Below are 56171 nucleotides of genomic sequence, written 5' to 3'. Positions count from 1 at the left end.
TCCACGGAGAGCGCCGGCAAATTCTTGTGCTCGCGGTCGGCACCCACGAATACGCCTATCAACAGGCCGCGGCGCGGGTTGAGAGGTATCGCTGAAAAGGGCGACTGACAACGCCCGAATTCCCGAAGCCTGTGCCACGATCGCCGGCGGGCAGTTTGTCGGTCCGGGAGACGGTGACGTGGCATGACGCATCCCGTTGGACTCGTCATGTACGGTACGGGAATCCACGCCTGGGTGCTCGACTTGCCTGGCTGTATCGCCGGCGGGCGGAACTCCGAGGCGATCGCACTGATGCTGCCGCTCGCGATCGCCGAGCACGTTGCCTGGCTGCAGCAGCATGGAGAAAGCGTCGACGCGTCTCCTGCATGGGAGGCGGTCGAGAGCATCGACCCACTGACGCAGTCGGACGCCGACGGCGACTTCTGCTTCGCCGACGATCGGCGGCCCCTGCCGCGTGCGGAACTCGAAACCTGCATCGCACGGCTAGAGTTTGCCCGAGCCGACCTGCTCGGACTCGTTTCCGCGTTACCCGATGCGCTCCTCGACTGGGCACCACCCAGATCATCGGTTGAGGCGTTCGATGTCTGGGCACCAGGAGCGCGGACCGTCCGCGACATCCTTGCACACGTGCTCAGCTTTGAGGTGTTCTATCGCGATGGGCTGAAGGATGGCCCGGCCAGGGGCATCTTCGAGACCGTGGCCGATGTGAGCGGAGAGCGGGTCACAACGCTCGCGCTCCTGCGCTCGCTCAACGATGCGCAGCGGGAGCGAGTCTATCGCCCCGTCCGTCCCGGACTGGTCACGCCGGGAAGTTGGACCGTCCGTAAGATGGTGCGGCGGATCATCTCGCACGATCGAGCACACACCGCGGAGATACTGCAGCGGCGCACGTGGATCCTGCTTGGCGTGCCCGACCGTTCCGTGCACGCTGACGCCGTGTAACGGCTTGTGCTGCACTCGGTATTGATGCGCCATGTGTAGGCAAGATCGAGGTTGAGACCACGCTAACGGTTTCACCTGGACAGTGAGGCTTGGAAAAGCTCGGCCGCAAGCCCGCGGCATTTGGTTCGGTCGCCGCGGGCGCTCGCGCGATGCTCAAAGCCGGCGATATTCGGCCCTTTGATAAACCCGCCTGGGGGTGAGCAACCGACGCTTCAGGCGAGCATGGCGGCGTAGCGCTCTTGCAGGGCCTTTTGCGCCTGCTCCGACCATTCCATGCTGTGGCCGGCGAGTGCGGCTTCGAGCTTATCGAGCAGGCGGTGCCAGCCGGCGCCGTTGCGCGAGATGATCAGCGTATAGTCATCGCCGCGGGCGACCGTCGCGGCCGCGCCGCGGATGTCTGCCATCCCCAGCGAATGCGTGAGCACCAGCAGGCAGCCGTCCGCGATCGGGCTGAGCCGCCAGGTGACCACGGCCGTCGGGTTGACTTGCTCCCAGAACGTGTGCTCGAAGAGCGTGGGCGGCTCGATCCGCAACACGCGATCGACCACCCGATCGCCGGACCCGTGATACGAGACGTAGCGGCCGCCCGGTCGCAGCTCGATCTCCGGCCGCTGGCCGAGCCAGCGCTCCAGCTCGGCCGGATCGGTAATGGCCTTCCAGACGGTGTCGATCGCATGGGAAAGCCGCCGCTCGAAGCGGAACGTTACCCGCTCGCCGGTCTGCTCAATCGTGCCGTCGCTCATCGGCTTCCTTCCAATCCGGCCGGTCCGGCCGGTCCGGCCTGTCCAGGTAGCTCTCCAGCGCAGCCAGCCGCCCTGTCCACAGGCGCCGGTACGGCGCGAGCCAGGTATCGATCTCGGCGAGGGCCGCGGGCTCCAAGCGGTAGCGCCGGTGCTGCGCATCGACGCGGGCGCTCACCATCCCCGCATCCTTGAGGACGCGCAGATGCTTGGAGGCCGCCGGCTGACTGATCCCGAGCTGCTCAGCCAGCTCATTCACCGGCCGCTCGCCTTGAAGCAAGGCGTCGAGGAGGCGCCGGCGCGCGGGCTCCGCGAGGACGACAAAGGCGTTCACCGCGGCGAGTATACCTCAACAGGTATATGCTGTCAACGGCATATACGACGCGCACGACGGCATTTGCCGTACCGTCAGCGGCAACCGAGCGTGGTTTCAAGCACGTGCTTAGAACCGCGGGCCGCCCGAGCAGATGGTGCTCGCGCGGGCCCGGAAGGCAGGAAACGCCGCCCCGCGCGGCAACGGCACGCCGCCGGCGGGTGGCTCTTTTGAGGTCGTTCGGCTCACTCCGCCCCAGACTGGGGCGGCGGCGCCGGCTCTCAACAGCCCGGCTCGCCGGGGTGGCCGCAGCAGCCGCGCAGGTGCACGATCTTGCTCGCATTGTTCGCCAGCAAGCGCCGCAGCTTCCAGCCCAGTGGTCCCGGCTGCCGCCAGTTGGCCCGGCTCGCGCTCAGCGAGTGGCGGGTGCGCTCCTCTTCCTCCGGCATGGCGCCCTCCTCAAGCGGCCGGCAGCCGCTACTCGAAGCTGGTCTGCACCTTGTGCACGAAGCCGCGGGCCGTGCTGGAAACGCCCGTGATCTCGGCGCGGTCCAGATCGGGTGAAGTCGTGATGTGCTTCTGCACCAGCCGCCCGATCGGCTGCGAGGCGAGCACGCCGAACATCGCCGCCGTGACCACCGTGGGCAGCCGCTCGAAGCGCCGCTTCGAGGAACCCAGCGCCACCAGGCTCGCCAGCCCGGTCAGCACGCCGGCCACGGCGATGTTTGTGCCGCAGAGCGGCGTCACCGCCAGGCCGGCCTCGCCCGCCTTCAGCCGCAGCAGCGCCTCGCGGGCGCTGCTGGTGATCGCGTCGGTCGGAATCTTGCCGTAGATGTAGAAACCGTCGGCCACGGCGCGGCCTGCCAGGCGCACGTCCGGCCCCAGCTTACCCAGCAGGATCGAGACCGTGCCGTGCTCCAGCGCGTGGTTGCGGCGCACGGCGCCGACGATCCCGCCGTTCATCTGAACTCTCGCCTCAGAGGATTTGCCGCGGCCGCCCATCCGGTGCAAAACGCCGCATGCGAGCCAAGTATAGCAAAGCGCGCCGCCCGCCCTTCCCGGCGCGGTCCGCGTACTATACGCGTAACCCGACGCCACCTGGATCGCTCCATGCCGGATCGCCCCTTGCCCCTAGGATTGGAGGAACCGCCATCGCAGATCTCCCATGGAAGGGGGAATGGAGGCTCGTATGCCACGCCTGAGCACGTCCGAACTGAACGCCTTTCTCGCCGAGCCGGGGCACCTCGTACGCATCGGCTCCATCGATGCCGACGGCATGCCGCGCGTGGCGCCGGCCTGGTTCCTGCACCGCGACGGCGCGATCCTGTTCACGCCGCGCGCCGCGTCCGTCTTCCTGCACAACCTGCGCCGCGATCCGCGCGTCGCCCTCTCGATCGACGAGGAGGCGCTGCCCTACCGCAAGCTCAGCGTGCAGGGCGTCTGCCGCATCCTGCACGAGACCGGCGACGACGACGCCTGGCGCGACACCTACCGCGCGATCGCGCTGCGCTACGTGCCGGCCACGGGCGCGGAAGCCTACATCCAGAACACGATCGACCAGCCGCGGGCGCTGCTTGCCGTGCCGCTCGCCGAGAGCCGCGTCACCACCTGGCGCATGCCCGTGGGCGCTGAGGCGCGCACCGGCATCTGGGCGCGGCGCTACTACGTCCCCGGCAGCAAGTACGGCCGCGAGGCCGCCGCGGCAGCCGAGCGCGCGGCTCAGTCCTGATCGGGATCGTGTTCAGGCTCGTTGGTCGGCGGGAGCGCGGCCTGGGGCCACGGCCGCTCGTACAGCGCGCCCTCGCCGGGCGCGGGCGGCGGAACCTCGGCCGCCGAACCCGGCGCGGGGGCAACCGGCCAGATCGGGATGCCGGCCGCGCGGCCGAGCGGCGCTCCGCCAACTGCCGGCTCCGCGGCAGGCACGGCCGGCACCATGGCAGTCCCGGCCGGCGCCGTTGCGAGGCCGAGCGCCTCCAATGTAGCCGGCTCCCAGAGGCCGAGCGTGTACGGCGGGTAGTCGTCGCGCAGCAGCAGGCCGTAAGCGGCCACGCGCAGGATCCAACGGTTCAGACCGGCGACCAGCCGCCAGATCCCCTCGGGATAGCGGCCCTCGATCAGGATGGCGACCCAGGCGATCAGCGCGCCGACCAGCAGCGGCAGGAAGAGCAGCTCTACGACCACGAGCTGCGGCAGGATCAGCACGGCGCGGAACAGCGTGCGCACGCGGCTGCGGCGCGGCGGGAAGGCGATCGCGAAGCGCTGCGGAAAACGCTGGCCCAGGCCCGGATACTCGTCGCGCAGCAGTGTGGCGTAGCTCAACACCGCGGCGATCCAGCGCAGGATGGAGGCGCTGAAGCCCCACAGCGTGCGGTCCAGCCGGCCGGAGAAGACGATGATCAGCCAGCTCGCAAACGCCAGCGGGTAGAGCAGCGAGTAGACGAGGGCCAGCGCCAGCAGCTCGGGCAGCAGCAGCACCAGGCGCAGCGCGGCCTTCCAGCGCGACTGCCGCCCGGGATAGCCGAGCGTGTAGATTACCGGATACTGCGGCGCCAGGCGCGCCGGCAGCGGCAGCGGCGGCCCGATCGGCGCCTCGGCCGCGATCTCGGCGGTCAACGGCTCAGGACGAAGGATTCGATCAGCGAGCGCCAGAGCAGGCGGCCGTCCTCGCCGCCGGTCAGCGCCTCCACCGCCCGCTCGGGGTGCGGCATCATGCCCAGCACGCTGCGCCGCTCGTTGAGCACGCCGGCAATGTTCTGCAGCGAGCCGTTGGGGTTGGCGTCGGACGTGATCGTGCCCGCGGGCGTGCAGTAGCGGAAGGCGACGCGCTCCTCCTCGTTCAGGCGGGCGAGCGTCGGCGCGTCGGCGTAGTAGTTGCCCTCGCCGTGCGAGATGGGGATACGCAGCACCTGTCCCGGTGCGCAGGCTGCGGTGAAGGGCGAGCGCAGCGTCTCCGTGCGCAGATAGACGTCCTGGCAGCGGAACTGCAGGCTGGCGTTGCGCATCAGCGCACCCGGCAGCAGCCCCGCCTCGCAGAGAATCTGGAAGCCGTTGCAGATACCAAACACCGGCCGCCCGGCCTCGGCATGGCGCCGCACCGCCTCCATCACGGGAGAGAAGCGGGCGATCGCCCCCGTGCGCAGGTAATCGCCGTGGGCGAAGCCGCCGGGCAGCACCACGCAGTCGGCGCCGGTGAGGTCGGCTTCGCGGTGCCAGACGTACGCGGCTTCCTGCCCGAGCACGTCGGTGACGGCGTGAAAGCAGTCGCGGTCCGACCAGGTGCCGGGAAAGACGACGATGGCGAAGCGCACCGGCTACCTCCACGCGCAACCCGTTGCTATGCTCAGTTCTGGACTCATTGGACTCATTGGACTCATCGGGCTCAGTGGACTCATCGGACTCATTGTCGGAGACGGCGGCGCGCGGCAGCAAGCCCACGTTCTGTCGAGTTGCGATTGAGGGTTGACAGTATGGGTCGGTTCTGAAAGATTAGCCTGGAGTCCATTCGTCCCGTCCCGAGGTGGAGTACAGTCGATGCCGCCAGCACGCAAGTATCTGCCGCTCAATCGCTACCTCGAAGACCTCTCGTCAGATCAGCAAACGATCCAGCTCACCTTCCGCCAGCTTGAGGAGATCCTGGGCGCGGCGCTGCCACCGAGCGCCTGGCTGGCGCACTATTGGGCGGGCAGCACGGTCGCGCGCTACAACTGGGAGCGCAGCGGCTTCGCCGCCAAGCTCGACCGCCTGGACCGGCTGGTCGAGTTCAAGCGCCGGCCGTCGCGGCGCACGGCCACGTCGAGCCCCAGCTAAGGCCGAACGCTTCGCCTCATTCCCCGGCCGGCAGCGCGTCCACGACCTCCGCGGCGATGCGCCAGGCCGCCTTGTGATCCGCGGGATCGAGCGTGCCCTCGCGCACGCGGGCGATCAGCTCGCGCTTGACCTCGCCGATCCAGCGGCCCGGCCCGCGGCCGAAGCGCTGCATCAGCACCGTGCCGTCCAGCGGCGAGACCTCGACCGGCTGATCCAGCAACCGGGCGTGCTCGGCCAGCGCCTGCACGCGGCGGCGCGCCCGCGCGACGACTTCCGGCCGGGCGCTGGTCACGTCGGCGTCCGAGAGGTCGAGCAGCCGCTGCCAGTGCTCGCCCGCGTCGAGGTGCAGGCGGCGCACGGCGCTGTCGGTCCAGTTCGGCTCGTAGCTGTTGGTGCGCAGGTGCAGGCGCACGAGCGTGGCCACGGCGGCGCTGAACGCTGCGTCGAAGCCGAGCCCGTGCAACCGCCGCTCGGACCGATCGGCGCCCAGCAGGTCATGGTTGGGGAAGTGCACCAGGCCGCCCTCGGAGACGAGCGTGTCCGGCTTGGCGATGTCGTGCAGCAGCGCGGCGACGCGCGTGATCGGGTCGGCCGGCGTGGCCGCCAGCACGCGCAGCGTGTGCACGTAGACGTCCTTGTAGCGCCCCTGCCCCTTCGGCATGGCGCGCAGGCGATCGATATCGGGCAGGATCTGCCCAAGCAACCCGGCGCGCTGCGCCAGATCGACGGCGGCATCGGGTACCGGGCAGAGCACGAGCTCGAGCAGCAGCTCACCGCGCCGCGCCGGCGGCAGCCCGCGCAGCGCGGGCGCGCCCGCGGTGAGCAGATCGGCGGTTTCGCGGCCGACGTGTAGCCCGTGCGCGGCGGCCATGCACACCGCCGCGATCAGGCGGCCCGGCTCGGCCTGCACGCGCTCGGTGGCGTCCGCGCACGGGAAGATCGCGCCCTGATCGACGCTGAAGCCGTCGGGCAGCGCGAGGCGCTCGCCTTCCGCGGCAAGGCTGCGGCGGGTGCTGCGGCCGGTCAACGGGCAAGCGGCTCCCTTGGCGCTGCAACCAGTGATTGCCCCCGCCGCGCCAAAAAGCGGCTGATCTCGGCGGCGGCGCGCTCCGGCGCTTCCCAGACGAAACAGTGTCCCGTGCCGCGCACGAACGCCCCTTCCGCGCCGCGGATGCGGCTGGCGATCAGGCGCGCGTTGGCCGGCGGAATCAGCCGATCGCCGTCGCCGGCAAGCACCAGTGTCGGCGCCGTGATCAGCGGCAGGCGCTCCCAGGTCGAAAAGCGGGCGATCGCGCGGGCCTGCTCGGCGAAGACGCTCGGCGGGGTGCCGGCGGCAAGCGTGTCGAAGGCGATACGGGCCAGAAAGGGGCGGTTCGCCGCCGCGAACTCGTCGGCCACCACCGCCGGCCACAGCGACTCGCCCAGGCGCAGCCCCTCGGCGAAACGCCGGCGCCCGTCTGCACCCGGCCAGACGGCGTGCGGCCCGCCGCAGGTGGTAGAAGCGAGCACCAGCCCGGCCAGGCGCGCGGGCTGCCGCAGCGCCAGCTCCTGCGCCACCATGCCGCCCATCGAGAGGCCGAGCACATGCGCCCGCGCCAGGCCGAGCGCCTGCAGCGCGGCCGCCGCATCGTCGGCGAGTTGCGCGATCGTGTACGGCGCCGTGCCGCGCGTCGAGCCGCCGGTGCCGCGGTGGTCCAGCGCGAACAGTGTGAAACCGCGTCCCAGTGCCGTCAGGAACGGCTCGCCCCAGGAGCGGTGGCTGCCGCCCAACCCCATGAGCAGCAGCAGGGGCGGGCCGGCGCCGCGCTCCGCAAACGCCAGCGAACAATCCGCGAGCCGCACGTGCGGCATGGTTGCTACCCCTGCCTCGCCCAAACGCTCGGCTGTCCCCTCCCCCGCAGGGAGGCGTTTCTCTGAGGACGATCGGTTGGCCTGGAACCGCCGCCAACGGCTATCGGCCGGCCGGCCTACGTCGTTGGCGGCTGAGGCCCGCCGGCAGCCCTCGAACCCCACCCTTCCTCTTGACGCATGACATGAAGGGAAGGGGCAGACTTCGCGTGCGAAGTCAGGATCAGGCATATGGTAGCATGGCCCCGGCCGCCGGCCGGCGAGCCAGCGTCGCAGGAGCGTGCAGCATGGCCATCCTCTACGAAAAGAAGGGGCGCATCGCCTACGTCACGATCAACCGGCCGGATGCGCTCAACGCGATCGACCCCGAGACCAACGACGAGCTGTCGCACGCCTTCCACGACTTCCGCGACGATCCGGAGCTGTGGGTGGCGATCCTCACCGGCGCGGGCGATCGCGCCTTCTGTTCGGGCGCCGACCTGAAGGCGCTGATTCCCCATCTCTCCAACCTGGCCAGGGCGGACAAGCTCACGACCTTCAGCCTGGGCGGCATCACCCGCGACTTCGCCTGCTGGAAGCCGATCATCGGCGCGATCAACGGCTACGCCCTGGCCGGCGGGCTGGAGCTGGCACTGGCCTGCGACCTGCGCGTGGCGGCCGAGACGGCGCGCTTCGGCCAGCCCGAGGTGCGCTGGGGCCTGATCCCCGGCGCGGGCGGCACGCAGCGCCTGCCCCGCGCCCTGCCGCTGGCACGGGCGCTGGAACTGATCCTGATGGGCACACAGCTCACGGCGCAGGAGGCGCTGCAGCTCGGCCTGATCAACCGCGTGGCGCCGCGCGACCAGGTGCTGGCCGCCGCCGAGGAGATGGCGAACACGCTGCTGGAGATGGGGCCGCTGGCGATCCGGCTGGCAAAGCAGGCCGCCTACCAGGGGCTGGATCGGCCGCTCGATCAGGGCCTCGACCTGGAGATGCGGCTCTTCCGCCAAGCGCTGCTGAGCGACGACGCGCAGGAAGGGCCGAAGGCGTTCGCCGAGAAGCGCAAGCCCGCATACACGGGGCGCTAATGGCCTGGCGAACGCCTGGCGGCGCCGCCACGCGAGCGTGACGCTCGACGTAACGAGGAGACCTGAGACAGCGCCGAGTTGACAGTTTCGGATAACGCCGATATAACAACCGCAGCGCGTTCATACCGAAAGGATTAAAGCGTTTTGCGGTTTCGCAGAACGCTGCTGGCACTGGCGGCGCTGGGACTGGCGGGGCTTGGCACCCGGGCGGCGCACGGTGCGGCAGCGATCCACCTGCCCTACCCCGCCGGCGCAGCGGTTTCGATCCTGCAAGGGTACAACGGCGGCACACACCAGGGCGTCGAACGCTACTCCCTCGACCTCACCCGCGACGACGGCAAGACCTCCGGCTCTCCGGCATTGGCGCCGGCCGCCGGCACCGTCGTTTGGGCCTATCCGCCCGGCAGCAACAACGGCTGCATCGGCATCCAGATCGACGACGGCGGCGGCCTGCACGAGATGCTCTGCCACATCATCCTCAATCACAGCTACGGCAACGGCGAGCATGTCTCCGGCGGCCAGGCGCTGGGCACGGTCGGCGCGCCGGGCACGGTCGGCAACAACGGCACCGCGCACATTCATTTGCAGCTCTACCGCATCGTGGACGGCGACCGTGCGCCCGTGCCCTTCGCCCTGCCGGACGGGCTGCCGCTGGAGGGCGTGAGCCTGCCCGCGGGCAACGCGACCTACAACCAGTGGGCCTGCAACGGCTCCGGCCCCGGCTGCCACGTCGTCTCGCAGAACGGTCCCAGCGCTGCGCCTGCTACCACGCCCGCCCGCAGCGGCACGACGCTCACCTCCGCCGCGACCACCAGCACCGGCGGGGCCACGATCGGCTCGCCGCGGCAGAACGGTCCGCTCGGTGTGGGCGCGGCCGTCGTCGTCAGCGGCACGGGCGACTGCCTGCGCGTGCACAGCAGCCCGACCACGAGCGCGAATACGGTCTACTGCCTGCCCGACGGCTCGCAGTCGGTGATCACCGACGGCCCGCAAACGGCCGAAGGCTACACCTGGTGGAAGCTGGGCGACCTCGGCTGGAGCGTGGCCGATTACCTGCAGGCGATCAACGGCGGCAGCTCGATCGCCTCGCCGCCGGCCGCGGCCAGCAGCCCGGCCGCGGCCGCTTCGCCCACCCCGGCGCCGTCGCCCTCGCCGGCAGCCCCACCGGCTGCATCGCCAACACCGGCGCCCTCACCGGCGGCGACGCCGGCCGCCGCGCCGCCCGCGCCACCGCCGGCCAGTGCGGGTGCGGCCGCCACGCCGCAGCCCGAGCTGCCGAACGGCGTCGCCTACGCCGTGGGCGATACGGTCATGACGGCAGGCGCCGACGACTGCCTCAACGTGCACGACGCGCCGTCGCTCAACGGCACGATCGTCGACTGCGTGCCGGACGGCACCACGGGCACGGTCATGGACGGCCCCGTGCAGGCCGATGGCTACACCTGGTACCGGCTGGACAACCGCGGCTGGGTGGTGAGCACCTATCTGCAGCGGCCGTAGAGAGCGGGCCCTCATAACCCCCCGACCCCCTTCTCTCCCAATACTGGGAGAGAAGGGGGCGATCGTGGGGAGGTTGGGCGCGGGCTGGCCGGGTTAGCATGGCCCGGCTGGGCGCCCTGAGCGCGTTCAGGCTGCGCACCGGTGAGCCGCAGACCGTACGGCACGCCCGACGCCGGATCGCCCCTGCTCTCCCATATGTTCGCCAAATGCGGCAGATCTCCCAACCATCTGTATATGGGAGAGCAGGGGGACGGGGGTTATGCGGGCCGCGCCAGCGCCGCCGCGCGTGCGCTCACGATCTGCTCCACGTGCTGCGGCAGCGAGATCGCGTAGATGCGGCAGGCTTCGGCCAGGCTCAAGCGGCCGCGCTCTTCGTGCAGGCCGACTCGCTCCCAGGCCTCGGGCGGCAGTTGGCGCAGCTCGGCCGCCAGTTGCATGAGCATGCCGCCCAGCCGCTCCGCCAGCGCCGGAAACGGCTGCGCCTGGTAGCCGCGCTCCCGCACCCAGGCGTCCTGATCGAAGGCGGGCAGCGAGGGCTGATCCTGCGTGGCGATATGGCGGAAGCGCTCGCCCCAGACCTCGGTCTTGTCGATCAGGTGGCCGGTGATCTCCGCGATCGACCACTCGCCCGCGGCCGGGCGGCGGCGCAGTTGCTCCTCGCTCAGGTCGGCCGTCAGGCGGCGCAGCGAGAGGGGCAGCGTTTCGATGATCTGCAGGGCAAGCTCTTCCACGCGGGTTCTCCTGCACCGCCCTCAGGCGACCGCCGCCGTCTGCTGGCGCACCCGCGGCAGCAGGTCGCGTTGGTACGCTTCGAGGTGCTGCATCAGCTCCCCTTCCGGGCAGATCGGCACGAGGATGATGTGCCGCGCGCCGGCCTGCACGAACTGTGCCAGCCGCTCGGCGCACTCCTCCGCCGTACCCAGCACGCAGTAGCGCTCCACCAGGTTCTCGAAGTCCTGGTTGTACTGCCGCGAGAGGCGCTCGACGGCGCGGCGGTGCGCCAGCTCGTGCGTGTCTGCCAGGGCGGTGAACTGGTAGAGCACCCGCTGAAAGCCGTCCATGCTTTTGCCGGCCGCCGTGCGCTGCTGCTCGATCGAGGCCAGCGCCGCGCGGTAGCGATCGGGTGTGAACAGATACGGCATGTAGCCGTCGCCCAGCCGCGCCGCGCGCGTGACCGCGGCCTCGGAGCGGCCGGCGACGACGATCGGCGGGCCGCCGGACTGCACCGGCTTCGGCGCCATCGTCGCGTCGGAGAACGTGAAGAAGCGGCCCTCGTGCGAGACGTGGTCCTCGCTCCACAGGCGCTTGATCACGCGCATCGCCTCGTTGGAGCGCGGCCCGCGCTCGTTGACCGGCACGCCCGTCGCCTCGAACTCTTTGGGGAACTCGCCGCCCACGCCGATGCCCAGCACCATGCGCCCGTTCGAGATCACGTCCAGTGTGCTGAACGACTTGGCGACGATCGTGGGATGGCGCAGCGGCAGGAGGAAGATCGCCGTGCCCAGCGTCGCCTTCTGCGTGAGCGCCGCCAGGGCGCCGAGCTGCGGCACCGCTTCTAAGATCGGGCCGTAGAAGAGGATGTGCTCGCTCACCCAGAGCGAGTCGTAGCCCATCTGCTCCAGCTCCGGCCCGCTGCGCAGCTGGTTGCCGGCCAGCGTCGTGCCGATCTTGAGCTCAACCATCGTCTACTCTCCCGCGGCGGCTTCCGGCGCGGCCGCGGCGCCGTTGCGATCGGCGCCGCCGCGCGGGTGCCAGCCGAAATCGAACAGGTCGCGCTGCCGTCGCAGCGAAAGGAAGCGCTCGCCGGGCGGCGCATCGAGGTAGCAGCGGACCTCGTAGCGCTGCCGCCCGACGAACTGGTAGCCGGAGACGTAGCCGGCGGTACGCCGCTCCAGCTCGGCACAGACCGCGCGCTGCGCCTCGGCGTCGTCGCCGGCGTAGCACAGGCGGGCGCCGTTCTCGCCGTAGACCAGGTAGATCGCGCCAGACGGCTGTTCCCCGCTTGCCAGAATTCCCGCCCGCTTCCCAGGATGCTCGCGGCCGCGCCGGCGCGGCGCCGCAGATCGCTCTGGTCCAGTTCTAGCGGCTTGGCGGGGCAGCGAGCAAGCCGGCCGCCGGCGATGGCAAAATATGAAGAGAGGAGGCGCCGCCGGACAACGGCAGATACGGGGCGCCTGCCGCGAGGTGCAGACGATGGCGCAGGGCGGAGGCGGCTCGGGCGGTTACCAGATTCTGGGCACGGCTGCCTGGTTCGCCGGCATGGGCTGGACGATCGCCATCGCCATCATCCTCGGCGTGCTTGCGGGCAACTGGCTGGACGGCCGCGCGGGCACGCACCCGCTCTTCCTGCTGATTGGACTCTGCCTGGGGCTGGCGCTGGGGCTGTTCTCCGCCGGGCGCATGTTGATGCGCTTCCTCAGCAGCGGCAGCTAACGGGCGCTCGGCCCCTGCCACCCGCTGCCGTGTCCGCGCGCACAATCGCCGGTCCGGTCGCGTTCATACTTATAAGAGCGGTTGCGCCGCGGCGTTGGGCGCGCCCGCCCGCGCTTTGCCGGCACGGCAGGAACCGTTGTGCGCGCCGGCAACGGCGTTGACACGGAATTGGCACGATCGATACGCTAACCGTGTTCCCCAGCGAAGGCGAAGGCGGGGGCGTAGCGGCGTTCCGATCGTTGAGGCGGTCATGCTCCCCTTCGACGAGCTGGTGCTCAACAAGTACCGCATTTTGCGCAGCGAAGGCCGCCGCGACGGCCTGCTGGGGCGCGGCACCTTCGGCAGCGTCTACAAGGCGCACGAAGAGCTGGCCGACCGCTTCGTCGCCATCAAAGAGCTGGGCCTTGACTCCGCCGATCTCGAAACGCAGCAGGAAGAGGCGCTGCGCCGCTTCCTGACCGAAGGCCGGCTCGGCCTGCGCGTGCGCCACCCCAATATCCTCGAAGTCCACGCGATCGAGCCCTACGAAGAGGGCTATCTGCTCGTGATGGAGCTGGCCGAAAGCGGCGACCTCAAGGGGTTTCTGCAGCGCGGCCGGCCGCCGCTGCAGCAGGCGATCACGATCGCCACCGGCATCGCCCGCGGCCTGCAGGCCGCACACGAGCGCGGCATTGTGCACCGCGACCTCAAGCCCGGCAACGTCTTCCTGATGGAGGACGGCACGCCCAAGGTCGCGGACTTCGGCGTGGCGCATATTCCCCAGGCCGTCGGCGGCTACCTGAGCATGACGCGCACCGGCTTCCAGCCGGGCACCGTGATCTACATGTCGCCCGAGCAGGCGTCGGGGCGGCGCATCGACCACCGCTCCGACCTCTACTCGCTGGCGGTGATCTTCTTCGAGCTGCTCACCGGCACGTTCTACGTCAACATCCAGAAGTGTCGCGAGCTGGCGCAGTCGCGGGCGGAGAGCACGCCCGTGCTGGAGGAGCTGCGCTTCTTCCAGGTCTTCTCGGAAGTCGCCTTCGAGGGCGAGATTCCCCGCCCCAGTACGCGCAACCCCGCGATTCCCGCCTGGCTCGACGAGCTGGTGCTGCGCGGTCTGGCGCGCAACCCGGACGATCGCTTCCAGAGCGGGCGCGAGTTCGCCGAGGTTTTGCAGCAGGGCGAGTTGTCCGCCGCCAGCGCCGCCGCCTATCCCCCGCTCGACGCCACGATCATCGAGCCGCTGACGCCGGCCTCGCTCGGCCGCCCGCAGGCCGAGCCGGAAGCGCTCACGCCCGCGCCGCCCGCCGACGCGACGATCGTCGAGGAGCGCACGCCCGGCCCGGCGACGCCGCCGGCGCCGCCCGAGCCAACCCTCTACGAGCCGCGTACGCCGGCCCCGCCCGAGCCCACGCTTTATGAGCCGCGCACACCGCCTCCGCCCGAGCCGACGCTGCCGGAGGTGCGCACGCCAGCTCCGCCCGAGCCGACGCTGGCCGAGCCGCTGACACCATCACGTCCATTCGCGCCCGCGGCCGACACCACGGTGGTCGATCTGCCCGCGCCCGCGGACGCCACGCCGGGCATTCGGCCCGCCGCGCGCGACGCCGGCGTCATCGAAGGGATCGCCGAAAGTGAAGAGGCCCGCTACGTGCGCCCGCCGGTGTCGCCTCCGGCGGTGGACGATCACGAGCAGCAGACGGTGTACGTGCCGCTGCCCAGGCGTGACGAGCCGCGCCGGTCCGCGGACGGCGCCGCCGCGGCCGGCGCAGGCGGCGGTGCGGCACTGGCCGGAGCGGGCGGCGCCGCCGGCCGCGGCGGCGCCGTGGGCGGACGTACGGCGCCCGAGCCCGCGACCGGCGGCGGCATCAAGCGACTCTGGCCGCTGGCGCTGGCCGCCGTGCTGCTCGTGGCGGCCGGGGTGGGCATCCGCTTCGCCGTGGCCGGCGGCAAGTCGAGCCCCAGGCCGACGCCCACGACCACGGCGGCGAACGTGACCGCGTCTGCAACCGCGGCCGTGTCGAGCACGCCGAACCCGACCGCCTCACCGTCGCCAAGCCCCACGGCAAGCCCGACGCCGGCGCCCACCGTGACGCCCGCCGACAAGCTTGACGTCGCCACGCTGCTGCGGCCGAACGCAACCAGGCTGCAGAGCTTCGTCGTTGCCGGCAAGAATGCCGGCGATCCCGGCCAGCTCGTGCTGCAAAGCCAGGCGCCGGACAGCAGCGGCTGCCAGCGGCCGTATATCGACGTCTACCGCCCCGACAAGAGCGGCAAGTGGGCGTCGGTCTGGGACGCGACCCAGCAACCCTCGGCGGAGAAGGCGCTGCTGCCGGCGGTGAAGAAGAGCGGCGATCAGTGCTTTCCCAACGTCGAAGCGCTGCTGGTGCAGCCGCTGATCGACAACGGCCCGCCGCACGGCCTCGCCTCGATCATCCTCGACGAGAAGGGCACGCGACGCCTGGTCGCCTTCAGCTTCGACGACGCGGCCAAACCGGTGGCGCTCGACTTCGACCTGCAGACGACGCCGGGCGCGACGGTCGAGCTGACCGACGGCAAGCCGCAGGGCGTGCACATCATCGAGAATGCCTATGCCTCCGGCGACAGCGGCGTGAACGGCGGCTACGACCAGCCGATCGGCAAGTTCGACGAGATCCTGACCTGGGACGCCGGCGCCAGGACTTTCAAGCAAGGACATCACAGCCTCGCGCTCAACTGCACGAGCGGCAAGATCACGGCGCTGGGCGGCTCGGCCCTGCAGGCGCAGTGCGCGGACGGCAGCTACACGGCCGTGGCCGTCGGCGGCAGCACCAAATACGACGCCAACGTCGCCTTCGCCGACCTGAAGGCGGGCGACGACGTGACCTTTGCCGTGGACGAAGCCACGCTGGCCCCCGCGGATCCGCTGAACGCGCTGCCCACGGCCGCATCGCTGAGCGACGCCGCCGCCAAGGCGCGCAAGGCGCCGCCGCCGAGCACCACGGGCCGCCCGGCGACGACCGGCACGACCGGAGTGCCCTCATCCTCCGGCACCAGCGGCACCACCGGCCGGCCGGCAACGACCGGTACGACCGGCGTGCCCTCGACTTCGGGCGCCACGGGGACCAGCGGCTCGACCGGCGTGCCGTCAACCTCGGGCACCGGCGGCACCACGGGTGGCAGCACAGGCGGCTTCAGCACCGGCGGCAGCACAACCGGCGGCACCAACGGCGGCTTCAGCACCGGCGGCGGCACAACCGGCGGCACCAACGGCGGCTTCAGCACCGGCCGCTAAGTCTCGCATCGCTCGGTCGCCGGCGCCGGCCTCCGGGCATGTCGCGGAAGGATGCACCGCGTCGCGCTGGACGGCAGGCAGCTGCTGTCATATCGTGTGGGCTGTCGCCTCAGTCATAGCGCTGCAACGATCTACATCTACATCTACAAGGGAGGGTGCGCGACCGATGAGCGGACGACTGCATGGCCGCACGATCAGGCTCGGCCTGGCAATGGTGATTGCCGCGGTCGCGCTGGCCGGCGTCATGGGGCGGCAGCCGGCACGCGCCCAGGCGCCGGCGCAGTTCGCCTACGTGACCTTCATTCCCGGCTGGAACCTCGTCGCCTTCGCCGGCGGCGGCGACTACAGCGGCAACGTGATCCAGCAGTCGTCGGACAACGCCCTCTTCACCTGGCGCCCCGGCGACAGCAACTACGAGGCCAGCGACCCGAGCAAGGCCCAGGGCGGCTACGGGTACTGGCTGCATGTCACCAAGCGCTTCAACGTGCTGCTCGACATCAGCGATCAGGACTCCACCAGGGTGAACGTCTCGGCCGGGGAGTGCGTGCTCGTCGGCAACCCCAGCACACGCGGCTCGGCGCGGGTGCGCGGCGCCGACCGCTCGTTTGAGTTCTCCGTCACGTTGAACGACTACGTGCCAACCGATCTGATCGGCATCGGCCGGGCGGCGTGGGTATGTAACGATACCCATTCCGGCCCCGTGTCCGTGGGCTATGAAGGCGATCAGTTCCGCGGCGTGAACTGGCCGGGTTGCTGCGACGCCGGGCCGACGCCCAACCTGGGGCAGGGGCTGGTGGTCTTCCAGAACGCCAGCGATGCGCCGCTGATCGTGGGCCTGCGGCAAACCGACACCAACGGCGACCCGTTGACCAACGGCGACGGCGTTTCCGGCGCGGTGGCGCCGAGCGGCGGCGCCGGCGGCTGCGATGGCGCCGCGTCGTTCCCCTTCTCGATGGCGCCGGGTACCTACACGCTGCATATCCAGTTCGAGCAGCCGAGCACACCGGACATCCAGCTCGATATCAGTATCGAGCCGGATCACAAGTACCTCTTCTGCTACCACCCCGGCACGTAGGCACGAGCCTCGGAGCACACGCGGCTGCCGCCCCGCCGCGCCGGGTGAGCAGGCGGGCCGGCTCAGATCACCTTCGCCTCGCGCAGGGCCGCGATCGCCGCCGGCGAGAGCGAGAGCAGGCCGCCATAAACGTCCTCGTTGTGCTCGCCGGTGCGCGGCGCGGGGCTGTGCACGCCGCCGGGCGTGCGCGAGAGCTTCGGCACCACGTTCGGCATCGCCGCGCGGCCCACATGCGCGTCGGGAATCTCGACAATGTCCTCCCGCGCCTCGAACTGCGGGTCGTCGAAGATCTCGTCGATCGCGTAGATCGGCCCCACGGGCACGCGCTCGGCGTCCAGGATCGCGATCACCTCGGCCAGCGTGTGCCGCGCCACCCAGGGGCGGATCTCGGCGTGGATCTCGTCGGCGTGCTGCTGGCGCACGTGCGCGGGCATGAAGCGCGGATCGACCGTCAGCTCCGTCCGGCCCATCGCCTGGCAGAGGCGGATGAAGAGGCGATCGGAGGGCGCGATAATCAGCGCCCAGCGGTCGTCCTTCGTGCGGAACTGCTGACCGGGAACGGTCCAATTGCGCGTGTTGCCGGCACGGCGCCGCACCTTGCCGTCGTGCGCGTACTCGCCGGCGATGTTGTGCGAGACGCGGAACAGCGGCTCGTAGAGCGAGACATCCACCACCTGCCCGGCGCCACCGCCGGCCGCGTCGCGCCAGTAGAGGGCGATCAGGGCGCCGAGCGCGTTGAAGGTGCCGGCCAGGTGGTCGCCGAGCATGTAGCCGGGGTGCACCGGCTCGCCGTCGGGCGCGCCGGTGACTTCGAGCAGGCCGCCGAAGGCCATCGCCACGCGGTCGTAGCCGCCCTTCTGCCGGTACGGCCCCGTCTGGCCGTAGCCGGAGACGCGCACATAGACGAGGCGCGGGTTGACCTTCGCCAGGTCGTCGGGGCCGATGCCCCAGCGTTCCATCGTGCCGGGCGAGTAATTCTCCACCAGCACGTCGGCGACGGCGGCGAGCTGCCGCAGCAGCTCCTGCCCGCGCGGCGTGCGCAGGTCGAGCGTGATCGAGCGCTTGTTGCGCCCCAGCACGGCGCGGCCCAGCGCCACGCTGGGCGCCAGCTCCAGGCCGACCAGTTCCGGATTTTCGATCGAGATCACGTCGGCGCCGAAGTCGGCCAGCAGCGAGGGGCCGAAGGGGCCGGCGATGATCTGGCCGGCGTCGATCACGCGCAGGCCCGCGAGCGGCATCGTGGCGGAGCGGCCGGCGCGCGCGGCAGCCAGGTCTTCGTCGGAGAGGATCAGCGGCATGGCGGCAAGCCCGCGCTCGTCGTCGCCGCCGCGGCGGCGCTCCTCGATCATGGGAGCGGGCGGGAGCGGCGGTCAAGCGCGGCGGCCGCTCCAGGCAGCGGGATCGCGCCACGCCGCCAGGAATGCGGCGCCGCACCTATAGGCGATCCGCGGCGGCTGCCGACACTTCCTATGGGGCCGTTGTCGGAAGCGGCCGCCGCACGTTGCCCTGAGCCATACGAGGTAGAAGCGATGTTCCGCCGCCTGCTGCCTGCCCTGGTCGTCGCGCTCGTGCTGGGCGGAGCGCTCAGCGCCGCCGGTCCGGTGCGGGCGCAGAGCGCCGCGGCCGGCGATCTGGCCGCCGTGGCGCTCAGCGCGTCCGAGCTGCCGGGCTTCACGCAGGCGCAGGAGACCACGCCGGCCAGCGGCGTGCCCGGCATCTCGGCCATGTTCGTGCGCACGTTCGTGAGCACGGACGCGAGCGGCGGCGCCGTGATCGACGGCCTGATCGAGACCGACCAGGCCCTGCCGGCCGGCGTGATCGTGCCGCTGTTCGGCGGGCCGGCCTTCGTGCAGGCGCTGGCGGGCGGCGGCGTGAACGTGCAGAACTTCCGGGTGCTGGCGCCGCTCGGCCTCGGCGCCGCCGACCAGCAGGTGGCGTTTGACCTGCCGGACCCGAAGGACGGCCCGACGCTGCACTTCGTGGCCGATATCTTCGTGCGTGGCCGCGTGATCGCGCTGGTGCTCGACGGCGGCCTGCAGCAGCCGGACCCGGCCCAGCTCGCCGCGATCGCGCAGGCACAGGACGCGAAGCTGAGCGCGGCCGGCCTGGGCTAAGCTCTCCGAAGCTTTCGCCGCGCGCTTCCCTCTTGCGAAATTCGTCTCGCCGCGCCATGATCGGACGTGGCGCGGCGATCGAACGTCATTCGGCGCCCGCGCGTACGATCCGGACCGTTCAGCGGCCGGCAACGGAGGAGCGTGACGATGCAGTTCCAGGACACCGCCGCAGAGGCCGCCTTCCGCAGTGAGGTGCGCGGGTTCATCAACGAGAACCTGCCGTCGCGCTTCGCCAACCCGGAGATGGAGCGCTACGACCTCAGCCGCCAGGAAGAAGACTTCCGCAAGCAGTGGCGCACGGCGCTGGGGCAGAAGCGCTGGATCGCGCCGCACTGGCCCAAAGAGTACGGCGGCGCCGGCATGAGCGTCAGCGAGCAGTTCATCTTCAACGAAGAGATGGCCGAGGCGCGGGCGCCGCAGGTGGGCGGTATGGGCGTGCAGATGATCGGCCCCACGCTGATCCTTTACGGCACGGACGAGCAGAAGCAGGAGCACTTGCCGCGCATCACCAGCGGCGAGATCCAGTGGTGCCAGGGCTACTCGGAGCCCGGCTCCGGCTCCGACCTGGCCAGTCTGCAAACCCGTGCCGTGCGCGACGGCGATGACTACGTGCTGAACGGCCAGAAGATCTGGACCAGCGGCGCTCACCGCGCCGACTGGATGTTCATGCTCGCCCGCACCGACCCGGAGGCGCCGAAGCATCGCGGCATCTCCATGCTGCTGCTCGACATGAAGACGCCGGGCCTCTCCGTGCAGCCGCTGGTGACGATGGCGAACGACCACGTCTTCAACCAGGAGTTCTTCGACAGCGTGCGCGTGCCGGTGAAGAACCGGGTGGGCGAGGAGAACCGCGGCTGGTATGTCGGCGCCACGCTGCTGGACTTCGAGCGCTCGAACATCGGCGCCAGCATCGGCCTCAAGCACACGGTCAACGACCTGATCAAATACGCGCGCGAGGCGAAGAGCGACGCGGGCAAGCCGCTGTATCTCACGCCGGGGCTGCGGTTGGAGCTGGCGGAGAAGCTGGTGGAGGCGGAGATTGCGCGGCTGTTCTCCTACCGCGTGATCAGCATCCAGAAGCGCGGCCAGGTGCCGAACCACGAGGCCTCGGTGAACAAGATGTACCGCTCGGAGGTGAGCCAGCGGGTGGCGCGGCTGGGCACGCGCATGCTGGGGATGTACGGCGGGCTGGACCGTGGCAGCAAGTGGGCGCCGCTGCGCGGCCGCATCGCGCACATGTACCTGAGCAGCGTCTCCGCCACGATCGCCGCGGGCACCAGCGAGATCCAGCGCAACGTGATCGCCACGCGGGGGCTGGGCTTGCCGCGGGGGTAGGCAGAGCGCGAGCACGGCCAGCCGGCCTTTCGAGCACGATCTAGGTATCGCCACAGGGTGTTTCAACCGAGCAGACCTCGCACCTTTATGCGGTGGGACCGACTTTTGGGGCGGCGCGTGAACCGGCACATGCCCGCGCATGATGCCGGTGAGGGGGAGCGTATACTGTAGCCTGGACTATTCGCGTGCCGCCCATTCGTGGGAGGGACCGTGCCACTCCGCCGTCGGCAGCCCTCATTGGTGGGGCGCGAGCAGGAACTGGCCACGCTCCTGGCCGACCTCGCCGTTGCCCGTCAGGTTGCCGGCGGGGTCGGCTTTGTCTTCGGTGAACCCGGCATCGGCAAGACCCGCCTACTGACCGAACTGGCCGAGCGCGCGCACACCGCGGGCACGCTCGTGCTGCTGGGTCACGCGTACGACAGCGACGCCGGCTTGCCCTATGGCCCTTTCGTCGAAGCGTTACGCGGTCTCGTGCGCGCCGGCGACAGCGAACGCCTCTGGAGCCAGTCGGGCAGCAGCATGGCCGGAGTCGCAGTGCTCCTGCCGGAGCTGGCCGACCGCCTCCCCGATCCGTCCGCCGGGCGGGCCGAGTCTCCCGAACTGGATCGGCCCCGGCTCTTCGACGCGGTCACGGAGCTGCTCTTCGCGGCCGCACACAGCGCGCCCGGCGGGTTGTTGCTCGTGCTGGAGGATCTGCACTGGGCCGACGCAGCGTCGCTGGTGCTCCTACAGCACCTTGGCCGCCGCCTGGCCGAAGCGCCCCTGCAACTTGTGCTTTCCTATCGCACGGTAGAGGTGCCACGCGATCATCCCCTCCACATGACGCTCGCCGAACTCAGCCGCCAGCAGCCGGTGACCCGCCTGCGGCTGCCGCCGCTACCGGAACCCGCTGTGGCCAGCATCATCGGCCAGCTCAGTGGTGCAGCGGCCGCACCGCAGGTTGCCGCCCGCGTCTATGCCAGCACCGCGGGCAATCCCTTTTATGTGACCGAGTTGGTGCGTCAGCTTGTGGGCGAGGGCGTGGACCTCTCCAGCGCGGCCACGGCGGGTTCCGGTTGGCGCGTCCCGATTGGCCTGCGTGAAGTGATCGGCAGTCGCCTGGCGCGGTTGAGCGCGGAAGCGGGTGCGCTGCTCGAGGTCGCCGCGGTGCTGGCCGAGGGTGCGCGCTACGAGGTGCTGCTGAGGCTATGTGGCGGGACGGCGAGCGAGCTGATGGCGCCGCTGGAGGAGGTCGAAGCGGCCGGGTTGCTGCAGGAACACGCCGGTATCTACGACTTTGCCCACGCGCTCATCCGGCAAACCCTGCTGGAGGAGCTGAGCTTGCCGCGGCGGCAACTCCTGCATCTGCGCGCGGCGGAGGCGATTGAGCAGGTGGCCGCGGGCAACCTGGCTCCGCACCTGGCGGCCCTGGCGGACCATTACCGTCTCGCCGGCGCCGCCGCCGATGGCGAGACGGCGATCGATTACCTGCTGCGCGCCGGGGAGGCGGCGCAGGGGGCGTTTGCCTATGAAGAGGCCGCCTCGTCCTGGCAGGCGGCGCTGGAGCGCTTGACGGCACAGGGGGCGGCGCCGAAGCGACGCGCGGACCTCTTGCTCCGGCTGGGGCAACTGCTCGTCGCCGCCGGATTCCATCGCTACAGGGACGCCATCGTCTGTCTAGAGCAAGCGATCGGGCTGTACGAGGAGATCGGCGAGTCAGTTCTCGCCGGCCGCGCACACGGCCGCTTGGGCCGGTGTCTCACCTTCGGCAATGCGGCCACCCAGGATCTGTCGCGCGCCATGCACCATCTGCAGACGGCCGCGGGCGTCCTTGGCGATGCGCCGGCGACGGTGGCGAGCTTCGATCTGTACGCGGGGCTTCACGGCGCGAGCTGGAGCGGCGTACAGACAGGGGCCGGGTTGCACGCTGCGGAGCGAATGCTGGCGATCGCGGGCGAGCTTGGTCGTAAGGACTTTGTAGAGCTGGCCAGTTACTTCCAGGGGCTGGACTTCCTGGCCAGCGGACGGCTGAGGGAGGGTCTGGACGCCTGCGAGCAGATGTGGGCGGCCGCCGATCGGCGCGGTGACCCGCTGGCGAGCATCAACGCCAGTTGGGTGGGGAACGTTCTCGTCTGGCTGGGCGACCCCACAGACGCCTTGCGCTGGTATGAGCGCGATCTGAGTCACCCGCGAAGGGGCCATGACTGGCAGGGCCGGGTGCTCGCGCAGACGCCTGGTGCCTACGCGCACCTGGGCGAGTTGGCGGAGGCGAGGCGGCGGCTGGCGAACCAGGGGCCGACCGCCTTCGAGCAGGCCGTGGAGATGCTGGCCTCACCGCTGCTCGCCTTCTTCAGTGGCCATTGGGAGGAGGCCGCCGCAGCGTGGGAGGCGGTGCGCGAGTGTGCGCGACGAACGGGCGTCCGGCTGGCCCAGATCGACTTCGCCCTCTGGCTGGCGCGGCTCTACCAGCTCCAGGGGGAATATCAGCGGGCCGATGCATTGGCAGAGGAGAGTCTTGCGGTCGCCCTCGACGGGCAGCATCTGCCCTTTGAACTCCGGGCGCGGATCGAGCTGGCGCTACTGGTGGCGGAGCGAGGCGACCTTTCGGCAGCGCAGGCGCACGTGGAGCGGTGCCAGGCGGTGTTGGCGGCGGGCGAGGACTGGCGCGGGCTGGCCGGTCGAGTCCGGCTTGCAGAAGCGGTCGTCGCGGCCGCGAGCGGCGACCACCCTGCTGCCGCGGAGCGGTTCGCGGAGGCGCACCAGATCTTTCAGCGCTACACGCTGCCCTGGGAGGAGGCGGAGGGTCTCCACCTGTGGGGCCGTGCTCTGCTGGCCGCCGGGCAGCCACGGCAGGCACTGGCGACGTTCAGCGACGCGCTCGCCGTTTACGATCGGATCGGCGCCGCCGACCGCTGGCGCGAGCATGTACTGGCCGACCTGGCCCGAGCCGAGCAGTTGCAGCAGCGCCGGCCGTCGCGGCCACGCTACCCAGATGGCCTCTCGGAGCGGGAAGTGCAGGTGCTGCGGCTGGTGGCGGCGGGGCGCAGCAATCCCGAGATCGCCGCCGCCCTGGTGCTCAGCCGCTACACCGTGGACCGGCATGTGAACCACATTCTGGCCAAGACCGGCACGGCGAACCGTGTCGAAGCGGCCACGTACGCCCACCGCCGCGGCCTCGCCAGGCTTTGAGCCGGCTCTGCTCGGCACCATCGCCCCCGCGCCACTAACAGAACTCTATTAGTCGGCTCTGCCCTACCTCTTCCGTCCCTCGCTCGCCAGGATCCCTGGGTCACGCGATGTTGGCTCGCTCCGGCTCCGCGAGGATGCTGGTGCGCCTCGGTGGCGCACCGGGAGGAGGCCGATCATGGTGACGTACAGCGGAACGCGGAAGCCCGTCCAGCGGCGACAGCTGCTGGCCGCGATCGCGTTAGTATTGGCAATTGGAACCGTCGCCGGCGTGGCGAGCTGGCGACTTGGCCTGCACGCGCATACCAGTGGCCGGGCCACAACCGTGGCACACGGGCAACCGCCGTCCAGCCGTCAGGCCGAGCCCAGGTCCGCCGCCAGCGGCAGCGGTGCGGCTCCGACCGGGGCAGCCGCGGTGGTTCCCACCGCTCAGGCACCACAGCTAATCCTGGTCGGCTCGGTGGAACGGGCGCAGCAGGCCCAGGCGGACCTCGACGCCGCCGATGTCCTCCGCATCCATTTCGGACTGAGGCCGCTGACCGCTGCGATCACGCCGGTCGACACGGACACCTCCAGCAACCTGCTGCAGGCGGTCGCTGAGCTGAACGCCGTCCACGACATGCTCGGGCTACCCGAGATCCAGGTGATCGACCTCCGCACCCGTCCGCAGTGACGTGCGGCGCTCCGTCGAGCGCGCTCGCGTAGCAGCGTACTCGCATGGACACCCGAGTCCGCTACGCGCCCGGGGCGCCCTGCCAGGGTTCGCCTCATCAGCAGGGTCTGCAACATCACAGCGGAGCATCGCGATGTGGAGCTCGATCCGCGCACTCGCCCCACGCGTTCTTGCGGCCGCCGAAGTCGCCGCGGCGCTCGCGGTGCTCCAGGTCGATGGGCAGCTCTCGAGGGTTGGAATTCGAGCAGCGGTTCAGCTCGGCCCCGTCGCAAGATCTCAACCTCGTGTGCCGGAACGGTCTGCCAGCGCGCGCCAGGCCGCGCCAAACGGGCTAACCCCGCGCGAACGGGAGGTACTGCAGCTACTCGCGGAGGGAAAGTCGAACCACGAGATCGCGGCGACTCTGGTCGTGAGTGTGCGCACGGTGGACCACCATCTGGCCAAGATCTACCGCAAAACCGGGGCACGCGGGCGAGTGACCGCGGCCACCTACGCCTTGCGACTGGCGACGCACGATTTGACCGTCGATTCGCAGCATCATCCTTGAACTCGGTAGCGCTGATGGCATAGGCGATCTCGCCCATTTTCCGCTGGGCTGACCCAGGATGGGCGATCTGGCCGGTGCATGCGGCACGGTCGTCCGCCACGCTGCGCGACGTCGGGGGTCTGACGGATGCGACCGGACCGCCGGGCGCACCACGCAGGCTCCCGGCCGCTCAGGACTCCCGGCGCCCGCGGAACGTCGCGGTGAAGGCGTGTACGTCGCCCATCGGGCTCATGGGCGGCATGTGCTGGGACCAGCAGCCCTTTCGATCGCCGGGGCCGGACCTGCAGAAGGAGGGGGCGGCATGGATCGCTGATTGCCCTCGGTCACCAACACCAGATTGTCCTCACGTACTCGAAAGGATGCACCGCCGTGAAACGCCTCTCGCTTGTGCTGCTCGGTCTCATCGCTGGTCTTGCCGTGATCGGCGGCTCCGTCCGCCACAGCCGCGCGCAGCCATCACAGACCCAGGCGGCCGGCGACCCAGCCTGTCTGCAAGCCAGCGTGGCGGCTGTCAACAGTTCTGGCATCCAGGGCACCGGCAGTCTCTGCTGGGGCAGCCAGGGTGTCACGGCGTCGCTCAGCGCGGGGAACTTGACCCCCGGCTCGGCCTACACGATCTGGTTCGCCTACTGGGATAATCCGGCCACCTGTAAGAGCCTCCCGTGCGGTGACAACGATGCCGGTGGCGACAATCCGGCCGTCGTCTTCGGTCGCATGGACGGCGCCGTGGCGGACGCCTCTGGACAAACGCTGTTCACGGGCACCATCCGCGACCTGCAGCTCAGCAAGCACTCCGAGGTCCAGTTGGTGATGTTCGGCCATGGTCTGGTGAACACCACGGACAACCGCTTCCGGGCGCGGCAACTGCTGACCCCGCAGGAGCCGGCCCTGGGTGCGCCGATGGGTGGCGCAGTCGCAGACGGCAGCAAGGGGGCGCCGGTGTCGCTCGTGGTGTTCGATCTTCCCTGAGGCAGCGAGTTCGGCCAGCCGCCTCGGCACGGCGTTCCGGTCGGGCTGAGAAGCGCAGGCGCCGGCCTTGGCGCGGCCACCTGTGTGGCCCGCCTGGCCGCATCGGCACAGGGGCCACCACGCAAAGGGGCAAACAATGCGCGCGCGGACGAGCAGCAGGGGCCGGCGGAACGGGGCGAACGGTCGCTCCTGGGCCGCCACACAGCTCAGTCGGCGGCACCTGCTGAGCGGGGCGCTGGCCCTCGCCACCGCCGGCGTGCTCCGTGGGGGTTCCGACGATCCCGCGCTGGCCCGGTCCCACGAGCGCACGCCCCGCCGGCCGCTGGCCAGCGCCGACACGATCGTAGTGCAGTGGAACAACGCGGCCCTTCAGGCCATTCGTGCCACGAAGCCCGGCCCGCCGATGGTCGCGCGGGCCCTGGCGATCCTCCACACTTGCATCTACGACGCCTGGGCCCTCTACGACCCCGTCGCGGTCGGTACGCGCTTCGGTGCCGAGATGCGCCGCCCGGCGGCCGACCGCACTCTCACGCAGAAGGCCGAGGCGCTGAGCTACGCCGCCCGCCACGCCCTGAGCGATCTATTCCCGTCTGAAGCGTCACGCTTCGACGATCTGCTGACAAACCTGGGTTACGATCCGGCGGCGGTGGTCCCCTCGATCGAGCGCCCCAGCGGCCTCGGCACGCTCTGTGCTCAGGCGGTGCTCGACTTCCGCCACGGCGATGGCGCCAACCAGACCGGCAGCCTCCGTGCCGGCGGCTACGCCGACTACACCGGCTACATGCCGGTCAACACCCCAGATATCGTCAGCGACCCGAACCGCTGGCAGCCGCTGCGCGTGCCCGATGGGCAGGGCGGGTTCAGCGTGCAGCAGTACATCGGCCCGCAGTGGGGGTTGGTGACACCCTTCGCCCTGACGAGTGGGGCGCAGTTCCGCCCCGTGGAGGGTCCAGCGACCTACGGCACGGCGCGCTACCGGGACCAGGTGGACCAGATGCTGGCGTACAGCGCCAACCTGACCGACGAGCAGAAGGTCATCGCCGAGTACTGGGCGGATGGTCCCTCATCTGAGTTGCCGCCCGGCCACTGGTGCCTGTTCGGCCAGTTCGTCTCGCGCCGCGTTGGGCACGACCTCGATGCGGACGTGCAGCTGTTCTTCGCCCTCGCCAACGCCGTGTTCGACGCCGGCATCGCCGCCTGGGACGCCAAGCGCGCCTATGACTCTGTCCGGCCGGTGACGGCGATTCGTTACCTGTATAGCGGGCAGGCGGTGCGCGCCTGGGGTGGTCCCGGTCAGGGGACGCAGACGATTGATGGCGGGGTATGGCAGCCCTACCAGGCGGCGACAGTCGTGACCCCGCCGTTCCCAGAGTTTATCTCCGGTCACAGCACCTTCAGCGCCGCGGCCGACGAGGTACTCCAGCGCTCTATGGGGAGCGATGCCTTTGGCGCGTCCGTGACGGTGCCGGCGGGGCACTCCCGCTTCGAGCCGGGGCTGGTGCCGGCACAAGACGTCACCCTCGACTGGGAGACGTTCTCGGCGGCGGCGGATCAGGCAGGGCTGTCGCGGCGCTACGGGGGCATCCACTTCGAGCAGGGCGATCTGGTGGGCCGGGCGATCGGGCGGCTGGTGGGGGCGCAGGTGTGGGACCGTGCGCAGGCCTATCTCAGCGGCGCTGGATAGCGATGTCGGCGACCACGTATGCTGGCGACCCTGCCGCGTGCCAGGGAAGCCCGGCGTTGCTCGGAACCGCTGTCAGGGAACAACCCACGGTCGCATCGCAGCATACGTTTCCAGGGCATCGGTGAGAAGGCTGTCCGCTTCGTCCGCCCGAGCGTGACAAGGCGGACAGGACCAGGCCCGCGGCGCTGGGTACCGTCCGCCTGTTGTCCGCCGTTCGAGCCGAATCCATGCATGTATGACTGCCAGCGGCGAATGGCCGACCGCTCTGTCCGACAGTACTCAGCGATCGTGGATTCACAGGCTCCGTTTGCTGGAGCGCACGCTTCGTGCCCGGAGACTGTGGCGTGCCTGGCGTCTGAGCGCAGCGGACGCGTCGCGCTCATTACCGGCGGCCGTGACATCGGCCGAGTGCACGCCCTCATCGTCGGCGGGATGGGCGCGGAGATCGCCATAGCAGCGCACAATGCCGCCACGATCGCCGCGGGCACCAGCGAGATCCAGCGCAACGTGATCGCCACGCGGGGACTGGGCTTGCCCAGGGGTTAGGGGAGAGAGAACAGGGAGTAGAAGGCCGGGTAGGCGCGAACGCTCGTCGATCCCAGGCTGGAGGCGGAGCGTTTTGCGTAGCGTTACGCGGGAACACGTGGCGACATGGGCCGCCAGCGCCCTTCGTCGTCACAGCGCTCCCAACCTGTACCCAGGCGCAGCCGGTCGAACTGGCTGGCGAGCAGGATGCCGGCGGCGGCTGGGGGTGCTGCCGCCCCCGTCAGGCCAGACCGCGGTCCGCCTGCTGCGCCAGGGTGACGATGGCGCCGGGAGCGCTGAGGCGCGCCAGCCGGCGCAGGGCATCTCGCCTGGCCGCCGCGCTGCTGGTCTTGTGCAGCACCTGCTCCGCGTAGGCGCCGATATCGCTCAGGGCACGCACGTGGCGGTAAAAGGCCAACGCCACTCCATCGACCGCGGGACTGCCGTAGCCCGCAAGGAACCAGCGTGCCTCACGCGCGCCGGCGGGATAGACGCCCAGGCCGCCGACGCCCATCATCAGATCGCACTCCTTCGGCGCATAGAGCACCTCGTCCCAGTCGACCATCCACAGCCGGTCGTCGTGGTCGATCAGCAGGTTGTTGGGATGGATGTCGGCATGGCAGAGCACCAGCGGCGGCGGTGAGCGGCGCAGCTGCGCCCCGAGGGCCGTGAAGCGTCCGGCGAGCGCCAGCACCACGGGGCGCTGCGTCTGCCACCAACCCGCCAGGGCCTGGAGTTCCGGTGATTCCGCGTCGGCTGCCGCGCCGAGCGCCTCCAGGCCGGCGACGACCTCGTTCCACGGGGACTGGCGCTGCCGCTGAAAGAGCTGGGCGAACGTGAATGCCTCGCGGGGCACGATCCGCGCGAGGTCGGGGGAAAGCAGCGTGTCGTGCACCTGCCGGAGCGCCGCGCCGAAGGCGAGCCAGTGGCGCTGCTGGAGCCCGTACGCCATACCGGCCGTGCCGTCGATGAACGGGTACACGGTGAGGGTGAACGGGTCGAGATCGGCCCATAGCTGGCCGCTGCGGGTCGGCAGTGGCGCGACGACGGCCGTCGCGCCGTGGTCGGCCAGGAAGCGGGGGACGCGCAACGTGGCCGCGGGTATGCGGCCATGGCGGAGCTTGAGAAAGTAGGCGGCGCCCGCGGCAGTGGCGGCGCGATAGGTCCACGCCGCGACATCCTGCCCCAGCGTGAGGGCGGTCAGCGCCGTCACGGGAAGGCCGTAGTGCCGCTGGATGGCCGCGACGATGGCGTCTTCGGGCAGCGCAGGACGGTCAGGCATGGCAGGGATTCGGCCTCGCTGAGCGGTGCGTGCTGCGCCCAGTCTGCCAGCCCGTTCCCGGGAGTGCGAGCACGCGCACGGCCGTAGGGCGCAACGTCTCTCGGCCGGCCCCGCACAACGGGGATGGAGACAAATGCTCGCCGCGGCCCCGGCGTGATCGCCGCGCGCGGCCCCGGTCGTCGCGAAAGACGCATCTCACCCGTTATGTCGGCAGCCGGTCACAGTCTCCGGCCGCGCTCCGTCATAGTAGTGACGGGAGCACTCCACCGCGCAGGCGCGAACACCGGCGCGGCCGGCTTCCGCAGAAGCAGGGGAGGAGTCAGGGCATGCTCGGGATGAAGACCTACAGCCACGAGTACATCGATGGTTGCCGGTCGAACCTGGAAGCAGATCTCGCCGCCTACAGGGGTATGGTCGCGGCACGGGGCAGCAGCTCGGTCAACGAAACGCCGCGCCACTCCGTGTTTGATGCCTTCGAAGCAGTCTTCTTCAACAACATGGTCATCGTGCTGGACAGCCTCTTCGTGCACAGGCTGCGCGTCATTGAAGGCAAGGACGGCAACGCGCTGAACGAGGTGCGCATGCTCTGCGCCTCGCTGATGGAGCATGCCGGCGTCATGACCCTGGACAAGTCGATCAAGTGGTCCCCGGCGAAGTCCGTGCTGAAATACCAGGACGGAGATGAAATCAAGCTGAGCGAGGCGGACTTCGCGCTGCTGTCCCAGGCGTTCTTTACTGAAATCGAGCGCAAATATCTCTGAGCTGACAAGGCACGGGATCAGGCGCAAGCGCGCTCGATTGCCCGCCAATGCACCCTCGGCCCCGCCGGTGTCGTGCCTGTGCCCCTGCGGCTACGCGCGGCTGCATCGCAGCGCCGCCCTACGCCGCCGGCCGGAACTTCGGCAGGCTGATCTCATCGCTGATGCGCTCGAAGGTGACTTCGACCGGCATACCCACGCGGATCTGGTCGTTCGCCACGCCGACGAGGTTGGAGTACATACGCGGCCCTTCCGCAAGCTCGATCACGGCCACGTTGTAGGGGATCTCGTCCTTGAAGCCCGGATGGTAGAGCTGGTGCATGATGCCGAAGGTGTAGACGGCGCCCTTGCCGCTCGCCTGCACCCACGCGGTGTCCGTGCTCCAGCAGACGTCGCAGCGGTCGCGCGAGGGGTAGCGGTAGGCGCCGCAGTTGTTGCAGCGCATCAGCATCAGCCTGCCCTCGCGGGCGCCCGCAAAGAACGGCGCGGAGTCCTCGTCGGCGGCGGGCATGGGCTTGGCGTAGTCACTCGTCATCGTCTTCTCGCTATGCCGGATTGGGGCTGAGCACGAGGCAGCCATGGTAGTTGAGCACGCCGCCGTTGCCGGAGACGAGCACCACATCGTGCTTCGGCGCCTGCCGCTCGCCGCCCTGGCCGCGCGTTTGAATGACCGCCTCTGAAACGGGCGTCATGCCCCACATGTAGTAGCCGGAGAGCTGGCCGCCGCCGGTGTTGGTGGGCAGGCTGCCGCCGGGGCCGAGCTTGCCGTCCTCGACGAAGGCGCCGCCCTCGCCCTTCTTGCAGAAGCCGTAGTCTTCCAGCGTCACCAGCGTGGTGTAGGTGTAGCAGTCGTACAGCTCGCAGACGTCCACGTCGTCGGTGGTGATGCCGGCCATGCGGAAGGCCGAGGCTTTGGCGATCGTCGCGGCGGAGTGCGTCTCCGGCTCGAAGCCGCGGCGCATCGGGTTGCCGTGATGGCCCTGGCCCATGCCCCAGACGTAGGCCGGCGGCTGCCGCAGATCGCGCGCCCGCTCGGCCGTGGTCACGATCACGCAGACGCCGCCGTTGGAGACGAGGCAGCAATCGAGCAGGTGCAGCGGCTCCATGATCCAACGCGAGTTGTGGTAGTCCTCGAGCGAGATCGCCTCGCGCATCTGCGCCTTCGGGTTCATCGTCGCCCAGAGGCGGGTGGAGACGGCGATCTGGCCGAGCTGGTCCTGCGTGGTGCCGTACTCGGCCATGTGCCGCCGTGCTGCCAGCGCGTAGCTGGAGTTGGCGCCGTACATCCCGTAGGCGCTGGCGAGGCTGATCATGCCGGCGGGGCGGCGGGTGCTGCCGTAGGCCGCGCCAGCGCTCTTGTTCGCCTGCAGCGGCGCGTCGGCGAAGACACAGGCGACGTAGTTGGCCAGGCCGCCCGCCACGGCAAACGACGCGTACTGCACCATCTGCGCCGCGGTCGAGCCGGCGGCGTTCATGTGGTTCAGCATGCGCAGGTTGTTGAAGCCCAGGTAGTTCTGCAGCGCCAGGCCGAGGCCGCCGCCGGTGATGCCCTGGATGCCCGCGTTGATCAGCAGGCCGTCGATCTCGTCTTTACTCAGGCCAGCGTCTTCCACCGCCAACCGTACCGCCTCGCCGGCGAACCAGTTGGCGTCGTGGCCGTAGATGCGGCCCATGTCGGTAATGCCGAGGCCGCAGATCGCGGCCCTGCCCTTCATGCTCACCTGTTCTGCCATCGCAATCGTTCGCTCCCGCTTCGCATGCTCGTCGCGGCCGGCCCGGCGCCGGTCCGCGCTCGCCCTGCCTAATATACGATCTGGTTGACCAGCAGGTCGGCGGCGCGCTCGCCGTCCACGCCCAGCAGCTCGTTCACGATGTAGTCGTTCGCCTCGCCCAGCAGCGGCGCCGGCGTATGCAGCACGCCCGGCGTGGCGCTCAGCACGAAGTGCGGGCCGTCGTAGGCGGTGCGGCCCGCCTCCGGGTGGTCGAGATAGACGTAGAGACCGCGCGCCTGCAGCTGCGGGTCGTGGTCGAGCACGTCCTCGGCGCTTTGCACGATGCCGGCCGGCACACCGCGGTCCTGCAGCCGCTCCGCCACCGCCTCGGCGCTGAGCGTGCGCGTCCACGCCTCGGTGCAGCGCTCCAGCTCGTCCTCGTGCTGCTTGCGGCCGAGCAGCGTGCCGAAGCGCGTCTCCGCGGCCCAGTCCGGCTCGCCCATCTCCGCCTTCAGCGCCTGCCACTGGGCGTCGGTGTAGACCGAGATCACGCACCAGCGGTCTTCGGGCGCGCCCGTGCCCGTGGCCGGCCGGTCCTGGCAGCGGAAGGCGGCATGCGGCGCGGCGTAGGCGCAGCGGTTACCCTGGCGTTGGGGCACGGTGCCGTTAGCGGCTGCCTCCATCAGCGCCGGGCCGAGGCCGTTGAGCGTCGATTCGAGCTGCGAGAGCTCGATCTGCTGCCCTTCCCCCGTGCGGTCGCGGTGGCGCAGCGCGGCGAGGATGGCGATCGTGGCGTGGCCGGGGTTGATCACGTAGTCGGGATAGTTGGTGCCGACGCCGATCGGGGCGCGGTCGGGCCAGCCGGCGAGGTAGCTGTAGCCGCTGACCGGGGCCAGCACACCGCCGAAGCCCAAAAAGTCGCGGTGCGGCCCCCAATTGCCCTGCATGGGGATGTTGACGTAGATGATGTCCGGCCGCACCGCGGCGACGTCGGCGTAGGTCAGCCCCCACTTCTCCACGATGCGCGGCGTGTAGTTCTCCAGCATCACGTCGCAGGTTGCAAGCAGCTCCAGCGCGACGGCGCGGGCCTCGGGCCGGCTCATGTTGAGCGTGAAGCAGCGCTTGTTCGCGTTAAAGTTGTTGTAGTAGCCGGAGACGTTGACGCTGCCTTCGCTGCCCGGCGGCACGGGCATGGTGGTGCGCAGGCCGTCGAGGTGCGACTCGGACTCGACGCGAATAACTTCGGCGCCGAACTGCGCCAGCACCGCGCCGGCCACGGGGCCAGCGGCGAACCAGGAGAAGTCCGCCACGCGAATGCCGGCGAGCGGCAAGGGCAGATCAGCGGTCATCGTGGCCTCACCCCCCGGCCCCCTCTCCATTTCATGGAGAGGGGGAGGCTGCGGAATGGGTTTAGATTGCGTGGGCGGCGGTTAGCGTGGCGAGGTCGGCCGGGCTGAGGCCCAGCGTGCCGAAGACCTCAATGTTGTGCTCGCCGGGGAGCGGCGGGCGGCGGGCGATCTGCCAGGGCGATCTGGCTAGCCGGTAGGGGGGACCAGGGTAGGTCACCGTCTGCTGCAGCTCCGGGTGCTCGACCTGCTGGAACCAGCCGCGCGCCGCGAGTTGCGCGTCGTTGAGCAGATCCCGTGCGGTGTTGGCTGGGCCGATCAGCAGGCGGCGACGCTGGCCTTCTTCATAGAGATACTGCTTACTGAACCGTTTGTAGAAGCGCTCCAACACGTCGTTGACGTGCGCGTACTGCGCCTGCAGGTCGGCCAACTTCTCGGGGTTGGACCAGAGCTGCGTCAGTTCGCGGATATTCATGCTGTTCAAGATGTTCTGCCAGTGCTCGTTGCCCAGGTCTTCGGCCATGCCTTGCTCGGCCATCCAACCGGCGAGCACCTGCCAGTTGGCGCCGAAGCCGGGGATGCCGACCATCGAGTAGAGATGGCCGTCGGCGCACTCGTAGGTACCGACGCCGGGCATCAGCCGCGCCTCGCCCTGGCGCTTGCGTACCTCGCGGCGCATATCCCAGGTCTGCATCGCCGTCTCCTGCGCCAGCGAGAGCGCCTCCTGCATCGAGACGTCGACGAACTGGCCGGCGCCGTGCTGCTCGGCCACGCGCAGCGCTAGCAGCAGCCCCTGCGCCGCCTGGATGCCGGCGGCGTACCAGCCCTGGTTGCCCGGCAGTTGCACGGGCGGCCGATCGGGGTAGCCGGAGAGCGTGAGGATGCCGGACATGGCGATGCCGACCAGGTCGTCGGCCAGCCAGCCGGCGCGCGGCCCTGTGCTGCCGAAGCCGCTGATGCCGGCCCAGATCAGCGCCGGCAGCTCGGCGTGGAAGCGCTGGAAGCCAATGCCCAGCTCGTCCAGCCCGCCCGGCGGCCCGCCTTCGAGCACGATCTGCGCCGTGGGCACGAGCCGTGCGAAGAGGGCACGCCCGTCGGCCGTATGCAGGTCGCAGGTGACGGAGCGTTTGGAGGTGTTGAAGAACCAGAAGGTGAGCGAGGTCGCGGGGCCGGACTGCTCGTGGAAGAAGGGCGGCAGGTTGCGGGCGGGCACGCCGCCGGGCGGCTCGACCAGGATCACATCGGCGCCGAGGTCGGCGAGCAGCTTGCCGGCGTAGATCGTGAGCGGATCGCCCAAATCGAGCACGCGCACGCCGGTCAGTGGGCCGGGACGGGCATTGCTTTCAATGGCGGCCGATGATGGTGAGACCATTGGTGGGGCGCTCCTCCTGGCGGCGTGCTCCGCTCGCATGATCGAGTCGGGCTGCTGGGGCGCCCAGCTCTTACGTCTACCCGCGTCGGGGTTCGGTGTCCCGCTCGCCACACGACGCTCGAACTCATCCCTCCATCGTTGCGCTCTTCGCTCGCCGGCACAGTTCAGCGTACCGTGCTTCCTTCCGCGACCTGCGCCCGCGCGGGCAGCTCGCGCGTCAGGATCTCGGCGGCGCCGTCCACGATCTCGTCGAGCACGGCTCGCGCGGGGCGCAGGCCGCCGATCAGGCCGGAGATCTGGCCGGCGGCGTTCATCAGCAGCTCTTCTTTGTCGGAGGCACGGATGCCGGCGAGCAGATCCGCGATCAGCAACCCTTGCAGACCCATCGGCAGCGCCTTGATATTGAGTGCGTCCCACGCCTCGATCAGCGGGTTGGTGATGTTCCGCATCGTCTTGCCGCTGTAGAGCCGCGTCACGCGCGTGTCCTCTTCGTTCGCCTCCACGATCTTCTGCTTCTGCAGCGACGCAATATTCGCCTCTTCCGTCGCCAGGAACGCCGTGCCGCACCAGACGCCGTGCGCGCCGAGCGCGAGCGCCGCCGCCAGCCCGCGCCCGTCGCCGATGCCGCCCGCGGCCACCACCGGCACCGGCGCAACCGCGTCGACCACCTGCGGCACCAGCGCCAGTGTGCCGATGCGTCCCGTATGGCCGCCGGCCTCGTGCCCCTGCGCCACGACGATGTCGACGCCGGCGTCGGCCACGCGCCGCGCGTTCTTCACATTGCCGACGAGGGCGGTGACCTTGATCCCCAGTTCGCGGCAGCGCGGCACGTAGGGCGCGGGGTTGCCCAGGCCGGAGGCGAAGACGGGCACCCGCTCGTCGAACAGCACCTGCACCTGGTCCTCGATGCGCCAGGCGCCCACCCCCGGCGCTGAACCTTCGCGCTGTACGTCGGGAATACCGAACTGCGCCTTCAGCCCGGCGATCGCCTCCCAGTAGGGATGCGGGATCTGTGCCCGCCAGTCCGTAGCGCCGCCGTTGCTGCCGCCCGGCTGGCGCACGACGTTGGAGGGCAGCAGCAGATCGACGCCGAACGGCTTGCTCGTGAGACCGCGGACCTTGCGGATCTCCTCGCGCAACTGCTCGGGCGTGGAGCCGGCGCCGCCCAGCACGCCGAGGCCGCCGGCGTTGGAGACGGCCGCCACGAGCGGCGCCGTGGCCGCGGCGCCACCGGCTCGCCCCGCCGTCGGCCCCATGCCGGCGAGGATCACCGGATATTCGATGCCGAGGAGGTCGCAGATCTTCGTGTGCAGGCTGAAGCGTGCCATGCCTCTCCTCTGTTCGCGGTCGTTTCGCCGGCGCGCGGCGTTCCGGGTGCCGTTACACGCCTTACCCTACACCCTTGCCGCGGGAAGGCCGAGGCCGCGCGCCGATCTCGCCCTGCCCGACGCGAGCGATCAGTTCGATCAGGACAATGTCCGTTGGGCAGGGCCGATCATGAGACGTTGATTCAGACTCAGGTTTTGACGCGGTCGAGCGACCACGGCTCGGCAAGCGGTGTGCGGCGACCGATCAGCATCTGCAAAGCGGCCGTCTGTGGCATAGCCCAGCAGACGACCTCGCGGAGGAACAGAACCGGGCGGCGCTATCGCCGCCCGGTTGGTGTGCGTCGGGGCGTGCTGCGTCGTTGTGGAGGAGGCATCGGCTCGCCGCATCGCTCCGCTGTCCCCGATTAGGCGCAGGTCGTGATGGCTGACGCTAGCGCACGACGGCGTCGGCGAACAGCCCGTCATTGATGACGACCGTGCCCACGGAGCGCTCAATCGCCCCCTGCATCAGGGCACCGGTATGCTTCATGCCCAGCGGGCCAAGTGTCCCCTGCGCGGTCTGCGCGTTCGCTGCCGAGTCGAACAGCACAATGCCGATGCGCTTGCCCGCCCCGCAGTCCACGACGAGGAAGCCACGATAGCCCTGCGCCGCGCGCGCCGCGGGCAGGAGGTAGGTCTGCACGCGATCGCGGAGGGTTTCGGCGTGCTCCGGGCTGATGCTGTACTCGACGATGCCGGCTGCCATAGTCATCTGGTCACTCCTTCGCTTAGTTGGCTGCCAGCGTCTGGACCGGTGACCGGTCGCCCGACCAGCGCTGTTGAGCCCGATCGTAGCCGCAGGCAGGCAGGCCATCGTCGGGAGAACTACCCAAATCACTACGGCTGCGTGCCGTGGGTAGTTCTCTGGAGGGTCACGTGAGCAGGTCATGCTCGTACGCGTAGGCGGTGGCCGCGGCACGCGAGGCGACACCCAGCTTGGTAAGAATATTGCTCACATGGCGATCCACGGTCTTCTCGCTGAGGACGAGGCCAGTGGCGATCGCGCGGTTGCTCTTCCCCGCAGCCACCAGGCGGAGCACTTCCAGTTCCCGCGTGGTGAGCCCTCCCGCTGCCTTCGCCCGAGGCGAGTGCGTGAGCACCTCCAAGCGCAGGAGATCGGGAATGGCGCCGAGCTGACGGAATACCCAGCGCGCCGCGTCCAGCTCCATCGCCGCGGTATCATGGTCTGCCAGGACTTGATAGGCCAGTGCCAGCAGGATGCGGACGCGCGCTGCCTCGTACGGCACCGCTACCTCCTGCCACGCCGCCCAAGCCCGCCGCAGGGCCGGCACGGCGGCGTCGGCATCGCCCCGGGTGAGGAGGACCGCCCCCTGCGCGTGCGCGGCGTATGCCTGCAGGAGAACGGCGTCCAGCTCGGCCGCGATGTCTGCCAACTCATCCGCCGCAGCGCCTGCCGCTGGGACATCGCCCACCGCGAGCATAACCTCGACGTGCGCGGCAAGCACCTTGGCCCGGCTCACGCGGTCCTGCGCCTCAGCCACCACGCGACGAATGGCCGCGGCTGCCGCCTCTCGCTGCCCCTGGGAGAGCCGCAGGAGCGCCAGGCCGGGCTGGGGTTCCCGGCCGAACTGACTGGCCTGCCGATACGCTGCCTCAGCTCGGCCGAACTCACCACGCAGGCGGTGCAGTTCGCCTTGGAGGTAAAATGCCGACCCGCGCGCCGGCTGGCCGGGCGGCTGGGCGAGCCAGTCGCATGCCCGTTGTGCTTCGTCAACGGCGGCCGTCCACGCGCCATGCAGTTGCATGATTTCGGCGCGATATACGAGGCACTCGCCGCGGAATGGCACCAGCTCCGGCTGCGAGGCACACCACTGCTTGAGCGCCTCCGTCCACTCCTGGGCCCGGCGTAGGTCGCATAGCCCCTGGCAGGCGTCGATGACACTGCAGTAGACAATGCCGGCAGGGATGGGCGAAACCTCCCCAGCCAACACGGCGACCATCGCCTCATCCAGCAATGCGACGCCCGCCGCGATCTCGCCGAGGGATAGGAGCGTGCGGCCGCGCGAGTCGACTGAGCGTGAGGAGATCAGCATCGCCGAAGCGCTCAGCGATCGTGGCGGCCTGACCGGCCGTCGTGTACGCGGCCGCATAGTCGCCAACCGCCAGTTGCTGTCGCGCTACCGGTAGCAGCAAATACCCCTGCTCGACACAGTCGTGCCCGTCCTCGTCCAGCAGCCGCTGGGCGCGGGTGAGCCAGCCGCTGCCACGGGCGAGTTCGCCCCGATTGAAGTGCCCGACAGCAAGCCAGTACGCACACCGGACGGCGCGCGCCACATCGCCCAGGCACAGCCATGCGTGATGGGCGCGGCCCCACGCGTCGGCGCAGGCATCATCATTGCCAATGAGGTAGGCGGCCACCGCGAGCCGCTCCACGTCGCTGGGCTCCAGCGACGCCTCGCGGTCCGCGGTGGAGAGCTGAGTGAACGCCGCTGCCCACGCGCGCTGGCTGAAGGATGACCGGCCGTGGGCGATCCAGTCGGCCGTAGTCATGGTCCGCTCCTGTCCACGCGCTCAGCCGCAGTCTATCCCACCGGTCGGCATCGTCGATGGCAGCCACTCCACGGATGCGACGGGGCACCACGACACTCTTGCTGTCTGCGAACGAGCTGCGCCGCGTTCATAACCTTGGCTTGCCTAAGAATGATTCATAAGCGGAAATAATCTGCACCAAACTTTGCATGATTCAGGAATGTCCCGTAAATGAGAACATTTGGGACTCCACTCCGCGGACTCGATGAGCTTCCCGCGCGCCCCTCAGCCCCGCGGCAGACCGAGGCCGCGGGTGGCGATCACGGTGCGCTGGATCTCGCTGGTGCCGCCCTCGATCGTGTTCGCCACCATGCGCAGGTAGAGATACTTGAGCCGGCCGTGCAGCGGGGCGCGGGCGTCGACGCCGTCGAGCTGGCCGGCGAGGCCGAGGAGGCCCACTGCCGCGTTCGCCAGCCGCTGGTTCAGCTCCGTGCCGAACATCTTGGCGCTCGATGCCTCATAGCCCGGCGCCCGGCCCGCCGTCTGCATCGAGGCAATGCGGTACGACAGCATCTTCGCCATGTCGATGCTGACCGCGAGGTCGGCCAGCGTGTGCCGCGCGATCGGATCGTCGATCAGCGCCCGGCCGCCTCTCCGCGCCGTCTTGCAGAACTGCACCAGGTCTTCCAGCGTGCGGCGCGCCGTGGCCGGGCTGCCGATCGCCGTGCGCTCGATGTCGAGGCCGGTGGCGACCTGGTACCAGCCGCGGTTCTCCTCGCCGACCAGGTTCTCCTTCGGCACGCGCACGTTCTCGAAAAAGACCTCGTTGAACTCGTGCCCGTCCGCCATGTTCACCAGCGGCCGCACCTGCACACCCGGCGCTTTCATGGGCACGACGAAGGTGCTGATGCCCTTATGCTTGGGCGCGGCGGGGTCGGTGCGGGCGGCGAGCCAGCCGTAATCGGAGAGGTGTGCGTAGGTCGTCCAGATCTTCTGGCCGTTGATCACGTACTCGTCGCCGTCACGTTCGGCGCGGGTTTGCAGGCTGGCGAGGTCGGAGCCGGCGCCCGGCTCGGAGTAGAGCGTGCACCAGATATCCTCGCCCTCGGCGATGCGGCGCACGTAGCGGCGCTTCTGCTCGTCCGTGCCGTAGGTCATGATCGAGGGCCCGACCCAGGCGACGCCCATGTTCACGAACGAGGGCGCGCGGTTGTAGGCCATCGTCTCGTTGAAGATCAGTTGCTGCATATAGCTGGCGCCGAAACCGCCCAGCTCGTGCGGCCAGGGCAGCGCCAGCCAGCGCCGCTCGGCCAGCTTGCGCTGAAACTCGCGCTCGAAGCCCCAGAGCGCGGCCGCATCGCCGGCGAAGCGCCGCTCCCAGCCGGGCGGCGCGACCTCGCGCAGAAAGCCGAGCAGCTCGGCGCGAAACGCCTCTTCGGCCGCGGAGAAGCGGAAGTCCATGCTCCGGCCACCTTCGTCAGGAACTGGCGTCAGGAACTGGCGTCAGGCGCTGGCCTGTCTTGTTCGTGCTGGGATGGCAGCGGCCGTTTGCCCGCCTCCACGGTCATCGTTACAAGGGCGCGCCGGGGTGTCAAACCGTATCACGCCTGCCGGATTCCGAGGCCAGATGCCAGCACGCCAGGGCCGCCGACATGGCTGCCGGCGCAGTACGATGGCGGAGGGCAGCCGGTGCCGTTGGACGCACAGCGGGGCCGAGCGGCCGCGGAGACACGATGGACGCGGACTGGCGCGAAAGCCTCCGGCAGCAGTTCGGCGCCGCGATCGAGATGCTCGCGCAGGCGCGGCTCTGGGACGATCCGCTCGCGGCGTTCTGGAACGTCGCCTTCCATGCGCTCTTCTGGCTCGACCTGTATCTGTCGGGTTCGCCCGCTGGCTTCGCCCCGCCGGCGCCGTTCACCCTGGACGAGCTGGACCCCGCGGGGAAGCTGCCCGAACGGGCGTACACCAGGGAGGAGCTGCGGGGCTACGCCGCCCACACCCGCGCGAAGTGCGAGGCGACGATCGCCGGGCTGACCGATGAACAAGCGCGGCGGCGGCAGCGCGTCTCCCGCGCCGAGCTGAGCTTTGGGGAGCTGCTGCTCTACACCATGCGCCACGTGCAGGAGCACGCCGCGCAGTTGCAGTTACTGATCGGGCAGCACGGCGGAACCTCGTCCGGCTGGGTGGCGCGGGCCACGCGGTAGAGGTTAGGCTCCCATCCCTAACCCCTGTGCTCTCTTTCCTCTTTCCTCGCTCCTCGTTCCTCGCTCCCTGTTTCCTGTTGGTGAAGACAACGGCGGCGATCCAGGCGGCGCGGCGGCGTGTATGATGTTGCTGTTTACTTGCAGCACGCCTTCAGCCGCACGCACGAGGGATTCCGGTGACCCTGCCGGCCGGGACGACGTTCGGGCAGTACGTGGTGCGCGAGCCGCTGGGCGAAGGCGGCATGGCGAGCGTCTACCGCGCCTTTCAGCCCAGCCTGCGCCGCGACGTGGCGGTCAAAGTCATCGGCGCCCAGCTCGCCGGCCAGCCCGCCTTTCTCGCCCGCTTCCGCCGCGAGGCGGAGGTGCTGGCCCGCCTCGAACACCCCAACATCCTGCCCGTGTTCGACTACGGCGAAGCGGACGGCCAGGCCTACATCGTCTACCGCTACATCCCCGGCGGCACGCTCTGGCACCGCCTGGGCCAGCCGCTGCCCCCGGCCAGCGTCGCGCGCCTGCTCGCGCCGGTTGCCGCGGCGCTCGATTTCGCCCACGCCCGCGGCGTGATTCACCGCGACATCAAGCCCAGCAACATCCTGCTCACCGAGGACGAGACGCCGATTGTGGCCGACTTCGGCCTCGCCCGCATCCTGGAGACGGAGACGAACGAGAGCCGCACGGGCGAGCCGCTGACCCAGATCGGCACCGGGCTGGGCACACCGGCCTACATGGCGCCGGAACAGATCCGCGGCGAGCCGCTGGACGGGCGGGCCGACGAATATGCGCTGGGCATCGTCGCCTACGAGATGCTGACCGGCAGCGTGCCCTTCGCCGCGGCCACGCCGGAAGCGGTGATGGCCAAGCACCTGTACGAATCGCCGCCCTCGCTGCAGAGCCGCAATCCGCAGCTCGGCGCCGCGCTGGCGGCCGTGGTGGAGCAGGCGCTCGCGCGCGAGCCGGACGAGCGTTTCGCCACGTGCGGCGCGTTCGTCCAGGCGCTGGCACAGGCCGCGACCGAAAGCAGCGGCCGCGGCATCCCGGAGGCGCTGGCGCAGACGCGCCCGTGGCAGCCTTCCGAGCGCGGCAGCATCGCCAGCGGCGGCAGCATGGCCGGCAGCCCGATCGAAGGCTCGGGCATGTACCTGCGCCCCGCGACGCGGACGCCGAGTGAACCAACGGTAGTGGCCGGCAGCGCGGGCCAGGCGCCGCCTGCCACACCGCCCGGCAGCGAGCGCCCCGTGCCGGAGGACGAAGCGCCGACGGTCGTCTCGCTGCCGGGCATCGGCGCGCGGCCGCAGACCCCGCGGCCGGCCGCGGCGCCGCCGATGCCGCCGGGCTGGCAACAGCAGGCGGGCGGCACCTGGCAGGCCGCGCCGCAGCCGCTGTGGACGCCGCCGGCCGGTGGAGGAGCCGCGCCCGGCGGCACGGGCAAGAAGTCGCGCACGCCGCTGCTGATCGGCGGCGCGGTGCTGGTGCTCGCCGCGATCGCCGGCGCGATCGCGCTGGCCGCGGCCAACTGCGGCGGCCCGCAGCCGAAACCGACGCCGTCGCCCGTGCCCATCGCCCCGACTTCGGGCGGCGCCGGCACGCTGAAGCCGGGCAATCTCAACCCGACGCCGGCCGTCACCAGCACGGCCAGCGCCGTGCCCACGGTCGCGCCGTCGGCCTCGGCCGCAGCGCCCGCCTCCACCACACCGCAACGCACGGCCGTCCCGACGGCGCCGCCGACAACCGCGCCGACCACGGCGCCGCCGACCGTCGCGCCGCCGCCGGCCGCCGGTGCGCTGCCGGCGACGATCCTCGCCCAGGACGGCTTCTCTGACCCGAAGACGGGCATTCTGGAGAACTCCGCCGGCGATTCGCACTACCAGCTCGGCTACTCAGGCGGCGAGTACGTGGTGAAGCTCACCGATCCAAACTACTCGACGATCCCGGAGGAGTTCATCCCCAACAGCTACGACGATGCGACGCTGGCGGTGGACGTGCGCATGATCGACAGCGCCGACAACCGCTTCGTCGTGCTCGGCTGCCGCTACGGCGACACCAACACGGGCTACCGCGTCTGGGTCGACTTCGGCGCCGGCACCTACCGCCTGTTCGCCGTGGAGAGCAACGCCGACCTGCGGTACCTGCGCAACGAGCAGGCATCGCCGGCGATTCTCAAGGGCACGGCCACGAACCGCGTGGCGCTCACCTGCTCCGGCAGCACGATCGCCGTCAGCATCAATGGCACAAACGTGGCCTCGGTGAAGGACGCCAAAGCGGAGTACAGCACTGGCCAGTTCCTGATCGGCGCCAGCACCTACACGGACCACCCGCAGACGATCGAGACGCACTTCGACAACCTGGTGGTGACGAAGACGCCGCCCAACAGCGTCCCGGTACTGCTGGCCGATCCGCTCAGCGACCCTGGCACCGGCCTGTTCAACACCGACACCACCGGATCGGACCAGACAAAGTATAGCTACGCCAACGGCGAGTTCGTGATCCAGAAGCAGCAGGCCAGCGGCGGACTGGATGGCAAGTTCCTGCCCGGCCAATACGCGGACACGAGCACCACGGTGGATGCGCGCCTGGTGGGAACGTTCACCGATCGCTACGTCAACATCGGCTGCCGCGACTCAGACGCCGGCGGCTATCACCTCTCGGTCATCCCCGCCAGCGGCACGTTCCGTCTGCTGAAGGACGGTCCCGGCCAGGAGACGCCGTCGCGCCTGATCGACGATACGCCATCGTCGGCGATCAAGCGCAACGGCGAGGTGAACCGGCTGACGTTGAGCTGCGTGGGCAACACGATCACGGTAACGATCAACGGCACGCAGGTGGGCCAGGCGCGCGACAACGGCTTCAGCACGGGCAAGATCTACATCGCCACCGGCGGCGACAACCTCACGGCCGAGGCGCGCTTCCGCAACCTGGTCGTCACCCAGCGGTAAACCGTGCGGCAGGGTCCGCGTTCAGGCAGCGGAGGCGCTGCGCCGCTCGCCCGCACCGTCTTCCGGGTCAGGGGCGGCCTGCTCGCCGGACGGCAGCGGCATGGCGTCCGGCGCAGCGCACGTCAGCGGCAGGGCAAGGGCTGAATCGGCCTCGGCCGGCGGTTCGCCCGCCTGCGATGCGGCCGGATCGGCAAGCAGGTCGCCGGACGTCACGCTGATCAGCGCGTCGTCCGGCAGGCCGAGGCCCAGCAGCGGGTGCTCGTGCGGCTCCAGGATATGGCTACGCCAGCGGCCGGCGGCGCGCGCCTGGCGCAGCGCCTGGCCGGCTTCGTACATCAGGTCCGGCTGGCGGTCGGCGGCGAGGCAGAAGGTGCTGAGCGCAATGCCGATGTTCGGGGCGGCGATCAGCTCACGCCGCGCGTGCGTCAGCGGCGTGCGTAACTGGCCGAGGATGCGGTCGGCCGGGCGCTGGGCATCGCGCGCGGCGTTCATGTTCTCGAAGAGCACGGCGAAGCCGCTGCCGCCCATGTAGGCCGCGGTATCGTCCGGCCGCAGGGAGGCGCGCAGCCGGCGGTACACCTCCAGCAGCAGCGCCTCGGCCACGCTTTCGCCCATGCGCTCGTTCACCCGCTCCCAGTTGTCCAGCTCCAGCAACAGCACCGCCACGCCGCCGGCGCCCTGCGCCTCGGCGGCCATCGCCTGGTCCAGGCGGCTGCGGAAGAAGGCGCGATCGGGCAGGCTGCGCAGATCGGTCGGCAGGAGCTTGCGCCGGCGCGGCTCGCTGCGCCGCTCGCCGGAAAGGTCCCGCACCAGCACCAGGCGGCTGGCGCCGGTCTCCTGGGGCAGAGCGCCGACGGCCAGCAGTAGCGGCAACGGCTCGCCGGAGCGGCGGCGCCCCACCGTCTCGCGTTCACCGTCGCTCAGCACGCGTTCGCTGATCGTGCCGCTCGCCGCCGTGGCGCTCTCCGTCTGCTGGAAGACGCCGGGCACGAGGAAATCGAGGTCACGGCCGAGCAATTCCGTTGCGGCGTAGCCGAAGATACGCTCGCCCGCGAGATTACAGGACTGAATCGTACCGTTGGCGTCGCAGGTGAGCACCCCTTCGGAGACGGCGCCCAGCACCGCCCGGGCCTGCAGCATGGCGCCGCGTTCCTGCGCCAGCGCCTGCTCCAGCCCGGCGACGTTGAGCTCGTTCGCGGCCAGCGCCGCCAGGTCGGCGAGCGCAGCGAGATCCGCCGCCTGGTACTCGCGCCGGCGCCGATCGAGAATGCAGATCACGCCGATGCCGTGACCATCCGGACCAAGCAGCGGCTGCGCGGCGAATGAGCGGATGTACGGCGAGCCGGAGACGAGCGGCTCCTCGCCGAAGCGGGAGTCGAGACCCGCGTCCTCCACGAGCAGCGGCTGCTCGCCCAGCACCGCCTCGGCGCAGAGCGCCACCGCATGCGGCAATTCGCCCGCCAGCAGGCCGACGGCGGCGAGGTAGTGGCGCCCGTCCGCGTCGGCGCCGGTGAGCAGGGCGATGGGCACGTCGAACAGGCGGCAGGCGAGACGTGCGATGCGGTCGAAGCGCTCCTGGCGCGTGACGCCGGCCAGCGGCGGCTCGATCACCGCCGGCAGCGCCTGGTCGTGGTCGGGAGCGGTCAGATCGGCCATGAAGTGCCTCCGGGGCGGGGCCGAGAACAGCCACGCGGCGCTGCACGCCGGCACGGCCCAACAAGCGGACATCCTCTGTAAGCAAGTATCGCCCCACCGGCCAGCGGCCTTTAGTGCGCCGCGGCAGAACGGCAGCCGGCCGCGGGAGCGCCGCATGCAGACGCCATCCTGTACCCTGTTCCTGCACGTGAGGGGCGGTGAGAGACAGAGCAGCGACTGATCGGTGGAACGCCGGAGCGGCGATGAAAAACGAGCAGGCGGTCGTGGCGATCTACGCGAGCAACCGGCAGGCGGAGACCGCGGTGAAGGCGCTGGCAACGGCCGGGGTGGCGATGGCGCACGTCTCCGTGGCGGGCCGCGGCGCGGGCGACGAGGCCACGTCCGGTCATTACACCAGCGGCGGGGCGGTGCGGCACCACGGCGGCCACGGCGGCCTGTGGACGGCGCTCTCCAACCTGCTGCTGGACACGGGCACGTTTTTCATTCCGGGCACGGGGCCGATCTTCGTGGCCGGTCCGGTGGTCGGCTGGGTGGCCGGCGAAGTCGAAGGCGAGCGCATCGCCGGCGAACTCGGACCGGTGGGCGCAGCGCTGGCCGGCGCCGGCATCCCCGCGGCCCACCGCCGCATCTATGAGACGGCGCTGCGCGCCGGCCAGGTGCTGGTGATCGTGCACGGCCAAGCCGCCGAGGTGGCCACGGCGAAGGCCGCGCTGGAGCAGGCCGGCGCCGGCACCGTCGCCGTACACGGCGATGAGCGGGAGTCCACGTAACCGCTGAAGGCCGAGCCGCCCCTCGCCCGGCCCTCAGAACAGCCCCACGATCCGGCCCTGCTCGTCGATGTCCACGGCCTCGCCGCCGGGTTTCGAGGGCAGACCCGGCATCGTGCGGATGTCGCCGCAGAGCGCGTAGAGAAAACCGGCGCCGGCGGAGAGGCGCACATCCTGCACGGGGATGGTGAAGCCGGAGGGCCGGCCCAGCAGCGCCGCGTCGTGCGAGAGCGAGAGGTGTGTCTTCGCCATGCAGACCGGCAGATTCCCGTAGCCAAGCCGCTCGAACTGGCGCAGCTTGCGCCGCGCTTCGGCCGCCAGCGAAATGCCCCCGGCGCCGTAGATCACGGTGGCGATCGCCCGGATCTTCTCGTCGGCCGGCGCCGCGGCGTCGTAGATGAAACGGAACTCCGACGGCTCGTCGGCGGCCTGCACCACCGCCTCGGCCAGCGCCCGCGCGCCTTCGCCGCCATGCACGAAGTGCTCGGCGATCACGGCGTCGCGCGCCCCGGCGGCCAGCGCGGCGTCGTGGATCGCCGCCATCTCCGCCGCGCTGTCGCTGGGGAAGCGGTTGATCGCCACCACCACCGGCACACCGAAGGCGCGCACGTTCTCGATCTGCTTCTCCAGGTTGCCCATGCCCGCGGCCAGCGCGTCCAGGTCCTCTTTGACCAGCCCCTCCGGCAGCGGCCGGCCGGCAACCACGCGGAAGCGGCCCGAGTGCGCCTTCAGCGCCCGCACCGTCGCCACCAGCACGGCGGCGTCCGGGCGCAGGCCGCTCTGGCGGCACTTGATGTCGCAGAACTTTTCGAAGCCCAGGTCAGCGCCGAAGCCCGCCTCGGTGACGACGAAGTCGGCGAGCCGCAGGCCGATCTGGTCGGCGACGATGCTGCTGTTGCCGTGGGCGATGTTGCCGAAGGGACCGGCATGCACCATCGCCGGCGTGCCCTCGAGTGTTTGCAGCAGGTTCGGCTTGATCGCGTCCTTCATCAGCACCGTCATCGCGCCGGCGCACTTGAGGTCTTCGGCGGTGACGGGCTGATTGTCCTTCGTGTAGGCCGCGACCATGCGGCCGAGCCGCGCCCGCAGATCGGGCAGGCTCGTGGCGAGCGCCAGGATCGCCATGCACTCGGAGGCGACGGTGATATCGAAGCCGCCCTCGCGCGGCACGCCGTTTTCGCGCCCGCCGAGGCCGATCACGATCTCGCGCAGGGCGCGGTCGGAGATGTCCACCACACGGCGCAGCTCGATGCGGTTCAGGTCGATGCCCAGCGCGTTGCCGTGGTAGAGATGGTTGTCGAGAAAGGCGGCGAGCAGGTTGTGCGCCGCGCCGACGGCGTGGTTGTCGCCGGTGAGGTGCAGGTTGAAGTCCTCCATCGGCACGATCTGCGCATAGCCGCCGCCGGCCGCGCCGCCCTTGATGCCGAACACCGGCCCCAGCGAGGGCTGGCGGATGGCGGCGATCGCGCGCTTGCCGATCTTCGCCAGCCCCTGCGCCAGCCCCACGGTGGTGGTGGATTTGCCCTCGCCCAGCGGCGTCGGCGTGATCGCGGTGATTACGACGTATTTGCCGGGCGGCTTGCTCGCCAGCCGGCCGAGGGCGCTGAGGTCGATCTTGGCCTTGTATTTGCCGTACAGCTCGACCTCATCGGGCAGCAGGCCAAGATCGGCGGCCACGTCGGCGATCGGTCGGAGGCTTGCGGCCTGGGCGATTTCGAGGTCGGAAGGGAAGCGAGTGGTGGTTGCGCCTGCAGCATTCTGCGCCGGCTCCGGGGGCACGGCAGCACCTCCAGCAGCGGTGCGGCCCGCGCATGCAGCCGCCCGCGCGCTTGCAGTATGCGCGATCGGCTGGCGCCCACGCCATGCGCTCGCTACACTGGCGCGCACAGCGGCCGGCGCGTCTGGCCGGATGCTTCATCGTTGCGCGCGACACGGTGCGGCTTGCTCGGGTGCGCCCCGTTCGCAGGAGGTTCAGCCGTGGCAGAAAAAACCGCCGAGAAGCCCGCCTACACCGCCGCCTATCCCCGCAGCGTCCGCCTCAACGACGGCGCCGAGATCACGCTGCGGCTGATGACGAAGGCCGACCGCGACGCGGTGCTGCGCTTCGCTCGTTCGCTGCCGGCCGACGACCTGCTCTTTTTGCGCACCGACATCACCGACCCGGCGGTGGTGGACGAGTGGGTGAGCAACCTCGGCAAGCACACGGTCACCGTGCTGGCCGAGGGGCAGAAGGGCGATGGCATCCTCGGTTACGGCAGCCTGCACTACAACGAGGCGAACTGGACGCGCCACCTGGGCGAGATCCGCATCCAGGCCGCAGCCACGATGCGCGGCAAGGGGCTGGGCCGGGCGCTGGCCGCGGCCGTGTTCGACATCGCCCGCGCCCTGGGCCTGCAGAAGATCACCGCGCGCATGACGCCGGACCAGCAGGGCGCCCGCGCCACTTTCGAGAAGCTCGGCTTCCAGATGGAGGCGCTGCTGCAGGACTTCGTGATGGACCGCGGCGGCCGCACGCGCGACATGCTGGTGATGGCCTACGACATCACCGGCCTGACCGACAGCGAAGAGGGCTTCGGCGGCTGAGCGGTTAGGACGCTCCGCCGCGGTCGAGCAGCCGGCTGACCGCCCGCTTCAGGTCGCCCGCCGCCGGTTGGTCGCCCGCGTGGCGCGGGTAGTGCGCGTAGGCGATGCGGCCCGCGGTATCGACCAGGAAGCTGCCGCCGAGCTGGTAGACGTCGTCCACGGGCCGGCCGACGAAGTGCCCCTTGCTCGCCGCGCGCAGCCCGGCCAGCATCGGCCCCGGCCCCATGACATCGGCCGTCGAGCCGCGGCGCAGACCGAAGGCGCGGTAGCTGTTCCGCGCCGGGTCCGAGAGACAGGTGTAGGAGAGCCGCTGCTCGCGGCAGAACTCCGCGGCCTGCGCCGGCTTGCCCATCGTGATCAGCGCGACGCCGACATCGTCGCGCTCGCCGATCTCGCCACGCACCTGCGCGGCCAGCTCGCGGCAGAACGGTCAGCCGTAGTGGCGCAGGAAGACCAGCAGCGCCGGCCGCTCGCGCCACAGCGCGGAGAGCGCAAGCGGCGTGCCGTCCGCGCGATCGACCTCCAGATCCGGCGCCGCATCGCCGGGCCGCAGTGCCTGTGCTGCCATCGCCCGCTCCTGCCGCCGCGTTCATTTGATGATACGCGTGTGATGATACGCGTGATGATACGCGTGATGATACGCGCGCCGCGCACCGATGGATGGCCGCGCGAGCGCGAGGCGCTGCCGCTGGCGTACGCTGACCATGCAGAACCGCGGCCGGCGCCGGCTGTTCGAGGAGCGTTGTATGAGCGAAGCGAGCCCCAACGCCCGCCCGCCGCAGGCGTTCGATCTGGCCTTTCTCACCGGGCTGGAGCAGGTCAGCGAGCTGCTGCTGATTCGCCACGGCCAGCAGTCGTTCAACGTCGCCGGCCCGATCGGGGAGTCGGTCGATCCGCCGCTCAGCGAGCGCGGCCTGATGCAGGCGGCGGCGCTGGGCCAGTGGCTCTCGACCCGGCCGATCGCCGCGATCTACTCCAGCCAGTTGCGTCGCGCCTTCCAGACCGCCTGCGCCGTGGCGCAGGGGCAGGGCCGCGGCCCCGACACGATCGTCGTGGTCGAGGATCTGCGCGAGGTCGAGATCTTCCGCGACATCCCGCAGGACCAGAGCAGCGTCGACTACTTCGGGCGCGATCTGCTGGCCGGTATGCGCCGGCGGATGATGGTCGAAAAGTCCTGGGACGTCTATCCGGCGTCCGAGCCGAGCCTGGTGTTCCGCCGCCGCGCGATCAACGCGGTCGAGGCGGTGATCGCCCGCCACCCCGGCGAGCGCGTGGCCGTGGTCTGCCACGGCGGCGTGATCAACGCCTACATCGGCCACGTGATCGGCTCGAAGTACGATATGTTCTTCCGTCCGGCGCACACGTCCGTCAGCGTGGTGGCCGCGGCCGAGGATCGCCGCGCCCTGCACGCGCTCAACGATCTCCACCACCTGGAGACGCCGGAAGGCGACCTGCGCTCGTACTGACGGCCGGCCCGCAACCTGCTCAGGCCGTCGACTCCAGGCCGAGCAGCCGCCGCGCTTCGTGCAGCACGGCGTCGACATCCAGGGCCGCCGCCGCGCGCGGGCGACCCTCCAGCCAGACCGCTTCGTCCAGCAGCGCATTGAAGGCATCCGCGGCCGGGGCGCCGGCGCGCACGCACGCCGCCAGGGTGGCGGCGAAGACACTGCCGGCGATCAGGACATGCGGACTCAGGTAGGCGTCGATCGCCGCGTCGTAGTACAGCCGCGCCACCGCCAACTCCCGCAGGGTTCTACAAGAAGAAACGGTGGCTCAGGCGCGGGCAGTTACCGCTCAGCCGTTGCAATATTCTGTCACCTTGCAGCACGGGCGAGTCGTCATAAGCGAAGGTGCGCAACGCTGCTCCTCGTGTCACGATGGCCGGGCATCCCGCGACCGACTCCGCCGATCATGACGCGTGTCACTCCCGGCTTCTGGATCGTCGACGGCCTGCCGCGGGCCGGCGGGCGCGGCAGGCCGCTGCCCGCGCTTACCTGGCGGGTAGTGGGCGGGCCGTTCGCCAACCGCGATGCGGCGGCGGCCGCGGTGGCCGGCCGGGCGCTGCGGCCGCACTGGGTCATCGTGGAGGCCGCCGATCGGCGGCGGGCGGTGGTGGCCGCGCACCGCGCCGCCGGCCTGCCGCCGCCATCACGCGACGCGATCCCCTGAACCGCTGCACGGCCGGCCGCCCCTGCGGCAAGAGCTACTCCCGCAAGCCAGCTATCCGGCGAATCCGTCGGTGCTACTGTGTCGTTCAATGGGTATGCAGGCAGAGGAGAGATCCGCGCGCGCCGCCTCCGATCCGCGGCGCATCTACATTCTCGGCGGTCCGGGCAGTGGCAAGAGCACGCTTGCCCGGCAGCTCGGCCGGCGGCTGCGGCTGCCGGTGCACGAACTGGATGCGATCGCCTTCGTCGATTTCCACGCCAGCCACGGCCTCGGCCAGCGCCGCCCGCTCGCCGACTGCATCGCGGCCGTCGAGGCGATCAGCGGCCAGCCGGGCTGGATCAGCGAGGGCTTCCCCGCGCGCTGGACCGATCCGCTGCTCGCGGCTTCCGACCTGGTGATCTGGCTGGACGTGCCCTGGCACCTGGCGTTCCGGCGCGTGTTGCGGCGCTATCTGCACGCGGTGCGCACCGATCCGTTGCCGCCGTCCGTGCGCCGCTGGCAGCTCCGGAGCATCGCGCGGGGGCTGTTCGTCGCCCTCTCGCCGGTGGGCGGCAGCCTGGCGCTGCGCCTGCCGGCGGCGCGGCGCGGCCTGCGCCTGCTCGGCTGGTGGTACTCGTACAGCCGGGGCAAGGAATGGACGCCGCTGGACGTGGAGGACGCCGGCCGGGTGTACAGCCGCGCCGCCACCACCGCGCATCTGCGCCCGTATGCGACGAAGCTGATCCGCCTGCGGCGCCCGCTGCCGGCCGGCGACCTGCTGGAGCGCTGGCGGTTGCGCACCGCCGGCCTGCCGGCCGGTGTGCGGGGCAACGAGCACGGCTCACGGCCCAGCGGCATGCTGCGTGCCGAGCAGATCGGCTCCTGAGACGGCGCGGGCCGCGTCGCCCAGCGGCGGCAGCCCCCAGTTGTCTTCGATCAGTCGCAGCACGCCGTAATGGCTGACCGGCGTGTCGATCACGGTCGCCGGCGGCAGCAAGGGCGAGACCAGGATGGTAGCGATGTGGCCGCCGGCGGCATCGCCGCAGCAGCCGTCATCGGTTGTGCCCTCGTCCGTGGTCACGATCAGCAGGCCGGCGCCACCCGGCTGAAACGCCGGCGTGGCCAGCAGTTGGGGCACGAGCTGCCTCAGCCAGGCATCGCCTTCGGAAAGATCGCAGCTGTGCAGATCGTGGCAGAGGTTGGGCGAGATCCAGGCGAAATCGGGCAGGGCGCCGGCCGCCAGGTCCTGGTCGAACCGCGCGAACGGCACGATGTGCGCCTGGCAGCGGGCGGCGTCCTCGCGGATGGCGCCGAAGTAGACGAAGGGGTTGTGGCGCTGGACGTACGCGCCGTCGTCGCCGAGGGCGCAGGTCTGCGGCATGTCTTCGAAGTACGCCGTCCACGAGTGCCCCGCGGCCTCCAACTGATCGGCAAGCGTGGGCGCGTCCTGAAAGCAGGTGTTGCAGTCGCGCCTAAGGCCGAAGGTCTGGCCGCTGATCAGCGCGAGGTAGTTGGGCAGGCTGGTGTGGCCCACGGCGTAGGCGTGGCTGAGCAGCGTGTGATCGCGCGCGAGCTGTGTGAGGTACGGTGCGCCGTCGCTGCCGATCAGGTCCGGCTCTTCGTGGTTCTCCAGCATGATCAGCACGATGTTGGAGAAGTGCAGCTCCTGGCGCGGCGCTGCCGTGGCGGGCAGGGAGGCCGTGACCGGGCGACGGCCGCTGCTGCACGCCGCGCAGACCAACGCCAACAGCACCAGGCCGCAGCGCCCGCTCAACCGCCGTCCCGTCACGCCCCACGCCCCGCTTGCTGCTGTCCGGCAGCGCATCGCCCGCTGCCCCAGCGTACCGCATCGACGGCCCCGATCAGCCGCGACGAGACGCGATGGTGTCCCAGGGAAAGGAACGGGCGCTTCCGCTGGCGGCAGCGGGCACGTACGCTCGATCGGGGCCGCGCCACCCATCTGTTCGCCGCGGCCGGAAGGAGCCGGATCATGCCGCGCGAGATTCGCCTGGCCGCCCGCCCGGTCGGGTTGCCGAAACCGTCGGACTTCGAGCTGGTCGAGCTGCCCGAGGCGCAGCCCGCCGAAGGCGAGCTGCTGGTGCAAAACCTGTTCATGTCCGTCGATCCGTACATGCGCGGGCGCATGAACGATGTGAAGTCGTACACGCCGCCGTTCGCCCTGGGCAAGGCGCTGGAGGGCGGCGCCGTGGGCCGCGTCGAACAGTCGCGCCACCCGCAGTTCACGCCGGGTGAGATCGTGACCAGCAATTTGGGCTGGCGCGACCGCTTCGTCAGCGACGGCCGCGGGCTGGGCAAAGTCGATGCGGCCGCGGCGCCGCCCACGGCCTATCTCGGCGTGCTGGGCGGCACGGGGCTGACCGCCTACGTGGGGCTGCTCGACATCGGCAAGCCGAAACCGGGCGAGACGGTGTTCGTCTCCGCCGCGGCGGGCGCGGTGGGCAGCATCGCCGGCCAGATCGCGAAGATCGCCGGCTGTCGCGTCGTGGGCAGCGCGGGCACGCCGGCCAAGATCGCCTACCTGCGCGACGAGCTGGGCTTCGATGCGGCGATCGACTACCACGCCGAGCCGCTGGAGCCGGCGCTGGCGCGGCACTGCCCGGACGGCATCGACGTCTATTTCGACAACGTGGGCGGCGACCACCTGCAGGCGGCGCTGGCGCTGATGAACCCCTTCGGGCGCATTCCGGCCTGCGGCATGATCTCGCAGTACAACAACAGCGTGCCGGCGCCCGGCCCCAACAACCTGACGGCGATCGTGCGCTCGCGCCTGACCGTGCAGGGTTTCATCATCTCCGACCATCTCGATCGCCGCCCGGCCTTCCTCGCCGAGATGACGGCCTGGCTGCGCGAGGGCAAAGTGAAGCACCGCGAGACGGTCGTGAACGGCCTTGAGCAGGCGCCGGCGGCGCTGATCGGTCTTTTGCAGGGCGAGAACATCGGCAAGATGCTGGTCAAAGTCGGCGAGTGAAGGCAAGTCAGCGCCGGGATCGGCCCGGCGACGCGGCACTGGCTACAGCAGCAGGCGCTCGAACGCTTCGGCGGAAAGCTCGGCCGGCACGGGGCGGCCCGCGCCGTAGCGCATGCCGCTCTCCGCGCTGCGCACGGAGACTGCGGCCCGCCCCTCGTTCACCAGCCGCCGCAACGCCCGGTCCACGGCGCGCGGATCGTGCAGGATCGGCAGGCCCAGGCGGCTGCGGAAGGGGATGCGGGCGCGGGCCACGGCGCCGCTGAACAGCTCGCGCTCGTGCTGGTACAGCTCCGCCAGGGCGCGATCGAAGGCGCCCTGCGGGAAGCGCACGGGCAGGTGGAGCGCCAGCAGGCCCGCCAGCGTGTCCTCGGGGCCGCGCGGGGCGAGCGTGACGTGGTGCGCCTCCCAGGCGCCGCGCGTGCCCGTCCAGTAGGTCCAGAGCCCGAAGGCGGCGCGCAGCCGGCGGGCCAGCGGCGAGTCGCCGGCCGGCGCCGCGGCTCCGGCCATGGCCGCGGCTTCCAGGGCGCGGCGCAGGGGATTGGCGGGCTGTGTCAGGTCGCAGGCCGGGTCGCGCGGCTCGACCAGCGGCAAGGTGTTGGCGTAGCGCGAGCCCCAATCGACGATCAGCAGCCGCTCGCGCTCGCCCAGCGGGCGCAGCGCCAGCACCAGCGCCGGCTCGCCCGTATCCAGCCTGCGGCGCTCGGCGAGGAAGCGCCGCCAGGCCGGCGAGCCGCGCAGATAGATCGAGCCTTCGTGCGGCGGGCGCGGCGCCTGCTCCGGCGGCACCGCGTAGATCACACAACGCGGCGTGCCGGCAAGGGCACGCAGCCCGTCGAGCACCCGCGCCCAGGCGTAGGCGCCCGGCTCCGCAGGGGGTTCGAGCGATGGCGAAGGGTTGTCGCTCACGCATCCTCACCGCGGCGTCGGTGGATCGCGGGGTCGCGCCGCGGGCCACCCCGCTCTTACGAAGGTACCGCATACGGACCCGTTACGCCGATCGCGGGTCGTGCACGTCCTACGGCGCCAGTTCCTCCGGAACACCCCGCGGCGTCTCTTCCAGGGCGAGGGCAACGGCGGCGGCCGCACGCCGCAGAGTTGCTCGCCGCGCGGCCGCAACGGTTCGCGGCTCGTCGCGATCAGCGTGATGGCCGGGCAGGCGCCCGGCAACGCGGCCGCCCCGATCGCGACTGGGCTGCCTGCCGCGCCCCGGCGCGGCCGCGGCCTCATCCATCGCGTAATCGGCCTCGGCCTGGCGCGCTGAGCCTGCGCCACGCTCCGCTCAGAGGCGGCTTTGCACCGCGGCGGCGAACGCTTCGGTCGAGGCATTGCCGCCCTGGTCGGGGGTGAGGCGGTCGCCCGCGGCGTAGGTGGCGGCGATCGCGCCGTCGAGCCGGTGTGAGGCTTCGCCGAAGCCGAGGTAGTCGAGCATCAGCACGGCGGAGAGCAGCGTCGCGGTCGGGTTGATCGTGTGTTGGCCGGCGACGTCGGGCGCGCTGCCGTGCACGGACTCGAAGTAAGCCCAGGTGTCGCCGTAGCAGCCGCTGGGCGCCAGGCCGAGGCCGCCGATCGTGCCTGCGCCCTCGTCGGAGAGAATGTCGCCGTAGAGGTTCGGCAGCAGCACCACGTCCAGCGTGTGCGGGCTGGCGACGAGGCGACGGGCGAAGTCGTCGACGATGAACTGCTCGTAGGCGATCTCGGGGAACTCGTCGCGGATCACCGCCTCGACGGTGCGGCGGAAGAAGCCGTCCGTGCGCGGCAGCACGTTGTACTTGCAGGAGCAGGTGACCTTGCCCGCGTGGCCCTGCTCGCGGCGCCGGCGCGCGAGCCTGCCGGCGAAGCGCGCCACGCGCTCCGTGTTCTTCCGCGTCAGCACCTTGACCGCGTAGAAGCCGTCGCGGCTGGTGAGCGGGCTGCGCAGGCCGGTGCGCGGCGTCAGGTTGAGGCCCGAGGCGAACAGCTCCGATAGCTCGCCTTCGAGGCCCATGTACAGATCCTCCACGTTCTCGCGGATGATCACGTAGTCGATGCCCTCGGGCCGGCGCAAGGGCGAGTTGAAGCCGGGCCGCCAGCGCACGGGCCGCACGTTGGCGTAGGTCTGCTTGCCCCAACGCAGATAGCCGACGCCGGGTGTCTTGCCGCTGGTGGCGCCGAAGAGCAGGCTGTCGCAGCTATCCGCGGCCTCGCGCACCAGCTTCTCGGCGTCCTCGCGCGAGCGGCTGGCGGCCAATTCGGCGCCGTCGGGCAGCAGCAGCCACTCGATCGGCAGCTCCAACTGCCTGAGCACGCCCAGGCTGGCGTGGACCGCCTCCGGCGCCGCGTCGTCGCCCGGCAGCACCGCAACCCGCCGCAACCGCTCGGCCATGGCGCCTCCGTCCGCCGGCCATCGCCGGCAAGAGGGACGATACACCGCCGGCAAGCGCGCGGCTACGCTTAGGGTCTGTCTGATGAATGGACCCGTTGCCCGGTATCCTGTGCAGGAGGGTGTGCACACCACAGGAGCTGGGCATGGTCGGGCGGGGAGAACTGACGGACGCAGCGTGGGCGGTGCTTGCGCCGCTCCTGCCAGGCAAT

Annotated in this window: 54 protein-coding genes and 1 pseudogene (1 of these 55 running past the window's edge); 27 read left to right on the top strand and 28 right to left on the bottom strand. The window is 70.5% G+C overall.

The window, feature by feature from the left end:
* Both VKV26_05565 and VKV26_05560 read left to right on the top strand, forming a co-directional pair.
* Positions 1–95, top strand: partial view of a hypothetical protein gene (locus VKV26_05565; protein HLZ69363.1) — the 3' end only. Its footprint begins 220 nt before the window's first position; 95 of the gene's 315 nt are visible here — the last part of the coding sequence; the start codon falls outside the window, past its left edge; it ends in the stop codon at positions 93–95.
* Between the two features lie 88 nt (positions 96–183).
* Positions 184–942, top strand: a complete 759-nt coding sequence (locus VKV26_05560; protein ID HLZ69362.1) for a DinB family protein — start codon at positions 184–186, stop codon at positions 940–942.
* Between the two features lie 212 nt (positions 943–1154).
* On the opposite strand, the gene VKV26_05555 is transcribed toward VKV26_05560, so the two are convergent.
* From VKV26_05555 to VKV26_05540, 4 genes are all read right to left on the bottom strand, one after another.
* Positions 1155–1685 carry an SRPBCC family protein gene (locus VKV26_05555; GenBank protein ID HLZ69361.1) on the bottom strand — a complete coding sequence of 177 codons (531 nt, stop codon included), beginning with the start codon at positions 1683–1685 and terminating at the stop codon, positions 1155–1157.
* Positions 1666–2016 (bottom strand): metalloregulator ArsR/SmtB family transcription factor, encoded by a 351-nt coding sequence (locus VKV26_05550; protein ID HLZ69360.1) that lies wholly within the window; start codon positions 2014–2016, stop codon positions 1666–1668. The genes VKV26_05555 and VKV26_05550 overlap by 20 nt, the downstream gene beginning before the upstream one ends.
* 260 nt (positions 2017–2276) lie before the next feature.
* Positions 2277–2444 carry a hypothetical protein gene (locus VKV26_05545; GenBank protein ID HLZ69359.1) on the bottom strand — a complete coding sequence of 56 codons (168 nt, stop codon included), beginning with the start codon at positions 2442–2444 and terminating at the stop codon, positions 2277–2279.
* A 28-nt stretch (positions 2445–2472) separates the two neighbouring features.
* Positions 2473–2958 carry a DUF6391 domain-containing protein gene (locus VKV26_05540; protein HLZ69358.1) on the bottom strand — a complete coding sequence of 162 codons (486 nt, stop codon included), beginning with the start codon at positions 2956–2958 and terminating at the stop codon, positions 2473–2475.
* A 226-nt stretch (positions 2959–3184) separates the two neighbouring features.
* Here VKV26_05540 and VKV26_05535 point away from each other — a divergent pair, with 226 nt between their 5' ends.
* Positions 3185–3724 carry a pyridoxamine 5'-phosphate oxidase family protein gene (locus VKV26_05535; protein ID HLZ69357.1) on the top strand — a complete coding sequence of 180 codons (540 nt, stop codon included), beginning with the start codon at positions 3185–3187 and terminating at the stop codon, positions 3722–3724.
* On the opposite strand, the gene VKV26_05530 is transcribed toward VKV26_05535, so the two are convergent.
* Positions 3715–4608 carry a DUF4389 domain-containing protein gene (locus VKV26_05530; protein ID HLZ69356.1) on the bottom strand — a complete coding sequence of 298 codons (894 nt, stop codon included), beginning with the start codon at positions 4606–4608 and terminating at the stop codon, positions 3715–3717. The genes VKV26_05535 and VKV26_05530 overlap by 10 nt on opposite strands.
* Entirely contained in the window at positions 4605–5303 is a 699-nt protein-coding gene (gene purQ / locus VKV26_05525) for a phosphoribosylformylglycinamidine synthase subunit PurQ (GenBank protein ID HLZ69355.1), read from the bottom strand. Before purQ ends, VKV26_05530 begins: the two co-directional genes overlap by 4 nt.
* Before the next feature lie 223 nt (positions 5304–5526).
* Here purQ and VKV26_05520 point away from each other — a divergent pair, with 223 nt between their 5' ends.
* Positions 5527–5802, top strand: a complete 276-nt coding sequence (locus tag VKV26_05520) for a hypothetical protein (protein HLZ69354.1) — start codon at positions 5527–5529, stop codon at positions 5800–5802.
* A 16-nt stretch (positions 5803–5818) separates the two neighbouring features.
* Here the strand turns inward: VKV26_05520 and VKV26_05515 are convergent, their stop codons facing one another.
* Both VKV26_05515 and VKV26_05510 read right to left on the bottom strand, forming a co-directional pair.
* Positions 5819–6829, bottom strand: coding sequence for an HD domain-containing protein (locus VKV26_05515; GenBank protein HLZ69353.1), 1011 nt, complete (start codon positions 6827–6829; stop codon positions 5819–5821).
* Positions 6826–7653: an alpha/beta hydrolase gene (locus VKV26_05510; GenBank protein ID HLZ69352.1), complete on the bottom strand. Its 828-nt coding sequence runs from the start codon at positions 7651–7653 to the stop codon at positions 6826–6828. Before VKV26_05510 ends, VKV26_05515 begins: the two co-directional genes overlap by 4 nt.
* Before the next feature lie 284 nt (positions 7654–7937).
* Here VKV26_05510 and VKV26_05505 point away from each other — a divergent pair, with 284 nt between their 5' ends.
* Both VKV26_05505 and VKV26_05500 read left to right on the top strand, forming a co-directional pair.
* A complete protein-coding gene (locus tag VKV26_05505; GenBank protein HLZ69351.1) occupies positions 7938–8717 on the top strand; it encodes an enoyl-CoA hydratase-related protein in 780 nt (259 codons plus the stop codon).
* A 144-nt stretch (positions 8718–8861) separates the two neighbouring features.
* Positions 8862–10217: a peptidoglycan DD-metalloendopeptidase family protein gene (locus VKV26_05500; GenBank protein HLZ69350.1), complete on the top strand. Its 1356-nt coding sequence runs from the start codon at positions 8862–8864 to the stop codon at positions 10215–10217.
* 257 nt (positions 10218–10474) lie between these two features.
* Here the strand turns inward: VKV26_05500 and VKV26_05495 are convergent, their stop codons facing one another.
* Both VKV26_05495 and VKV26_05490 read right to left on the bottom strand, forming a co-directional pair.
* Positions 10475–10948 carry a DinB family protein gene (locus VKV26_05495; protein ID HLZ69349.1) on the bottom strand — a complete coding sequence of 158 codons (474 nt, stop codon included), beginning with the start codon at positions 10946–10948 and terminating at the stop codon, positions 10475–10477.
* A 21-nt stretch (positions 10949–10969) separates the two neighbouring features.
* Entirely contained in the window at positions 10970–11899 is a 930-nt protein-coding gene (locus tag VKV26_05490; GenBank protein ID HLZ69348.1) for an LLM class flavin-dependent oxidoreductase, read from the bottom strand.
* A 511-nt stretch (positions 11900–12410) separates the two neighbouring features.
* Here VKV26_05490 and VKV26_05485 point away from each other — a divergent pair.
* The 3 genes from VKV26_05485 (at position 12411) to VKV26_05475 (ending at position 16981) form a co-directional block, all read left to right on the top strand.
* Positions 12411–12650, top strand: coding sequence for an AtpZ/AtpI family protein (locus VKV26_05485; protein HLZ69347.1), 240 nt, complete (start codon positions 12411–12413; stop codon positions 12648–12650).
* A gap of 250 nt (positions 12651–12900) precedes the next feature.
* Positions 12901–15906, top strand: coding sequence for a protein kinase (locus VKV26_05480; GenBank protein HLZ69346.1), 3006 nt, complete (start codon positions 12901–12903; stop codon positions 15904–15906).
* 166 nt (positions 15907–16072) lie between these two features.
* The gene (locus tag VKV26_05475) at positions 16073–16981 is read left to right on the top strand and encodes a hypothetical protein (protein ID HLZ69345.1); all 909 of its coding nucleotides are present in this window, start codon (positions 16073–16075) and stop codon (positions 16979–16981) included.
* A 62-nt stretch (positions 16982–17043) separates the two neighbouring features.
* On the opposite strand, the gene VKV26_05470 is transcribed toward VKV26_05475, so the two are convergent.
* Entirely contained in the window at positions 17044–18330 is a 1287-nt protein-coding gene (locus VKV26_05470; protein HLZ69344.1) for a CoA transferase, read from the bottom strand.
* A 180-nt stretch (positions 18331–18510) separates the two neighbouring features.
* On the opposite strand from VKV26_05470, the gene VKV26_05465 reads away from it, so the two are divergent.
* From VKV26_05465 to VKV26_05430, 8 genes are all read left to right on the top strand, one after another.
* A complete protein-coding gene (locus VKV26_05465; GenBank protein ID HLZ69343.1) occupies positions 18511–19095 on the top strand; it encodes a hypothetical protein in 585 nt (194 codons plus the stop codon).
* A 147-nt stretch (positions 19096–19242) separates the two neighbouring features.
* A complete protein-coding gene (locus tag VKV26_05460) occupies positions 19243–20430 on the top strand; it encodes an acyl-CoA dehydrogenase family protein (GenBank protein ID HLZ69342.1) in 1188 nt (395 codons plus the stop codon).
* Between the two features lie 210 nt (positions 20431–20640).
* The gene (locus tag VKV26_05455) at positions 20641–23598 is read left to right on the top strand and encodes an AAA family ATPase (protein ID HLZ69341.1); all 2958 of its coding nucleotides are present in this window, start codon (positions 20641–20643) and stop codon (positions 23596–23598) included.
* A gap of 175 nt (positions 23599–23773) precedes the next feature.
* Complete coding sequence (locus tag VKV26_05450) at positions 23774–24268, top strand: hypothetical protein (protein HLZ69340.1); 495 nt, start codon at positions 23774–23776, stop codon at positions 24266–24268.
* A 133-nt stretch (positions 24269–24401) separates the two neighbouring features.
* Positions 24402–24815 (top strand): helix-turn-helix transcriptional regulator, encoded by a 414-nt coding sequence (locus VKV26_05445; GenBank protein ID HLZ69339.1) that lies wholly within the window; start codon positions 24402–24404, stop codon positions 24813–24815.
* 369 nt (positions 24816–25184) lie between these two features.
* Positions 25185–25784, top strand: coding sequence for a hypothetical protein (locus VKV26_05440; GenBank protein HLZ69338.1), 600 nt, complete (start codon positions 25185–25187; stop codon positions 25782–25784).
* 136 nt (positions 25785–25920) lie between these two features.
* A complete protein-coding gene (locus tag VKV26_05435) occupies positions 25921–27468 on the top strand; it encodes a phosphoesterase (protein ID HLZ69337.1) in 1548 nt (515 codons plus the stop codon).
* Positions 27469–27876: 408 nt separating this feature from the next.
* Positions 27877–28014, top strand: a complete 138-nt coding sequence (locus tag VKV26_05430) for a hypothetical protein (GenBank protein HLZ69336.1) — start codon at positions 27877–27879, stop codon at positions 28012–28014.
* A 220-nt stretch (positions 28015–28234) separates the two neighbouring features.
* Here VKV26_05430 and VKV26_05425 read toward each other — a convergent pair whose 3' ends face one another.
* Positions 28235–29275, bottom strand: a complete 1041-nt coding sequence (locus tag VKV26_05425) for an aminoglycoside phosphotransferase family protein (protein HLZ69335.1) — start codon at positions 29273–29275, stop codon at positions 28235–28237.
* Between the two features lie 326 nt (positions 29276–29601).
* Here VKV26_05425 and VKV26_05420 point away from each other — a divergent pair, with 326 nt between their 5' ends.
* Complete coding sequence (locus VKV26_05420; GenBank protein ID HLZ69334.1) at positions 29602–30036, top strand: hypothetical protein; 435 nt, start codon at positions 29602–29604, stop codon at positions 30034–30036.
* Positions 30037–30154: 118 nt separating this feature from the next.
* Here VKV26_05420 and VKV26_05415 read toward each other — a convergent pair whose 3' ends face one another.
* From VKV26_05415 to VKV26_05380, 8 genes and pseudogenes are all read right to left on the bottom strand, one after another.
* Positions 30155–30568, bottom strand: a complete 414-nt coding sequence (locus VKV26_05415; protein HLZ69333.1) for a Zn-ribbon domain-containing OB-fold protein — start codon at positions 30566–30568, stop codon at positions 30155–30157.
* 10 nt (positions 30569–30578) lie between these two features.
* Entirely contained in the window at positions 30579–31766 is a 1188-nt protein-coding gene (locus VKV26_05410) for a thiolase family protein (GenBank protein HLZ69332.1), read from the bottom strand.
* A gap of 68 nt (positions 31767–31834) precedes the next feature.
* Complete coding sequence (locus VKV26_05405) at positions 31835–33094, bottom strand: CoA transferase (protein ID HLZ69331.1); 1260 nt, start codon at positions 33092–33094, stop codon at positions 31835–31837.
* A 61-nt stretch (positions 33095–33155) separates the two neighbouring features.
* Positions 33156–34463 (bottom strand): CoA transferase, encoded by a 1308-nt coding sequence (locus VKV26_05400; GenBank protein ID HLZ69330.1) that lies wholly within the window; start codon positions 34461–34463, stop codon positions 33156–33158.
* Positions 34464–34627: 164 nt separating this feature from the next.
* Positions 34628–35791, bottom strand: coding sequence for a nitronate monooxygenase family protein (locus tag VKV26_05395; protein HLZ69329.1), 1164 nt, complete (start codon positions 35789–35791; stop codon positions 34628–34630).
* 430 nt (positions 35792–36221) lie between these two features.
* The gene (locus tag VKV26_05390; GenBank protein ID HLZ69328.1) at positions 36222–36542 is read right to left on the bottom strand and encodes a hypothetical protein; all 321 of its coding nucleotides are present in this window, start codon (positions 36540–36542) and stop codon (positions 36222–36224) included.
* A 160-nt stretch (positions 36543–36702) separates the two neighbouring features.
* A pseudogene (locus tag VKV26_05385) lies at positions 36703–38341 on the bottom strand (LuxR C-terminal-related transcriptional regulator).
* A 264-nt stretch (positions 38342–38605) separates the two neighbouring features.
* Positions 38606–39781 carry an acyl-CoA dehydrogenase family protein gene (locus VKV26_05380; GenBank protein HLZ69327.1) on the bottom strand — a complete coding sequence of 392 codons (1176 nt, stop codon included), beginning with the start codon at positions 39779–39781 and terminating at the stop codon, positions 38606–38608.
* A gap of 65 nt (positions 39782–39846) precedes the next feature.
* Here VKV26_05380 and VKV26_05375 point away from each other — a divergent pair, with 65 nt between their 5' ends.
* Positions 39847–40524 carry a DinB family protein gene (locus VKV26_05375; GenBank protein ID HLZ69326.1) on the top strand — a complete coding sequence of 226 codons (678 nt, stop codon included), beginning with the start codon at positions 39847–39849 and terminating at the stop codon, positions 40522–40524.
* Positions 40525–40700: 176 nt separating this feature from the next.
* A complete protein-coding gene (locus tag VKV26_05370) occupies positions 40701–43457 on the top strand; it encodes a protein kinase (protein HLZ69325.1) in 2757 nt (918 codons plus the stop codon).
* A gap of 21 nt (positions 43458–43478) precedes the next feature.
* Here the strand turns inward: VKV26_05370 and VKV26_05365 are convergent, their stop codons facing one another.
* Positions 43479–45113 (bottom strand): diguanylate cyclase, encoded by a 1635-nt coding sequence (locus VKV26_05365; GenBank protein ID HLZ69324.1) that lies wholly within the window; start codon positions 45111–45113, stop codon positions 43479–43481.
* A gap of 242 nt (positions 45114–45355) precedes the next feature.
* Between VKV26_05365 and VKV26_05360 the strand changes: the two genes are divergently transcribed.
* Positions 45356–45883 carry a hypothetical protein gene (locus VKV26_05360; protein ID HLZ69323.1) on the top strand — a complete coding sequence of 176 codons (528 nt, stop codon included), beginning with the start codon at positions 45356–45358 and terminating at the stop codon, positions 45881–45883.
* A gap of 33 nt (positions 45884–45916) precedes the next feature.
* On the opposite strand, the gene VKV26_05355 is transcribed toward VKV26_05360, so the two are convergent.
* Positions 45917–47659 (bottom strand): formate--tetrahydrofolate ligase, encoded by a 1743-nt coding sequence (locus VKV26_05355; GenBank protein HLZ69322.1) that lies wholly within the window; start codon positions 47657–47659, stop codon positions 45917–45919.
* Positions 47660–47857: 198 nt separating this feature from the next.
* On the opposite strand from VKV26_05355, the gene VKV26_05350 reads away from it, so the two are divergent.
* Positions 47858–48463 carry a GNAT family N-acetyltransferase gene (locus VKV26_05350; GenBank protein ID HLZ69321.1) on the top strand — a complete coding sequence of 202 codons (606 nt, stop codon included), beginning with the start codon at positions 47858–47860 and terminating at the stop codon, positions 48461–48463.
* A 4-nt stretch (positions 48464–48467) separates the two neighbouring features.
* Here the strand turns inward: VKV26_05350 and VKV26_05345 are convergent, their stop codons facing one another.
* Together VKV26_05345 and VKV26_05340 are read right to left on the bottom strand one after the other, a co-directional pair.
* Positions 48468–48866 (bottom strand): peroxiredoxin-like family protein, encoded by a 399-nt coding sequence (locus VKV26_05345; GenBank protein HLZ69320.1) that lies wholly within the window; start codon positions 48864–48866, stop codon positions 48468–48470.
* 27 nt (positions 48867–48893) lie between these two features.
* Positions 48894–49031 carry a hypothetical protein gene (locus tag VKV26_05340; protein ID HLZ69319.1) on the bottom strand — a complete coding sequence of 46 codons (138 nt, stop codon included), beginning with the start codon at positions 49029–49031 and terminating at the stop codon, positions 48894–48896.
* A gap of 178 nt (positions 49032–49209) precedes the next feature.
* On the opposite strand from VKV26_05340, the gene VKV26_05335 reads away from it, so the two are divergent.
* Entirely contained in the window at positions 49210–49929 is a 720-nt protein-coding gene (locus tag VKV26_05335) for a histidine phosphatase family protein (protein ID HLZ69318.1), read from the top strand.
* A gap of 19 nt (positions 49930–49948) precedes the next feature.
* Here VKV26_05335 and VKV26_05330 read toward each other — a convergent pair whose 3' ends face one another.
* Positions 49949–50197: a hypothetical protein gene (locus VKV26_05330; GenBank protein HLZ69317.1), complete on the bottom strand. Its 249-nt coding sequence runs from the start codon at positions 50195–50197 to the stop codon at positions 49949–49951.
* Positions 50198–50374: 177 nt separating this feature from the next.
* Between VKV26_05330 and VKV26_05325 the strand changes: the two genes are divergently transcribed.
* Together VKV26_05325 and VKV26_05320 are read left to right on the top strand one after the other, a co-directional pair.
* The gene (locus VKV26_05325) at positions 50375–50632 is read left to right on the top strand and encodes a hypothetical protein (protein ID HLZ69316.1); all 258 of its coding nucleotides are present in this window, start codon (positions 50375–50377) and stop codon (positions 50630–50632) included.
* Positions 50633–50720: 88 nt separating this feature from the next.
* Complete coding sequence (locus tag VKV26_05320; GenBank protein ID HLZ69315.1) at positions 50721–51497, top strand: hypothetical protein; 777 nt, start codon at positions 50721–50723, stop codon at positions 51495–51497.
* Here the strand turns inward: VKV26_05320 and VKV26_05315 are convergent.
* Complete coding sequence (locus tag VKV26_05315; GenBank protein HLZ69314.1) at positions 51453–52400, bottom strand: alkaline phosphatase family protein; 948 nt, start codon at positions 52398–52400, stop codon at positions 51453–51455. The two genes, VKV26_05320 and VKV26_05315, sit on opposite strands and share 45 nt — an antisense overlap.
* Positions 52401–52601: 201 nt before the next feature.
* Between VKV26_05315 and VKV26_05310 the strand changes: the two genes are divergently transcribed.
* Positions 52602–53600, top strand: coding sequence for an NADP-dependent oxidoreductase (locus VKV26_05310; GenBank protein HLZ69313.1), 999 nt, complete (start codon positions 52602–52604; stop codon positions 53598–53600).
* A gap of 42 nt (positions 53601–53642) precedes the next feature.
* Here VKV26_05310 and VKV26_05305 read toward each other — a convergent pair whose 3' ends face one another.
* Complete coding sequence (locus VKV26_05305) at positions 53643–54506, bottom strand: hypothetical protein (protein ID HLZ69312.1); 864 nt, start codon at positions 54504–54506, stop codon at positions 53643–53645.
* 100 nt (positions 54507–54606) lie between these two features.
* Here VKV26_05305 and VKV26_05300 point away from each other — a divergent pair, with 100 nt between their 5' ends.
* Positions 54607–54861, top strand: a complete 255-nt coding sequence (locus tag VKV26_05300; GenBank protein ID HLZ69311.1) for a hypothetical protein — start codon at positions 54607–54609, stop codon at positions 54859–54861.
* Between the two features lie 18 nt (positions 54862–54879).
* Here VKV26_05300 and VKV26_05295 read toward each other — a convergent pair whose 3' ends face one another.
* Entirely contained in the window at positions 54880–55962 is a 1083-nt protein-coding gene (locus VKV26_05295) for an isocitrate/isopropylmalate family dehydrogenase (GenBank protein ID HLZ69310.1), read from the bottom strand.
* Positions 55963–56171 lie beyond the last annotated feature (209 nt).

This window comes from Dehalococcoidia bacterium, from assembly GCA_035310145.1.
Lineage (GTDB): Bacteria > Chloroflexota > Dehalococcoidia > CAUJGQ01 > CAUJGQ01 > CALFMN01.
The sequence above is the reverse complement of the archived record's forward strand: the minus strand, read 5'-3'. Positions and strand labels throughout refer to the sequence as shown.

What these genes read in the sequence shown, in the direction of transcription:
- VKV26_05560 (HLZ69362.1), top strand. Translation starts at nt 184, where the DNA reads ATGACGCATCCCGTTGGACTCGTCATGTACGGTACGGGAATCCACGCC.
- VKV26_05555 (HLZ69361.1), bottom strand. Translation starts at nt 1,685, where the DNA reads ATGAGCGACGGCACGATTGAGCAGACCGGCGAGCGGGTAACGTTCCGC.
- VKV26_05545 (HLZ69359.1), bottom strand. Translation starts at nt 2,444, where the DNA reads ATGCCGGAGGAAGAGGAGCGCACCCGCCACTCGCTGAGCGCGAGCCGG.
- VKV26_05540 (HLZ69358.1), bottom strand. Translation starts at nt 2,958, where the DNA reads ATGAACGGCGGGATCGTCGGCGCCGTGCGCCGCAACCACGCGCTGGAG.
- VKV26_05535 (HLZ69357.1), top strand. Translation starts at nt 3,185, where the DNA reads ATGCCACGCCTGAGCACGTCCGAACTGAACGCCTTTCTCGCCGAGCCG.
- VKV26_05520 (HLZ69354.1), top strand. Translation starts at nt 5,527, where the DNA reads ATGCCGCCAGCACGCAAGTATCTGCCGCTCAATCGCTACCTCGAAGAC.
- VKV26_05510 (HLZ69352.1), bottom strand. Translation starts at nt 7,653, where the DNA reads ATGCCGCACGTGCGGCTCGCGGATTGTTCGCTGGCGTTTGCGGAGCGC.
- VKV26_05505 (HLZ69351.1), top strand. Translation starts at nt 7,938, where the DNA reads ATGGCCATCCTCTACGAAAAGAAGGGGCGCATCGCCTACGTCACGATC.
- VKV26_05490 (HLZ69348.1), bottom strand. Translation starts at nt 11,899, where the DNA reads ATGGTTGAGCTCAAGATCGGCACGACGCTGGCCGGCAACCAGCTGCGC.
- VKV26_05485 (HLZ69347.1), top strand. Translation starts at nt 12,411, where the DNA reads ATGGCGCAGGGCGGAGGCGGCTCGGGCGGTTACCAGATTCTGGGCACG.
- VKV26_05480 (HLZ69346.1), top strand. Translation starts at nt 12,901, where the DNA reads ATGCTCCCCTTCGACGAGCTGGTGCTCAACAAGTACCGCATTTTGCGC.
- VKV26_05475 (HLZ69345.1), top strand. Translation starts at nt 16,073, where the DNA reads ATGAGCGGACGACTGCATGGCCGCACGATCAGGCTCGGCCTGGCAATG.
- VKV26_05470 (HLZ69344.1), bottom strand. Translation starts at nt 18,330, where the DNA reads ATGATCGAGGAGCGCCGCCGCGGCGGCGACGACGAGCGCGGGCTTGCC.
- VKV26_05465 (HLZ69343.1), top strand. Translation starts at nt 18,511, where the DNA reads ATGTTCCGCCGCCTGCTGCCTGCCCTGGTCGTCGCGCTCGTGCTGGGC.
- VKV26_05460 (HLZ69342.1), top strand. Translation starts at nt 19,243, where the DNA reads ATGCAGTTCCAGGACACCGCCGCAGAGGCCGCCTTCCGCAGTGAGGTG.
- VKV26_05450 (HLZ69340.1), top strand. Translation starts at nt 23,774, where the DNA reads ATGGTGACGTACAGCGGAACGCGGAAGCCCGTCCAGCGGCGACAGCTG.
- VKV26_05445 (HLZ69339.1), top strand. Translation starts at nt 24,402, where the DNA reads ATGTGGAGCTCGATCCGCGCACTCGCCCCACGCGTTCTTGCGGCCGCC.
- VKV26_05435 (HLZ69337.1), top strand. Translation starts at nt 25,921, where the DNA reads ATGCGCGCGCGGACGAGCAGCAGGGGCCGGCGGAACGGGGCGAACGGT.
- VKV26_05425 (HLZ69335.1), bottom strand. Translation starts at nt 29,275, where the DNA reads ATGCCTGACCGTCCTGCGCTGCCCGAAGACGCCATCGTCGCGGCCATC.
- VKV26_05420 (HLZ69334.1), top strand. Translation starts at nt 29,602, where the DNA reads ATGCTCGGGATGAAGACCTACAGCCACGAGTACATCGATGGTTGCCGG.
- VKV26_05415 (HLZ69333.1), bottom strand. Translation starts at nt 30,568, where the DNA reads ATGACGAGTGACTACGCCAAGCCCATGCCCGCCGCCGACGAGGACTCC.
- VKV26_05410 (HLZ69332.1), bottom strand. Translation starts at nt 31,766, where the DNA reads ATGGCAGAACAGGTGAGCATGAAGGGCAGGGCCGCGATCTGCGGCCTC.
- VKV26_05405 (HLZ69331.1), bottom strand. Translation starts at nt 33,094, where the DNA reads ATGACCGCTGATCTGCCCTTGCCGCTCGCCGGCATTCGCGTGGCGGAC.
- VKV26_05400 (HLZ69330.1), bottom strand. Translation starts at nt 34,463, where the DNA reads ATGGTCTCACCATCATCGGCCGCCATTGAAAGCAATGCCCGTCCCGGC.
- VKV26_05395 (HLZ69329.1), bottom strand. Translation starts at nt 35,791, where the DNA reads ATGGCACGCTTCAGCCTGCACACGAAGATCTGCGACCTCCTCGGCATC.
- VKV26_05390 (HLZ69328.1), bottom strand. Translation starts at nt 36,542, where the DNA reads ATGACTATGGCAGCCGGCATCGTCGAGTACAGCATCAGCCCGGAGCAC.
- VKV26_05380 (HLZ69327.1), bottom strand. Translation starts at nt 39,781, where the DNA reads ATGGACTTCCGCTTCTCCGCGGCCGAAGAGGCGTTTCGCGCCGAGCTG.
- VKV26_05365 (HLZ69324.1), bottom strand. Translation starts at nt 45,113, where the DNA reads ATGGCCGATCTGACCGCTCCCGACCACGACCAGGCGCTGCCGGCGGTG.
- VKV26_05360 (HLZ69323.1), top strand. Translation starts at nt 45,356, where the DNA reads ATGAAAAACGAGCAGGCGGTCGTGGCGATCTACGCGAGCAACCGGCAG.
- VKV26_05340 (HLZ69319.1), bottom strand. Translation starts at nt 49,031, where the DNA reads ATGGCAGCACAGGCACTGCGGCCCGGCGATGCGGCGCCGGATCTGGAG.
- VKV26_05335 (HLZ69318.1), top strand. Translation starts at nt 49,210, where the DNA reads ATGAGCGAAGCGAGCCCCAACGCCCGCCCGCCGCAGGCGTTCGATCTG.
- VKV26_05325 (HLZ69316.1), top strand. Translation starts at nt 50,375, where the DNA reads ATGACGCGTGTCACTCCCGGCTTCTGGATCGTCGACGGCCTGCCGCGG.
- VKV26_05320 (HLZ69315.1), top strand. Translation starts at nt 50,721, where the DNA reads ATGGGTATGCAGGCAGAGGAGAGATCCGCGCGCGCCGCCTCCGATCCG.
- VKV26_05310 (HLZ69313.1), top strand. Translation starts at nt 52,602, where the DNA reads ATGCCGCGCGAGATTCGCCTGGCCGCCCGCCCGGTCGGGTTGCCGAAA.
- VKV26_05295 (HLZ69310.1), bottom strand. Translation starts at nt 55,962, where the DNA reads ATGGCCGAGCGGTTGCGGCGGGTTGCGGTGCTGCCGGGCGACGACGCG.